56 protein-coding genes (1 of these 56 only partly in view) are annotated in these 55,047 nt (G+C 71.8%); 34 read left to right on the top strand and 22 right to left on the bottom strand.

Going from position 1 to position 55,047, the window contains the following annotated elements; all coding sequences use genetic code 11:
• The 4 genes from ACWEJX_RS18165 to ACWEJX_RS18150 form a co-directional block, all read right to left on the bottom strand.
• Window positions 1-313 carry the 5' portion of a DJ-1/PfpI family protein gene (locus tag ACWEJX_RS18165; RefSeq protein ID WP_451608428.1) on the bottom strand. The gene continues 239 nt to the left of window position 1, outside the view, so the window shows 313 of its 552 coding nt (coding positions 1-313); its start codon is at window positions 311-313; the stop codon falls past the left edge of the window.
• A 51-nt stretch (window positions 314-364) separates the two neighbouring features.
• Complete coding sequence (locus ACWEJX_RS18160) at window positions 365-1,156, bottom strand: cupin domain-containing protein (protein WP_451608427.1); 792 nt, start codon at window positions 1,154-1,156, stop codon at window positions 365-367.
• 117 nt (window positions 1,157-1,273) lie between these two features.
• Window positions 1,274-2,176 (bottom strand): LysR family transcriptional regulator, encoded by a 903-nt coding sequence (locus ACWEJX_RS18155; RefSeq protein WP_451608426.1) that lies wholly within the window; start codon window positions 2,174-2,176, stop codon window positions 1,274-1,276.
• Between the two features lie 172 nt (window positions 2,177-2,348).
• On the bottom strand, window positions 2,349-3,023 hold the full coding sequence (locus ACWEJX_RS18150) for a type 1 glutamine amidotransferase domain-containing protein (RefSeq protein WP_451608425.1): 675 nt from the start codon (window positions 3,021-3,023) through the stop codon (window positions 2,349-2,351).
• Between the two features lie 190 nt (window positions 3,024-3,213).
• On the opposite strand from ACWEJX_RS18150, the gene ACWEJX_RS18145 reads away from it, so the two are divergent.
• The gene (locus tag ACWEJX_RS18145) at window positions 3,214-3,939 is read left to right on the top strand and encodes a type 1 glutamine amidotransferase domain-containing protein (protein WP_451608424.1); all 726 of its coding nucleotides are present in this window, start codon (window positions 3,214-3,216) and stop codon (window positions 3,937-3,939) included.
• Window positions 3,940-4,005: 66 nt separating this feature from the next.
• Complete coding sequence (locus tag ACWEJX_RS18140) at window positions 4,006-4,296, top strand: putative quinol monooxygenase (RefSeq protein ID WP_451608423.1); 291 nt, start codon at window positions 4,006-4,008, stop codon at window positions 4,294-4,296.
• Here ACWEJX_RS18140 and ACWEJX_RS18135 read toward each other — a convergent pair.
• Window positions 4,293-5,279 (bottom strand): GlxA family transcriptional regulator, encoded by a 987-nt coding sequence (locus ACWEJX_RS18135; protein ID WP_451608422.1) that lies wholly within the window; start codon window positions 5,277-5,279, stop codon window positions 4,293-4,295. The two genes, ACWEJX_RS18140 and ACWEJX_RS18135, sit on opposite strands and share 4 nt — an antisense overlap.
• Before the next feature lie 64 nt (window positions 5,280-5,343).
• Here ACWEJX_RS18135 and ACWEJX_RS18130 point away from each other — a divergent pair, with 64 nt between their 5' ends.
• The 4 genes from ACWEJX_RS18130 (at window position 5,344) to ACWEJX_RS18115 (ending at window position 9,282) form a co-directional block, all read left to right on the top strand.
• Window positions 5,344-6,723, top strand: coding sequence for an MFS transporter (locus ACWEJX_RS18130; protein WP_451608421.1), 1,380 nt, complete (start codon window positions 5,344-5,346; stop codon window positions 6,721-6,723).
• A gap of 71 nt (window positions 6,724-6,794) precedes the next feature.
• The gene (locus ACWEJX_RS18125; protein ID WP_451608420.1) at window positions 6,795-8,114 is read left to right on the top strand and encodes an MFS transporter; all 1,320 of its coding nucleotides are present in this window, start codon (window positions 6,795-6,797) and stop codon (window positions 8,112-8,114) included.
• 62 nt (window positions 8,115-8,176) lie between these two features.
• On the top strand, window positions 8,177-8,749 hold the full coding sequence (locus ACWEJX_RS18120; protein WP_451608419.1) for a hypothetical protein: 573 nt from the start codon (window positions 8,177-8,179) through the stop codon (window positions 8,747-8,749).
• 35 nt (window positions 8,750-8,784) lie between these two features.
• Window positions 8,785-9,282, top strand: coding sequence for a hypothetical protein (locus ACWEJX_RS18115; RefSeq protein ID WP_451608418.1), 498 nt, complete (start codon window positions 8,785-8,787; stop codon window positions 9,280-9,282).
• 14 nt (window positions 9,283-9,296) lie between these two features.
• On the opposite strand, the gene ACWEJX_RS18110 is transcribed toward ACWEJX_RS18115, so the two are convergent.
• The 4 genes from ACWEJX_RS18110 to ACWEJX_RS18095 all read right to left on the bottom strand — a co-directional run bounded on the left by ACWEJX_RS18110 (window position 9,297) and on the right by ACWEJX_RS18095 (window position 14,403).
• Window positions 9,297-9,881: a flavin reductase family protein gene (locus tag ACWEJX_RS18110; protein WP_451608452.1), complete on the bottom strand. Its 585-nt coding sequence runs from the start codon at window positions 9,879-9,881 to the stop codon at window positions 9,297-9,299.
• 76 nt (window positions 9,882-9,957) lie between these two features.
• Window positions 9,958-10,764, bottom strand: coding sequence for an enoyl-CoA hydratase/isomerase family protein (locus ACWEJX_RS18105; RefSeq protein WP_451608417.1), 807 nt, complete (start codon window positions 10,762-10,764; stop codon window positions 9,958-9,960).
• A complete protein-coding gene (locus ACWEJX_RS18100; RefSeq protein WP_451608416.1) occupies window positions 10,761-12,998 on the bottom strand; it encodes an acetate--CoA ligase family protein in 2,238 nt (745 codons plus the stop codon). Before ACWEJX_RS18100 ends, ACWEJX_RS18105 begins: the two co-directional genes overlap by 4 nt.
• 187 nt (window positions 12,999-13,185) lie before the next feature.
• Window positions 13,186-14,403, bottom strand: coding sequence for a flavin-containing monooxygenase (locus ACWEJX_RS18095; RefSeq protein ID WP_451608415.1), 1,218 nt, complete (start codon window positions 14,401-14,403; stop codon window positions 13,186-13,188).
• Window positions 14,404-14,592: 189 nt separating this feature from the next.
• Here ACWEJX_RS18095 and ACWEJX_RS18090 point away from each other — a divergent pair, with 189 nt between their 5' ends.
• Entirely contained in the window at window positions 14,593-15,042 is a 450-nt protein-coding gene (locus ACWEJX_RS18090; RefSeq protein WP_451608414.1) for a DoxX family membrane protein, read from the top strand.
• 13 nt (window positions 15,043-15,055) lie between these two features.
• The gene (locus tag ACWEJX_RS18085; RefSeq protein WP_451608413.1) at window positions 15,056-15,472 is read left to right on the top strand and encodes a Zn-ribbon domain-containing OB-fold protein; all 417 of its coding nucleotides are present in this window, start codon (window positions 15,056-15,058) and stop codon (window positions 15,470-15,472) included.
• 40 nt (window positions 15,473-15,512) lie between these two features.
• On the opposite strand, the gene ACWEJX_RS18080 is transcribed toward ACWEJX_RS18085, so the two are convergent.
• Window positions 15,513-16,082, bottom strand: a complete 570-nt coding sequence (locus ACWEJX_RS18080) for a YciI family protein (protein WP_451608412.1) — start codon at window positions 16,080-16,082, stop codon at window positions 15,513-15,515.
• A 137-nt stretch (window positions 16,083-16,219) separates the two neighbouring features.
• On the opposite strand from ACWEJX_RS18080, the gene ACWEJX_RS18075 reads away from it, so the two are divergent.
• Together ACWEJX_RS18075 and ACWEJX_RS18070 are read left to right on the top strand one after the other, a co-directional pair.
• Window positions 16,220-16,984, top strand: coding sequence for a MerR family transcriptional regulator (locus ACWEJX_RS18075; protein WP_451608411.1), 765 nt, complete (start codon window positions 16,220-16,222; stop codon window positions 16,982-16,984).
• An 82-nt stretch (window positions 16,985-17,066) separates the two neighbouring features.
• Window positions 17,067-17,741 (top strand): DUF1326 domain-containing protein, encoded by a 675-nt coding sequence (locus ACWEJX_RS18070; RefSeq protein ID WP_451608410.1) that lies wholly within the window; start codon window positions 17,067-17,069, stop codon window positions 17,739-17,741.
• Window positions 17,742-17,768: 27 nt separating this feature from the next.
• On the opposite strand, the gene ACWEJX_RS18065 is transcribed toward ACWEJX_RS18070, so the two are convergent.
• Together ACWEJX_RS18065 and ACWEJX_RS18060 are read right to left on the bottom strand one after the other, a co-directional pair.
• Window positions 17,769-18,395: a DUF1707 SHOCT-like domain-containing protein gene (locus tag ACWEJX_RS18065; protein WP_451608409.1), complete on the bottom strand. Its 627-nt coding sequence runs from the start codon at window positions 18,393-18,395 to the stop codon at window positions 17,769-17,771.
• The gene (locus ACWEJX_RS18060) at window positions 18,395-19,030 is read right to left on the bottom strand and encodes a TetR/AcrR family transcriptional regulator (RefSeq protein WP_451608408.1); all 636 of its coding nucleotides are present in this window, start codon (window positions 19,028-19,030) and stop codon (window positions 18,395-18,397) included. Before ACWEJX_RS18060 ends, ACWEJX_RS18065 begins: the two co-directional genes overlap by 1 nt.
• 143 nt (window positions 19,031-19,173) lie before the next feature.
• On the opposite strand from ACWEJX_RS18060, the gene ACWEJX_RS18055 reads away from it, so the two are divergent.
• Window positions 19,174-19,749 (top strand): ClpP family protease, encoded by a 576-nt coding sequence (locus tag ACWEJX_RS18055; RefSeq protein WP_451608407.1) that lies wholly within the window; start codon window positions 19,174-19,176, stop codon window positions 19,747-19,749.
• Window positions 19,750-19,782: 33 nt separating this feature from the next.
• Here ACWEJX_RS18055 and ACWEJX_RS18050 read toward each other — a convergent pair whose 3' ends face one another.
• Window positions 19,783-20,454: an HAD-IA family hydrolase gene (locus tag ACWEJX_RS18050; RefSeq protein WP_451608406.1), complete on the bottom strand. Its 672-nt coding sequence runs from the start codon at window positions 20,452-20,454 to the stop codon at window positions 19,783-19,785.
• A gap of 101 nt (window positions 20,455-20,555) precedes the next feature.
• Here ACWEJX_RS18050 and ACWEJX_RS18045 point away from each other — a divergent pair, with 101 nt between their 5' ends.
• From ACWEJX_RS18045 to ACWEJX_RS18035, 3 genes are all read left to right on the top strand, one after another.
• Window positions 20,556-21,347 (top strand): alpha/beta fold hydrolase, encoded by a 792-nt coding sequence (locus ACWEJX_RS18045; RefSeq protein WP_451608405.1) that lies wholly within the window; start codon window positions 20,556-20,558, stop codon window positions 21,345-21,347.
• Window positions 21,348-21,472: 125 nt separating this feature from the next.
• A complete protein-coding gene (locus ACWEJX_RS18040; RefSeq protein ID WP_451608404.1) occupies window positions 21,473-22,342 on the top strand; it encodes an isocitrate lyase/PEP mutase family protein in 870 nt (289 codons plus the stop codon).
• Window positions 22,339-22,581: a hypothetical protein gene (locus tag ACWEJX_RS18035; protein WP_451608403.1), complete on the top strand. Its 243-nt coding sequence runs from the start codon at window positions 22,339-22,341 to the stop codon at window positions 22,579-22,581. The genes ACWEJX_RS18040 and ACWEJX_RS18035 overlap by 4 nt, the downstream gene beginning before the upstream one ends.
• A gap of 94 nt (window positions 22,582-22,675) precedes the next feature.
• On the opposite strand, the gene ACWEJX_RS18030 is transcribed toward ACWEJX_RS18035, so the two are convergent.
• The 6 genes from ACWEJX_RS18030 to ACWEJX_RS18005 form a co-directional block, all read right to left on the bottom strand.
• Window positions 22,676-24,091: an RCC1-like domain-containing protein gene (locus tag ACWEJX_RS18030; RefSeq protein WP_451608402.1), complete on the bottom strand. Its 1,416-nt coding sequence runs from the start codon at window positions 24,089-24,091 to the stop codon at window positions 22,676-22,678.
• A 161-nt stretch (window positions 24,092-24,252) separates the two neighbouring features.
• Complete coding sequence (locus ACWEJX_RS18025) at window positions 24,253-24,771, bottom strand: mycothiol transferase (protein WP_451608401.1); 519 nt, start codon at window positions 24,769-24,771, stop codon at window positions 24,253-24,255.
• Window positions 24,772-24,861: 90 nt separating this feature from the next.
• Complete coding sequence (locus tag ACWEJX_RS18020) at window positions 24,862-26,043, bottom strand: esterase-like activity of phytase family protein (protein WP_451608400.1); 1,182 nt, start codon at window positions 26,041-26,043, stop codon at window positions 24,862-24,864.
• Between the two features lie 78 nt (window positions 26,044-26,121).
• Window positions 26,122-28,056 (bottom strand): serine/threonine protein kinase, encoded by a 1,935-nt coding sequence (locus ACWEJX_RS18015; RefSeq protein ID WP_451608399.1) that lies wholly within the window; start codon window positions 28,054-28,056, stop codon window positions 26,122-26,124.
• A 141-nt stretch (window positions 28,057-28,197) separates the two neighbouring features.
• Window positions 28,198-28,641 carry a DnaJ family domain-containing protein gene (locus tag ACWEJX_RS18010; protein WP_451608398.1) on the bottom strand — a complete coding sequence of 148 codons (444 nt, stop codon included), beginning with the start codon at window positions 28,639-28,641 and terminating at the stop codon, window positions 28,198-28,200.
• A gap of 196 nt (window positions 28,642-28,837) precedes the next feature.
• On the bottom strand, window positions 28,838-29,041 hold the full coding sequence (locus ACWEJX_RS18005; RefSeq protein WP_046908818.1) for a cold-shock protein: 204 nt from the start codon (window positions 29,039-29,041) through the stop codon (window positions 28,838-28,840).
• A gap of 260 nt (window positions 29,042-29,301) precedes the next feature.
• On the opposite strand from ACWEJX_RS18005, the gene ACWEJX_RS18000 reads away from it, so the two are divergent.
• Complete coding sequence (locus tag ACWEJX_RS18000; protein ID WP_451608397.1) at window positions 29,302-30,204, top strand: menaquinone biosynthetic enzyme MqnA/MqnD family protein; 903 nt, start codon at window positions 29,302-29,304, stop codon at window positions 30,202-30,204.
• A gap of 9 nt (window positions 30,205-30,213) precedes the next feature.
• Here ACWEJX_RS18000 and ACWEJX_RS17995 read toward each other — a convergent pair whose 3' ends face one another.
• Window positions 30,214-31,305, bottom strand: a complete 1,092-nt coding sequence (locus tag ACWEJX_RS17995) for an alpha/beta hydrolase (RefSeq protein WP_451608396.1) — start codon at window positions 31,303-31,305, stop codon at window positions 30,214-30,216.
• A gap of 200 nt (window positions 31,306-31,505) precedes the next feature.
• Here ACWEJX_RS17995 and mqnC point away from each other — a divergent pair, with 200 nt between their 5' ends.
• From mqnC to ACWEJX_RS17975, 4 genes are all read left to right on the top strand, one after another.
• On the top strand, window positions 31,506-32,705 hold the full coding sequence (gene mqnC / locus ACWEJX_RS17990) for a cyclic dehypoxanthinyl futalosine synthase (RefSeq protein WP_403795138.1): 1,200 nt from the start codon (window positions 31,506-31,508) through the stop codon (window positions 32,703-32,705).
• A gap of 16 nt (window positions 32,706-32,721) precedes the next feature.
• Window positions 32,722-33,321, top strand: coding sequence for an imidazolonepropionase-like domain-containing protein (locus tag ACWEJX_RS17985; protein ID WP_451608395.1), 600 nt, complete (start codon window positions 32,722-32,724; stop codon window positions 33,319-33,321).
• A gap of 112 nt (window positions 33,322-33,433) precedes the next feature.
• Window positions 33,434-34,126, top strand: a complete 693-nt coding sequence (locus ACWEJX_RS17980; RefSeq protein WP_451608394.1) for a demethylmenaquinone methyltransferase — start codon at window positions 33,434-33,436, stop codon at window positions 34,124-34,126.
• Window positions 34,127-34,185: 59 nt separating this feature from the next.
• Complete coding sequence (locus ACWEJX_RS17975) at window positions 34,186-35,475, top strand: geranylgeranyl reductase family protein (RefSeq protein WP_451608393.1); 1,290 nt, start codon at window positions 34,186-34,188, stop codon at window positions 35,473-35,475.
• 63 nt (window positions 35,476-35,538) lie between these two features.
• Here the strand turns inward: ACWEJX_RS17975 and ACWEJX_RS17970 are convergent, their stop codons facing one another.
• Window positions 35,539-36,474 carry a helix-turn-helix domain-containing protein gene (locus tag ACWEJX_RS17970; RefSeq protein ID WP_451608451.1) on the bottom strand — a complete coding sequence of 312 codons (936 nt, stop codon included), beginning with the start codon at window positions 36,472-36,474 and terminating at the stop codon, window positions 35,539-35,541.
• Window positions 36,475-36,663: 189 nt separating this feature from the next.
• On the opposite strand from ACWEJX_RS17970, the gene ACWEJX_RS17965 reads away from it, so the two are divergent.
• Window positions 36,664-37,545, top strand: a complete 882-nt coding sequence (locus tag ACWEJX_RS17965) for an NAD(P)-dependent oxidoreductase (RefSeq protein WP_451608392.1) — start codon at window positions 36,664-36,666, stop codon at window positions 37,543-37,545.
• 85 nt (window positions 37,546-37,630) lie between these two features.
• On the opposite strand, the gene ACWEJX_RS17960 is transcribed toward ACWEJX_RS17965, so the two are convergent.
• On the bottom strand, window positions 37,631-38,458 hold the full coding sequence (locus ACWEJX_RS17960) for a C40 family peptidase (protein ID WP_451608391.1): 828 nt from the start codon (window positions 38,456-38,458) through the stop codon (window positions 37,631-37,633).
• A 662-nt stretch (window positions 38,459-39,120) separates the two neighbouring features.
• On the opposite strand from ACWEJX_RS17960, the gene ACWEJX_RS17955 reads away from it, so the two are divergent.
• The 14 genes from ACWEJX_RS17955 to nuoN are packed head-to-tail and all read left to right on the top strand — an operon-like array spanning window position 39,121 to window position 54,954.
• A complete protein-coding gene (locus ACWEJX_RS17955) occupies window positions 39,121-39,480 on the top strand; it encodes an NADH-quinone oxidoreductase subunit A (RefSeq protein WP_030494815.1) in 360 nt (119 codons plus the stop codon).
• 17 nt (window positions 39,481-39,497) lie between these two features.
• The gene (locus tag ACWEJX_RS17950) at window positions 39,498-40,052 is read left to right on the top strand and encodes a NuoB/complex I 20 kDa subunit family protein (RefSeq protein ID WP_053654534.1); all 555 of its coding nucleotides are present in this window, start codon (window positions 39,498-39,500) and stop codon (window positions 40,050-40,052) included.
• The gene (locus ACWEJX_RS17945) at window positions 40,049-40,780 is read left to right on the top strand and encodes an NADH-quinone oxidoreductase subunit C (protein WP_451608390.1); all 732 of its coding nucleotides are present in this window, start codon (window positions 40,049-40,051) and stop codon (window positions 40,778-40,780) included. Before ACWEJX_RS17950 ends, ACWEJX_RS17945 begins: the two co-directional genes overlap by 4 nt.
• Window positions 40,777-42,123, top strand: a complete 1,347-nt coding sequence (locus ACWEJX_RS17940) for an NADH-quinone oxidoreductase subunit D (RefSeq protein ID WP_451608389.1) — start codon at window positions 40,777-40,779, stop codon at window positions 42,121-42,123. Before ACWEJX_RS17945 ends, ACWEJX_RS17940 begins: the two co-directional genes overlap by 4 nt.
• A gap of 20 nt (window positions 42,124-42,143) precedes the next feature.
• Window positions 42,144-42,860, top strand: a complete 717-nt coding sequence (nuoE, locus tag ACWEJX_RS17935; protein WP_451608450.1) for an NADH-quinone oxidoreductase subunit NuoE — start codon at window positions 42,144-42,146, stop codon at window positions 42,858-42,860.
• Window positions 42,860-44,209 (top strand): NADH-quinone oxidoreductase subunit NuoF, encoded by a 1,350-nt coding sequence (nuoF, locus tag ACWEJX_RS17930; protein WP_403795174.1) that lies wholly within the window; start codon window positions 42,860-42,862, stop codon window positions 44,207-44,209. Before nuoE ends, nuoF begins: the two co-directional genes overlap by 1 nt.
• Window positions 44,206-46,689: an NADH-quinone oxidoreductase subunit G gene (locus tag ACWEJX_RS17925; protein ID WP_451608388.1), complete on the top strand. Its 2,484-nt coding sequence runs from the start codon at window positions 44,206-44,208 to the stop codon at window positions 46,687-46,689. Before nuoF ends, ACWEJX_RS17925 begins: the two co-directional genes overlap by 4 nt.
• 29 nt (window positions 46,690-46,718) lie before the next feature.
• Window positions 46,719-48,047, top strand: a complete 1,329-nt coding sequence (gene nuoH, locus ACWEJX_RS17920; RefSeq protein ID WP_451608449.1) for an NADH-quinone oxidoreductase subunit NuoH — start codon at window positions 46,719-46,721, stop codon at window positions 48,045-48,047.
• Window positions 48,022-48,624, top strand: coding sequence for an NADH-quinone oxidoreductase subunit NuoI (gene nuoI / locus ACWEJX_RS17915; protein ID WP_451608387.1), 603 nt, complete (start codon window positions 48,022-48,024; stop codon window positions 48,622-48,624). The genes nuoH and nuoI overlap by 26 nt, the downstream gene beginning before the upstream one ends.
• The gene (locus tag ACWEJX_RS17910; RefSeq protein WP_451608386.1) at window positions 48,621-49,466 is read left to right on the top strand and encodes an NADH-quinone oxidoreductase subunit J; all 846 of its coding nucleotides are present in this window, start codon (window positions 48,621-48,623) and stop codon (window positions 49,464-49,466) included. The genes nuoI and ACWEJX_RS17910 overlap by 4 nt, the downstream gene beginning before the upstream one ends.
• The gene (gene nuoK, locus ACWEJX_RS17905; RefSeq protein WP_389204911.1) at window positions 49,463-49,762 is read left to right on the top strand and encodes an NADH-quinone oxidoreductase subunit NuoK; all 300 of its coding nucleotides are present in this window, start codon (window positions 49,463-49,465) and stop codon (window positions 49,760-49,762) included. Before ACWEJX_RS17910 ends, nuoK begins: the two co-directional genes overlap by 4 nt.
• A 10-nt stretch (window positions 49,763-49,772) precedes the next feature.
• Complete coding sequence (gene nuoL / locus ACWEJX_RS17900; RefSeq protein ID WP_451608385.1) at window positions 49,773-51,713, top strand: NADH-quinone oxidoreductase subunit L; 1,941 nt, start codon at window positions 49,773-49,775, stop codon at window positions 51,711-51,713.
• Between the two features lie 5 nt (window positions 51,714-51,718).
• On the top strand, window positions 51,719-53,305 hold the full coding sequence (locus ACWEJX_RS17895; RefSeq protein ID WP_451608384.1) for an NADH-quinone oxidoreductase subunit M: 1,587 nt from the start codon (window positions 51,719-51,721) through the stop codon (window positions 53,303-53,305).
• Window positions 53,302-54,954, top strand: a complete 1,653-nt coding sequence (nuoN, locus tag ACWEJX_RS17890) for an NADH-quinone oxidoreductase subunit NuoN (protein ID WP_451608383.1) — start codon at window positions 53,302-53,304, stop codon at window positions 54,952-54,954. Before ACWEJX_RS17895 ends, nuoN begins: the two co-directional genes overlap by 4 nt.
• Window positions 54,955-55,047 lie beyond the last annotated feature (93 nt).

The following is a 55,047-nucleotide window of genomic DNA, read 5'->3' as shown; positions in this document are numbered from 1 at the left end:
CGACGACCTTGCCGGCCCGGTCCATGCCGGCGACGAAGTCGAGCACGTTCCGGTCCTGGCGGACCCGGTCCGGGGCCTCGTGGCCGCCGGTGAGGATGACCGCGTCGAACTGGTCGACGTCGAGCTCCTCGAAGGAGACGAGCGGCCGGGCGGTCTTGTCCATCGGCAGCGGGATGCCGTACTTGCCGGTCACGGCGTCGCCGTGCCTGGTCGCCACCTCGACGTGCCAGCCCTCCTCCAGGAGCCGGTAGTAGGTGAAGACGACGTCGTGGTCCTGGAATCCGGGGCCGGTGATGATGACGGCGCTGGGCATTTCTCTTCCCCCTGTTTTCTTTCTGCTGTCTTCTTTTTCTTTCCGGGTCGTTCAGTGGTTGCGGCTGATGCAGAGGTACTGCTGGTCGGTCTGCGGCCGCCGGTCGTCCGCCGGATGTCCCGTCAGGATTTCCACGTCACGCGCGATCACCCCGGAGATGTGCAGCGGAATGGCGAAGATGTCCTCGCTGCTCGGCCGGTAGAACAGGTCCATCCCCGTCCGCAGCGCGAACCGGAACCGGCCGTCGGGCGTCTGCGCCCGCATCCGCGTGTTCGGGTACGACGGCACCCTGCGCATCGGGTGCCGCGGCTCCTCCACGGCCGCCGTCTCGTACGCCGTGCCCGCCCGGTCGTAGTCGTCGCGCAGCCGGATCAGGTCGAACTTGTTGCGCGGCAGCTCCACCTCGACGAGTTCGAGTGGTACGTCCCCGGTGCTGCGCGTGCCGTGGAAGGCGCCGGCCCCGATGCGCAGGACCGTGCCCGCGCGGACCGGGACGTCGGCCCGGCCGAGCCCGGTGGTCACGCCCTCGCCGCCGAGGCAGAGCAGATAGGTGAGCTTGCGCGGGTGGACGTGCACGGACGTGCTGGCGCCGGGCTCGATGTGCAGCGACCACAGGTCGAAGAAGTCGTCGACGAAGGCGCGGTACTCGTATCCCCACGGCTTCGGGATGACGTCGTCCAGATGCGCGTCCTCGTCGAACTGCTCGTTGAACGCGCGCGCCCCGTCCCTGAGCAGCCGGTGCAGCTTCGCGATGTCGGCGCGGCCCGGACTCAGGTCGATCGGCTGATAGCCGATGTCCACGGCCCCCACCGCGGATATCGGGGCAGCTTCGGTGATGGTCATTCTTTCCCCCGTTTTGCTTCGCTGAGCGATTGCGCACACATCACATCAGGTCGGCCCGCAAGCACTCAAATAAGAAAACTTGGGAGGGGTATAAACGCCTCGGCTGGAATCCGGAATTCAGGACCACAGAGGCCCCTTCATCAGCAGGTGTCCGTGCAGCAGGGCGAGAAGCGGATGCGGGAGTTCGTCCTGCCGGACCGCCAGATAGAAGGTGTTGATCGGCGGCACCTCCGGCTGCAGCAGCGGGACCACCTCCCCGGCCGCCAGCTCCTCCGCGCACAGGTAGCTCGGCAGCACCGAGATGCCCGCCGAGGACCGTACGGCGGCGAGCGCGCCGCGCAGGTCGGGCACGACCAGCGTCGGGGTGACGGCCGGCACGGTGTCGAAGACGGTGCGCCAGTAGCGCCGGATGATCGGCAGCGACTCGGCGTAGCTGACGAGCGGGACGTCGGCGAGGACCGCGGGGCCCTCGGCGGCGAGCCGGTCGAGCGGCAGGCGGGCGGCGAGTTCGGCGGACGCGAGCAGCACGAACTCCTCGTCGACCAGCGGCGTGGCGCGGATCCCGCGGGAGCGCGGCCGGATGGTCGACAGGACGAGGTCGAGCTCGCCGGCCGCCAGGTCGGCGAGGAGGTCGTCGGCGAGGCCGAAGCGGAAGCGGAACTGCGTGCCCTCCGCCACGAGGTCGCTGACGGACGGGATGAGCCGGGTGGTGACGAGCTCGACCGGCCCGCCCACGTAGAGCGGCCGGTGCACCACCTGCCGCCCGAGTGAGCGGGCGACGGCCTGCCCGAGGGCGTCGACCGGGCCCTGCACCTCGCGCAGCAGCCCGTCGGCGGCCGCGGTCGGCTGGGCGCCGTGCGGCAGCCGTTCGAAGAGCGGGCGGCCCATTTCCTTCTCCAGGTGCCGGATCTGGTGCGTGACCGCCGGCTGCGAGATGCCCAGGCGGTGCGCGGCCTTGGTGAAGGAGCCGAGGCGGTAGACGGTCACGAAGGTGCGCAGCCAGTTGAGTTGTACGGACACAGCAAGTCCCCCGATTTGCTCCGTGACGTACGTGTGCGGGCGGGTGCCCGGACCCTCATTCTCGGGGCCGGGCACCCGCCCGCGTACCGAACTGCCGGTTAAGTACGCACACGTTACGTACGGGGGACGGACGGAGCGGTCGGCGTACGGTGTCAGCCGGTGTCAGCCGGTGTCAGCCGGCCAGCGCGGCGACCGCGAGCCGGGCGACCCTGGCCGCGGAGGCCGGGTTCTGGCCGGTGACGAGGCGGCCGTCGGCGACGGCGTGCTCGGTGAAGTTCGGGGCCTTGGTGAACTTGGCGCCGCGCTCCTCCAGCCGGCTCTGGAGCAGGAAGGGCACGACGTCGGTGAGGCCGACGGCGGCCTCCTCCTCGTCGGTGAAGGACGAGACCTGCTTGCCTTCGACGAGGTACGAGCCGTCGCTCAGCTTCAGGTTGACCAGGCCGGCCGGGCCGTGGCAGACGGCCGCGACGACGCCGCCGCGCTCGTAGACACCGGCGGCGAGCGCGGCGAGCTCGGCGGAGTCGGGGAAGTCCCACATGGTGCCGTGGCCGCCGGCGTAGAAGACGACGTCGTAGTCCTCCGCGTTCAGTTCCTGCGGGGTGGGCGTGGCGGCCAGGGCCTCGCCGACGGCCGGGTCGTCGAGGAAGGCGGCGACGACGGCGTCGTCACGGTTGACGCCGTCCTGCGGGGCGGAGCCGCCGCGCACGGAGACGTACGCGATCTCGTAACCCGCCTTGCGGAACACCTCGGCGGGGTGCGCCACCTCGGGGACGTAGAAGCCGGTGGTGCGGCCGGTGTCGCCGAGCCGGTCGTGACTGGTGAGGGCGAAGAGGACCTTCTTGGCCATGATGGCTCTCCAAAGGGGAGGGATAGGCGGGAGGTTGCTCATGGCGAATCTACGAGTGCGTTCGGCGCCCATCAAATAACCCGTCACATCGCCCCCATAAAAGAACGAATGGGGATTGGGATTCGGCTGCGTGGTTCAATGGTCAAGAAATCGGGCGCCCGGAGAGAACTCCGGAGTCGGGAGGACGGGGATGTCCGCGAGGGGCCGGGGACTGATCGTCCTCACCAGTGTCGAGCGCCTGCCCGGCGGCCGTCCGGCCGGCTTCTGGCTGCCGGAGGCCGCCTATCCGTGGCTCGCGCTCGTCTCCTCGGGCTGGGACTACGGCTTCGTGAGCACCCGTCCCGGCACGCCGCCGATGGGCGGCGTCGACCGCTCCGACCCGCCGCAGCGGATGTTCCTGGAGGACGCCCTGGTACGGAGGCGGCTCGCCGAGACCGTGACGCCGGACCGGCTCGATCCGGCCGACTTCGGCGTCGTGTTCGTCGCCGGCGGCCACGGGGCCGTCGATGACCTGCCCGCGGACCCCCGACTCGCCCGCTTCCTCGGCGATTTCACCTCCCGGGGCGGGGTCCTCGCCGCCATCTGTCACGGCGTGGGCGCCCTGCTCCCGGTCCTGGGGCGGGACGGGCAGCCGTTCGTCGCGGGCCGCCGGGTCACCGCGTTCACGCAGGCCGAGGAGCGCGCCGTGGGCCTGGACGCGGTGGTCCCGTACTTCCTGGACGAGGAGCTGGAGCGGCGCGGGGCGCGGTACGAGGCGGGGGAGCCGTTCCGCGGCCATGTCGTCGTGGACGGCAACCTGGTCACCGGCCAGAACCCGGCGTCGGCGGTGGCCCTGGTGGCGAGCGCGATGGAGCTGGTCATGGGGGAGCCGCTGCCCGAGGGCTGGTCGAAAAGAGCGCCGACGGCATTCCGATAGCCAGTGGATTTGGTCGCTATTAGATTTCTGATGGGTCTCTCGAATAGCCTCGGAAGGGGAATTCTCATGGCGGTCTACGTGGTGGCGCGCTGGCTGGTGAAGCCAGGCGAGGAGGAGCGGGTCGCGGAGCTCCTGCGGGAGATCGCGACGGCCAGCCGGATGGAGGCGGGTTGTCTGGGCTACCGGCCCGTGCGGTCCATGGCGAATCCGGCCGAGATCGTGCTCTTCGAGGAGTACGTGGACGACGCGGCGCTCACCGCGCACCGGGAGTCCGCGCACTTCCAGATGCTGGTCCTCGGCCAGGTGGTGCCGCTCCTGGAGGAGCGGTCCGTCACCATCTGCGAGGCGGTCGCCTAGAGGCGTCCGGACTGCTCCGGCGCCGCCCGGAAGGTGCGCCGGTAGGCGGTCGGCGTCACCCCGATCGCGGCCTGGAGGTGCACCCGCAGCGACTGGGCGGTGCCGAAGCCGGAGTCGTGGGCGATCTGGTCGATGGGCAGGTCGGTGGATTCGAGCAGGTGCCGGGCCCGCTCCACGCGCTGCTGGGTGAGCCACTGGCCCGGGCTGATGCCGACCTCGTCGCGGAAGCGGCGGGTGAAGGTCCGGACGCTCATCGACTCCCGTACCGCCAGGTCCCGCAGCTGGATCGGCTCGTGCAGATGGGCGAGCGCCCAGGCACGGGCCGTGGTCGTGGTCGAGGCCCCGGCCTCGGGCAGCGGGCGGGCGATGTACTGGGCCTGGCCGCCGTCCCGGTGCGGGGGCACGACCGTGCTCCGGGCCACCTCGTTGGCGACGGCCGTGCCGTGGTCGCGGCGCACGATGTGCAGGCACAGGTCGATGCCGGCGGCCACGCCCGCGGAGGTGAGGACGTCGCCGTCGTCCACGTACAGCACCTCCGCGTCCACCCGGACCTCCGGGAAGAGGCTCTGGAAGTGGTCGGCGTGCGCCCAGTGGGTGGTGGCGGGGCGGCCGTCGAGCCAGCCGGCGGCGGCGAGCACGTACCCGCCGGTGCAGATGGAGGCGACCCGGGTGCCGGGCCGGACGTGCGCGAGGGCGGCGGCCAGCTCGGGCGTCAGCCGGCCCTCCTCGTACACCGGGCCCAGCTCGTACGAGGCGGGCACGACGACCGTGTCGGCGGTGGCCAGGATCTCCGGGCCGTGCTCCACGTGCACGGCGAAGTCGGCGTCCGTCCGGACCGGGCCGGCCGCGACGGCGCAGGTGACGATCTCGTACAGCGGGCGGCCCTCGGGGTCCTTGGCGCGGCCGAATATGCGGTGCGGGATGCCCAGTTCGAAGGGGAGCAGGCCGGGCAGGGCGAGGACGGCGACGCGGTGTGGGCGCACGGGCGGCTGCTCCTCCGTAAAGCAGTGGTGGTCCAGACCACCGAGCTGGTACGTCTGTCTGTTCGTGACGGACAACACCTATAAGTCTGAGGCCGCCGAACGGATTCCCGATCCGGCCGAGCCCGCCTCCGTCGAGCCCGCGCCGGTTGAGCCCGCGCCGGTTGAGCCCGCGCCGGTTGAGCCCGCGCCGGTCGAGCCCGCCTCCGTCGAGCCCGCGCCGGTCGAGCCCGCCCCCGCCGAGCCGCCCGCCAGGCCGGACGCCCTCTGGAACCGCGACTTCCGGCTCTTCTTCGTCGCCCGCGCCGTCGCCGTCTTCGGCGAGGGCATGGTCCCGGTGGCCTTCGCCGCCGCGCTCACCGGCGCCGGCTATCCGGACGCCTCCGTCGGCTACACCCTCGGCGCCTGGACCGGCGCCTTCGCCCTCTTCGTCCTCTTCGGCGGCGTGCTCGCCGACCGGTTCACCGCCCGCCGGATGATGGTCCTGGCCGATCTGCTGCGGCTGCCCGGCGCCCTCGTCCTCGCCGTCTCCTTCACCACCGGCAGCCCGCCGCTGTGGTCCGTCTACGCGCTCTCCGCGCTCAGCGGCGTCGGTGCCGCGCTCTTCCAGCCGGGCGTGGCCTCCACGATCCCGCGCATCGCGCCCGACGTGCAGCGCGCCAACGCCGTCATCCGGGTGGTCGAGGCCCTGATGACGATGGCGGGCCCGGCCGCCGCCGGTCTGCTCGTCGCGCTCTGGAGCGCGGGCGCGGCCTTCGCCGTCAACGCCGTCTGCTTCGCGGTCAGCGCGGTCTGCTTCACGCTCCTCAGGGTCGCGCCCGTGCCGTCCGACGGCGCCCGGCGCGGCTCGCTGCTGCGGGAGATGGCGCTCGGCTGGCGGGAGTTCAGGTCGCGGAGCTGGCTGTGGGGGGTGATCGCGATCTGGACGGTCTACGGCCTGACGGTCTCGGGCCCGATGGTCCCGCTGACCGCGACCCTGATCACCGGCGCGTACGGCTCGGCGACCTACGGCGTCCTCATGACCGTCATCGGCGCGGGCAGCGCCGCCGGCGGCCTGCTCGCCGTACGGCTCCGGCCGCGCCGGCCGCTGGCGGCGGGCGCGGTGGGGCTGCTCGGCCTGCCGCTGTTCCTGGCGCTGCTCGGTACGGGCGCTCCCGTGCCGCTGCTGTACGCGGGCGGGTTCGTCGAGGGCGCGGCCTTCGCGTTCTGGCTGGTGATGTGGTCGACGTCGGTGCAGACGCACGTCCCGCAGGAGGCGCTGAACCGGATGCACGCGTACGACGTGGCCGGATCGCTGCTGATGATGGGCGTCGGGCGGGCGGCGTCGGGCCCGGTGGCGGCGGTGGTCGGGACGGAGCGGGTGCTGCTCGTGGGGGCGGGGATCGCGGTGCTCGTGGTGACGGCGCTGCTGGTGGTGCGCCCGATCAGGACGCTGCCCCGGGTGTAGGAGGGTGCCGCTGGCCCGATCCGTTGGAAAGCTGTCATTCGGGCCAATGGTCCGGGTGGGTGCGGCTCGCGATGCTGAATGACGTGACCCAGACAACCGAGACCTCCGCACCCGCCCGTACCTCCGCCCCTCCCCGCATCCCGCGCGTCCACCGCGCCTGGTTCGTCGCCGCCGTCACCTTCGTCACGATCATCGGGGCGGCCGCCTTCGCGTCCCTGCCCGGTCTGCTCATCGAGCCGCTGCACGGCGAGTTCCACTGGTCGCGCGGCACGATCGGCCTCGCGGTGTCGGTGAACCTGGCGCTGTACGGCCTGACGGCGCCGTTCGCCGCCGCGCTCATGGACCGCTTCGGCATCCGCCGGGTCGTCGCCGTCGCGCTGAGCGTGATCTCGCTGGGCTCCCTGCTCACCGTGTGGATGACGGCGGCCTGGCAGCTCGTCCTCTACTGGGGCCTGCTCGTCGGCCTCGGCAGCGGCTCGATGGCGCTCGCGTTCGCCGCGACCGTCACGAACCGGTGGTTCTTCGCCCGGCGCGGCCTGGTCACCGGCATCCTGACCGCGGCCGGCGCCTCCGGTCAGCTGGTCTTCCTGCCCCTCCTCTCCTGGCTGGTCGAGCACCACGGCTGGCGTCCGGCCGCCGTGACCGTCGCCCTCGCCGCGGCCGCCGTCGTCCCGTTCGTCTGGCTGCTGCTGCGCGACCACCCGGCGGACGTGCGGCTCGCCCCGTACGGCGGTGCGTACGTCGAGAAGCCCGCGCCCGTCACCGGCGCCGCCCGCCGCGCCCTCACCGTCCTCTTCCGGGCGGCCCGCACCGGCCCCTTCTGGCTGCTCGCCGGCTCCTTCGCGATCTGCGGTGCCTCGACGAACGGCCTGGTCAAGACGCACTTCGTGCCCGCCGCGCACGACCACGGCATGCCGGTCACGGCGGCGGCCGGACTCCTCGCGGTCATCGGCGTCTTCGACGTCGTCGGCACGATCGCCTCCGGCTGGTTCACCGACCGCTTCGCGCCGCGCCGGCTGCTCGCCGTCTACTACGCGCTGCGCGGGATCTCGCTCCTCTTCCTGCCGATGCTCCTCGCGCCGTCCGTGCACCCGCCGATGCTGTTCTTCATCGTCTTCTACGGCCTCGACTGGGTTGCCACCGTGCCGCCCACCATCGCGCTGTGCCGCGAGCACTACGGCGACGACTCCGCGATCGTCTTCGGCTGGGTCCTCGCCTCGCACCAGGTCGGCGCGGCCTTCATCGCCTTCGCCGGCGGTCTCGCGCGTGACGTCTTCGGCTCGTACGACATCGTCTGGTACGCCTCGGGCGCGCTGTGCGCGGCGGCGGCGCTGATGGCACTGGTGATCCGGCGGCCGGGGGCGCGGCAGGACGCGGTGGCGGCCGTGTGACGGACCCCGGGTGTACAGACCCGCACCGCATGGAGGAGGATGCGGATCAGGAGGGGATTTGAATGCGTTCAGAATTGCGCTCGGAACGGCTGATACGGGTGGGAGACCGGCTCGGCGCGATCATCATCGTGTCGATGACGGTGCTCGGTGTCGAGGCCGTGATCGGCGCGCTGGCGCTGTGGGTGTGGCTCCCGAGCCTGACCTGGACCCCGGGGACGGTCTTCGCCCTGCTGCTGCTCATCCCCGTCTCCGCGGTGGCCGGCACCGCCGTCGGTGCGCTGCTCTCGGTCGCCGCGGTGGCGCCGCTGCTCGGGCTCGCCCGCTGGTCCGGCCGCCGGTTCGAGGGGCGCGAGTCCTGGTACTGGGTGCCGGCGGTGACGGCCGCCGTCGCCGTCCTGCCGGTCCTCGGCGGGATGGTGGCGCTCGGGGCCGGGCCGCTGTGGAGCCCGGTGTGCTGGCTCGCGACCACGGTGGCCCTCACGGTCCCGGCCCTGGTCGCCCGCCGGCTGCTCCTTCCCGACCGCCCGTACATCAGCGGCGGCGCGCTGTTCGGCTGGGTGGCGCTCTACGGGACCCTCGCCCTGGTCGCCGCGTTCGCGCTCGCCGGTTTCGCCCTGTGGCCCGGGATCGGCTGATGTCGCGGGTGCGGGGTGGGGCGGGGGTGAGGACGGTGTCGGAAGGGCGAACGTTCTGGCGGATGCTCCGCGTCTCGGTGCTCGTGCTGTTCCTGGAGGCGGCGCTCGCGCTCGTCCTCGGGACGGTGTTCGGCGAGACCCGGGAGCCGGAGCCGGGGGAGGAGGCGGTCAGCGCGCTGACGCTGGTGTTGTTCCCGGTCTTCTTCGTGTTCGCGCTGCTGGCGGCGGCCACGGTGTCGGCGGCGGTGGTGGCGCCGTCCGTCGTGCTGGGCGAGACCGCCGGGCGCCGGATCGGGGGCCCGCCGCTCGGGTGGCAGCTGCTGCTCACCGGCATCGGAAGCGTGCTGCTCCTGCCGCTCTTCGGGTGGCGCTGCTGGCTGGTGGCGTGGGCGTACCTGGGCGTGGCGGCGGTCGTGGCGCGGTACGCGCGCAAGGGCTTCTTCGTACGGGTGCTGGTGTGGGGGACGTTCGTGGTCCTCGCCGTGTTCGGCCTCGGCGGCATCGGGCTCTGGACGGGCGTCGTCGGCTCGTGACGCCGGGCCGCCCGCTACCCGCTGAAGCGCCCGAACCGCCCCCGGTGGAACAGCAGCGGCTCCCCGCCCTCGTCGGCCGCGCCGAGCGCCTCCACCCGGCCCACCACGATCAGGTGGTCGCCGCCCGTGTGCACCGCCGCGATCGTGCAGTCCACCCAGGCCGGCGCGGCCGGCAGCCGTGGCGAGCCGGTCGACGGCGCCGGGATCCACTCCACGCCCGCGAACTTGTCCGCGCCGCTCACCGCGAAGCCCCGGCACAGCTCGCCCTGCCCCGCGCCGAGGATGTTGACGCAGAAGCGGCCCGCGCGGGCGATCCTGGGCCAGGTCGTCGACGTACGGGCGACCATGAAGACGACCAGCGGCGGGTCGAGCGACAGCGAGGCGAAGGACTGGCAGGCGAAGCCCGCCGGCCCGTCCTCGTCGAGCGCCGTCACGATCGTGACGCCGCTCGCGAAGTGCCCGAGGACGCGCCGGAACTCGGCGGCGTCCACCGGCGCGCGCTCGTCTTCCCGTACCGCACGCAGCGCGGGCCGGGGGAGGGCGTCCACGGCCGTGGGCGCACCGGCCGATCTGAGGTATCGGACGGCGGTGGCCGCCATCCCAGCGTGTCCCATCATGCTTCCCATTGAAGCTGACGCATCGTCAGATGAGAAGGGTTGAGGGGCACGCCGACGGTCACCGCCCCTCGTACGCCGGCGTCCGCCGTTCCACGAAGGCCGCCACGCCCTCCCGGGCGTCGCGCGTCGTCATGCACAGCTCCTGCGCCGCCGCCTCCGCCGCGAAGGCGGTGGCGCGGTCGGTGTCCAGGGAGGCGTTGACGAGCTGTTTGGTGAGGGCGAGGGCGCGGGTGGGGCCCTGGGCGAGGCGTTCGGCCCACTCGCGGGCGGTCTTCGCCAGCTCGTCGGCCGGGACGACCCGGTTGACCAGGCCCAGCGCCGCCGCGTCGGCCGCCGCCACCGCGTCGCCGAAGAACATCAGCTCCTTCGCCCGCTGCGGGCCGATCAGCCGCGGCAGCAGATACGCGCCGCCGCCGTCCGGCACGATCCCGCGCCGCACGAACACCTCCACGAACTTCGCGGACTCCGCCGCCAGCACCAGGTCGCAGGCGAAGGCGAGATGCGCCCCGATCCCGGCGGCCGTGCCGTTCACCGCCGCGATCACCGGCTTCTCGCAGTCCAGTACGGCCCCGATGAAGCGCTGCGCGCCGCGCCGGATCATCCGCGCCACGTCACCCTGCACCCGGTCCCCCTGCGCGGCGGGCCCGCCGCGCAGGTCCGCGCCCGCGCAGAAGCCCCGCCCGGTCGCGGTGATCACCACCGCGCGGACCGCCGGGTCGGCGGAGGCCTCGTCGAGCAGGGCGATGATCCGCTCGCGCTGCTCCCAGGTGACCGCGTTCATCGCCTCGGGCCGGTTGAGGGTGATCCACGAGACGCCGTTCTCGACGACGTGCAGGACGTCCGACACAAGGGCTCCTTCGATCATCGGCAGACCGCGAGCGCGTCCAGGGCCACCGCCCCCTGCCCCCGCGGCAGCACCATCAGCGGATTGATGTCCAACTCCTCCAGCTCGCCGTCGAGTTCGAGCGCCATGCGCTGCACCCGCAGCACCACCTCCACCAGCGCGTCCAGGTCCGCCGCCGGCGCCCCCCGCACCCCGTCGAGCAGCGCCCGCCCGCGCAGCTCGCCGAGCATGTCCCGGGCCTCCCGCTCCCCGAACGGCGGTACGCGCACGGCCGCGTCGTTCAGCACCTCCACCAGCACCCCGCCCAGGCCCACCGTGACCGTCGGCCCGAAGAGCGGGTCCCGGCTGACGCCGACCACCATCTCGACGCCGCGCCCGACCATCTGGCACACCAGGACGCCGTCCAGGTCGATGCCCTCGTAGCGGGCGATGTCGGTCAACTCCTTGTACGCGTCCCGTATCTGGCTCGCCGACGTCAGGCCCACCTTCACCAGGCCCAGCTCGGTCTTGTGCGCGAGCTGCGGGCCCGACGCCTTCATCACCACCGGATAGCCCACCAGGCCGGCCGCCCGCACGGCCGCCGCCGCGCTGGTCACCAGCTGCTCGCGCGGCACCCGGATCCCGTACGCCCGCAGCAGCTGCTTCGCCGCGTGCTCGCTCAGCCGGTGGCCGGGCCGCATCAGCGCCTGCGCCTTGCGGAGGGCGGGGGACGGGGTGCGCGGGGCCTCGTCGAAGGGGGAGCGGTAGCCGGCGGTGAAGCGGTGGTGGTCGAGGTACGCCTTGACCGCGCCGATGCAGTTGCCGAAGGTGCGGAAGGTGGCGACGCGCGAGGAGCCGAGCAGCGTCGTCCGGTAGGCGTCCTCGGTCCCCACCGGCGAGCCCCACACCACGCACACCAGCTTGTCGGTCTGCTCGGCCGCGTCCACCAGGTCCTGCGCGAGCTTGTCGCTCATCGGCGGGAAGGGCCCGGTGATCGGGCAGATCAGCACCCCGACCTCCGGGTCGGCGAGGATCGCGTCGATGATCTTCCGGCCGCGCCAGTCGCCGACCGGGTGCCCGCCGTTGTCGACCGGGTTGGCCACGCTCAGGTAGTCGGGGATCCACTGGTGCAGCTCGTCCTGCCTGGCCTGCGAGAGCGTGGGCAGCCGGAGCCCCGCCGCCGTGGCCAGGTCGGAGAAGTGGGCGCCCGTACCGCCGGAGATGGAGTAGACGACGACGCCGTCCGCGACCGGCCTGCGCGCCCGGGCGAGCAGCGCGGCCGTGTCCTGGAGCTGGTCGAGCCCGTCGACCCGGATCACCCCGAACTGTCGCATGGCCGCGTCCACGACCCGGTCCGCGCCGGTCAGCTTCCCGGTGTGCGAGGCGGCCATCCGCGCCCCGGCCTCCGTCCGGCCGACCTTGACCGCGACGACCGGAACCCGGCGGCGGGCGGCCTGGTCGGCGGCGAGCAGGAAGGACCGGCCGTCCTTCAGCCCCTCCACGTAACAGGCGATGGCCCCGACCTCGGGCCGGTGTGCGAAGTACGAGACGAAGTCGGCGGTCTCCAGGTCGGCCTCGTTGCCGGTCGGAGCCCAGTGCGAGAGCCGGACGCCCAGCTCCTGCATCGTGAACACGGGCCGTCCCTGGTGCCCGGACTGGGTGATGAGCGCGATCGCCGGCCCCTCCAGGTCCTCCCGGAAGCGCTCGAAGGCGTTGAGGTTGGTGTTGGGCCCGAGCAGCCGGAGGCCGGAGCGCCCGACGGCCGCCGCGAGCCGCTCCTGCGCCGCCGCCCCCGCCTCACCGGTCTCGGCGAACCCGGAGGCGAAGGCGACCGCGAACCTGACCTTGGCCGCCGCCAGTCGCTCCACGACGGGCAGCGGATCGGCGACCAGGAGGACGGCGAGGTCGACGGAGACCCCGAGCGCGTCGAGGTCGTCCACCGAGGCCACGCAGTCGATCCCGAACACGGCCTTGCGCGTCGGATGCACCGGCACCACCCGCGCCCCGACCCGCCCGGCCCAGTCGATCAGCTGCCGGGTGATCCCGGTGTTGGGCCGCCCGTCGGCGTCGGACGCCCCGACGACCGCGACCACCTCGGGCCGGAAGAACCGGTCCAGGTCCGGCACGGGCGCGTGCAGCGGCCGTCCGCTGACGTCCGTGTCGCCCTCGACGGCGACGGCGCCGTGCACGGTCACCCGGGCGGCGGGCTGCTCGCCGCAGGCGACGACGCGGGCGCGGAGGTCGGTGGTGAAGGTGCCGTGGGTCGATCCAAGCATCGCGTCGTCCCTTCTCTGACTCACCGTCAGATTACAGAACTGACGAGTAGTCAGGAATACTCGCGGCGACGCCTTTCGCCCGGCCCTCAGCCCGAACCCTTCCCCCGCCTTCGCCTCACTCCTTCCCGAACCCCTTCGCCTTCCCCTCCGCCTACGCCTTCCCGCGCCCCTTCGTCTTCCCCTCCGCCTACGCCTTCCCGCGCCCCTTCGTCTTCCCCTTCCTCTTCCCCCTCGCCTTCCTGGTCCGCTCCCCCTTCGCCCGCGCCCTCGCTATGCGCTTCGCGATCTTCTCCGCGTCGAGCGCGATCTCCCGCAGCATCCCGCTGATCGGATTGGTGAACCCGGTGAAGTAGAGCCCCGGGGTCTCCCGGGCGCAGCGCGCCCCGCGCACCGCCGGCCGCCCCCGCTCGTCGAGCACGCCCAGGTGCCCGACCAGCGGTTCGAGCCCGCGCTCGTAGCCGGTCGCGGCGATGACGACGTCCGGGGTGAGGCGGGAGCCGTCCGCGAGGACGACCTCGGCGCCCTCGAAGCCGGCGACGGCCGCCACCGGCTCGACCTTCCCGGCCCGGACGGCGGCGACCAGGCCCACGTCCTGGACCGGGATCGCCCCCTCGCCGACCCGCGCGTACAGGCCGCCGGTGGGCCGGGGCAGCCCGTACGCGGAGAGGTCGGCGGTCATGAAGCGGCCGGCCAGGCCCGTCAGCCGGTCCACCAGGCCCACCGGCAGCCGCCGCGCCAGCACGCCGCTGCGCTGCGTGGGCCAGCCGAGGGTGGAGCGGCGCACGATGTACGGCGCGGTGCGCACCGCGAGCCGGACCCGGGCGGCGCCGCCCTCCGCCAGGTCGGCCGCGATCTCGGCCCCGGTGTTGCCGGCGCCGACGACGAGGACGTCGCGGCCCTCGTACGGGGCGGGGTTGCGGTACGCGCTCGCGTGCAGCAGCTCGCGGCCGTGGGTGGCGGTGTACGCATCGGAGCCCGGCCACTCGGGAAGGCGGGGCGTGTGGTTGTAGCCGGTGGCCACGACGACGGCGGAGCCGACGAGCCGCCGCCCCCCGGTCCCGTACAGCACCCAGCCGTCGGCCTCCCGCTCGACCCGGTCGACCTCGACGCCGGTCACGATCTCCAGGTCGTGGAACTCGGCGTACTTCTCCAGGTAGCGCACCACGTCCGCGCGGGCCACCCAGCGTCCGAAGGAGCGCGGGATCCGCAGCCCGGGGAGGGCGGACAGGCGGCGGGTGGTGTGCAGGCGCAGCCGGTCGTAGTGGTGGCGCCAGGAGTTGCCGATCGCGTCCGACTTCTCCAGGACGACGGCCCGTACGCCGCGTTCGCGCAGCGTCGCCGCGACGGCGAGTCCGCCGGGGCCGCCGCCGATGACGTAGACGGGGTGGGTCAGGGGGGTGGTCATGACTGCTGAGCGTAATGACGCGTACACGCCGTGGGTCTCGGTCAAGAGGGAGTTCGGTTGCGAATCGATCACGGGTGCGGGGAACCGGCGGGGGTCTTGCGGAGAGCCGGGCCCATCCGCTGAACTGACGGCCTGTCAGGTTTCCGGATTCCGTGTCGTCGGATTCCGTGTCGAAGGGCGGGCGGACCCATGCAGACGATCTGGCTCACCGGCGCCGAATGGCTCGCCGTCCTCCGCATCGGCCTCGGCCTGTGGTGGCTGGAGAGCTGGCGCCACAAGGACCGGAAGGGCTGGTTCGAGCGCGGCACCGGCATAGCCTGGGCGGCGGACGTCGCCGCGAAGCACAAGTGGCCGGCGGTGAAGAACGGCTTCGAGAGCGTCGTCGCCCCGCGCCCCAAGCTCATGGCGTACGTCGTCGTCTACGCCGAACTCGCCCTCGGCCTCGGCCTGGTCACCGGTCTCCTCACCCCGGTCGCCCTGGTCGGCGGCCTGCTCCTCAACCTGCTCTACCTCACCCTGATGATCCACGACTGGGCCGAGCAGGGGCAGAACGCGATGATGGCGCTGATCTCCCTCGTCGCCCTCTTCGCCGTGTCCTGGCAGACCTGGTCCCTCGACCACGCGATCGGACTCTTCTGATGGGACTGTTCTCATGACGGCCACCCCCGCGAGCCTCCCGGAGGCCGACGCCTTCACCCGTCCCTACTGGGACGCCGCCGCCGAAGGCCGGCTCCTGCTCCGCCACTGCACGGCCTGCGACCGCCCGCACCACTACCCGCGCGAGTTCTGCCCGCACTGCTGGAGCGAGGACGTGGAGTGGCGGCGGGCGAGCGGCCGGGCGGTGCTCTACACCTGGTCCGTCGTGCACCGCAACGACCTCCCGCCGTTCGGCGAGCGCGTGCCGTACGTGGCGGCGGTCGTCGACCTCGCGGAGGGACCGCGGATGATGACGGAGGTCGTGGGCTGCGAGGCGGCGGAGCTGCGGATCGGGATGGACCTGGAGGTCGACTTCCGGCCCGAGGGCGACTTCCGGGTGCCGGTGTTCAGACCGGCCCGCGAGGCCGCCTAGCGGGCCGGGGCCGGTCCGGCGGACCAGGGCCGGACACCCCCTAGCGGCGGCCGCCCATCTCCCAGTCGTGCACCTCGATGTCGGCATACCGGTCCGCCGTCAGCAGCGCCCGCGCCGCCTCCGCGTCCGGGGCGCGAAGGAGCGCCGCCGTGCCGAGCCAGGTGGCGCCGTCGTCGGAGAGAAGCGGGCCGTACGCGATGAGATCGCCGTCCGGGTCGTCGGGGAGGGCCAGGTCGGGGGCCTCGCCCGAGTCGAGGTGTACGGGCAGGCCGAGGCCGAGCACCAGAAAGCGGCGGCCGCCGGCCCGGCCGCCCGGGTACTCCCACATGGTGCGGCCGAGCCCGTTGCGCCAGCGGCGGATCATCACGTCGCGGTAGGCGCCGGCCTGGTAGTTCGGCTCGTCGAAGGCGAACGCGCGGGCCGCGGCCGGGTCGGGCAGGTCGACGATGTGGACGCTGCCGGTCAGCGTCTCGTCGTCCCTGGTGAACGTCGGTCCGCGGGCGATCAGCTCCTTCTCGTACCCGTCCATGTACGACCAGTGCGCCTCGACGAGCTCCTGGCGCAGCGGCAGCGAGCCGGGCCGGTCGCGGTGGTAGCAGAGGAATTCCATGGCCCGATGATCAGTTCGGGCCGGCGGTCGTGTCGAGCGATTTCGACTTGCGGTTGACGCTGCGGCAACTCCTACGGTCTTCGTGTGGGGCCGGAAGGACCGGCCCCGGCGAGGGAACGACGAAGGGGGCCACCGTCATGGCCTGGTCGATCGCGGACGTGGCCCGGATGTCCGGGGTGACCTCCCGGACCCTGCGGCACTACGACGAGATCGGACTGCTGCCGCCCGCGTGGACCGCGAGCAACGGACACCGCTACTACGAGGAGTCCCAGCTGCTCCGCCTCCAGCAGATCCTGCTGATGCGGGAGCTGGACGTGGGCCTGCGCGAGATCCAGGCCGTCCTGGACAGCCAGGCCGACCGGGTGGCCGTCCTGCGCGAGCACCACGCCCGGCTGCTCACGGAACAGGACCGGCTCGGCACCCTGGCCCGCACGGTCGCCCGCACCATCGCCGCACTCGAAAGCGAGGACACGAACATGCCCGACGTGGAGATCAACCGGCCCGAGAACCTCTTCGAGGGCTTCCAGCCCGACCCGGAGCTGGAGGCGGAGACGCGCGAGCGCTATCCGGAGGCGTACGCGCAGGCCCAGCAGGCCGTCGAGGCGCTGACGCCGGAGACCAGCGAGCAGTGGCAGCGCGAGGTCACCGCCCAGATGATCCGCTTCGCCGAGTTCATGGCCGCCGGCACGCCGGCCGACGACCCGGCGGTCCAGGCCGAGGTCGACGTCCACTACCGGGACGTCTGCCGCTTCTGGACCCCGAACGCCGAGGCGTACCGGGGCCTCGCCGCGACCTATGCCGAGGACCCGCGCTTTCGCGCGAACTTCGACAAGATCGCCGAGGGCCTGGCCGAGTATCAGCGCGCTGCGATGGTTGTCTACGCGGACGCCCGGCTGAGCTGATCCGAGCTGACCGCCGCGCGTGAACTGTCGACGGGCTGCAGACCGTCGACAGGGTCATGCTGGAAGGTGGGAGGCGAGCGAGATGACCTCTACCGACACGACAGCGAGTACCGGGACCGACACCCGCTGGCACATCACCGGCGACTGGTTCGACACCTGCAAATGCGATATCCCCTGCCCCTGCACCTGGGCCCAGGCCCCGACCTACGGTGACTGCGAAGGCATCATGGCCTGGCACATACGCGAGGGGAACTACGGAGACGTCCGCCTCGACGACCTCAGCGTCGTCATCGTCGCTTCCTTCACCGGAAACGTCTGGGCGGGCGAGCACACCGACCCCTTCGCCGCCGTCTTCCTCGACGAACGAGCCGACGAGTCGCAGCGGACGGCCCTCGGCGCGATCTTCGGCGGACAGGCGGGCGGCTGGCCCGCGCAGTTCGTGGGGATGTTCGGCCCCGAGATGCGTGGCATGGACGTCGTGCCGATCGAGTTCGCGATCGACGACGACCTCGCCACCTGGAGCGTCGAGATCCCCGGGAAGGTGCGCGCGAGCGCCGCGGCCCTGACCGGCCCCACCACGCCGGAGGGCACCCGCGTCCAGGTCCACAACCCCCCGGGCGCCGAGGTCGGCCCCGGCCAGGTCGCCACCTGGGGCCGGGCGACCGCCGACCGCGCGGACGCGTTCGGCTTCAAGTGGGACCGCGAAGGGCAGTCGAGCAAGCACTTCCCGTTCGACTGGAGCGGCCCCGACGAGTGACGCCGGGCCGAGGAGCGAGGGGGCGGATCAGCGGCGCCTGGTCCGCGTCACCACCGCGCCGAAGAGCGCGATGCCCTTGACGGTCACGCGCGGGGTGCCCGGCCTGCCGATCCGCCTGGCCGCGCGCTTGTCGAAGGCGCCGAAGAGGCCGAAGCCCTTCACCTCGACCTCGATGTCCTCCGGCACCCAGATCTTGGTGCCGCCCCACAGCGCGACGGCCCGGATCACGGTGTCCTGACTGCTGAACCGCGCCTCGGTCAGGTCCAGTCGGCCGCCGCCCCACATCGACCAGGTGGTCATCCGGGCCGGCACGACCCACTGCCCCTTGCGTACGAAGCCCCCGAAGATCCCCGCCAGGAACGTCCCCGAGGTCGGCGGCCGGTCCACCACGAGCGCGTCCCGCGGGCCCGGCACCGGCAGGCCGCGGCAGGCGGCCTCCAGATCGCCCCGGGTGCGGGCCGCGTGCACCTCGTCGAGCCGCGCGTCGAACTGGTCGAACGGCAGCCGCCCGTTCTCGACGGCGGAACGCAGCCGCTCCTCGGCGGCGTGGCGCTCGGAGTCCGAGGCGAGGATGTGGAGGTCGTGGTTGCGGTCGAGGCCGAGGTCGAGGTCGTGGCCGTGGTCCTGGCTGTGGCTGGGGTGCTTCTCCGGCATTACGTCAACCCTCCGAGATGGGCGGCGAGTACGGAGGAGAGGGCGGCGCGGTACGCCTCGTCGCGCCCGGGCTCGTCGGGGTCGTGGCCGAGGTCGGTGAGCCAGTAGCGCCGGCCCATCGCGTACCCGTACGCACCGGACATGGCGAGCAGCACGACCATCTCGATCCGCGCCCGGTCCGGCCCCTCCGGCGCGGGGAGCACGGTACGGATGCCGTCCTCGATCACGTCGACGAGCCGGGACAGGTTGGTGGGGGAGTCGGGGGCCTTCTCGACGTCCCAGTCGTGCAGGTTGGACCACGCCCACAGCCGGACGTACCGCTCGTCCCCGAGGATCTCGAAGAGCACGTCGGTCATCCCGCTCGCGTACGGCACCTGCCCGTCGGCCCGCATCCGCTCCCGTACGAGCTCCCGCTTCCGCTCGTTCTCCCGCTCCAGGACGGCCCGCACCAGCGCGCGGTACGTCCCGAAGTAGTGCGTCACCAGTCCGTGCGTGACCCCCACCGCCTCCGCGACCCGCCGCAGCCCGACGCCGTCGGGCCCGTACCGCGCGATGAGGTCGGTGGCGGCGTCGAGGATCTCGGCACGGGCCTGCTCCGGAGTGCGGCGCCGTCGTCGTCGTTCAGCAGCGGTCATGGTGGGTCGTGCCCTCGCAACTCTCTCCTGTTGGCAGGCTGGACAATATCCTGTTGTCCAGGTGGCTAACAAGCGGTGTGCGCTAGCCCGTTGGGGTGGGTCCCGTGACGCGGCGCCCGCCCGGTGGAAGACATCCCCTTGCCATGCCGGACAACGACCCCGCCCCCGACCCCGCCCCCGACCCGGTACTCGACCGGCTCCTGCGTCACCGGATCATCCACATCGCCGAGCCGATCACCGCCGAGACCGCCGACCGCGTCACCGCGCAGCTGTTCCTGCTCGCCGCCGAGAACGGCGACCTCCCCGTCACCCTCTACATCAACTCGACGGGCGGATCGGTCCCCGCCGGCATGGCGATCTACGACGCGATGCGGCACATCGACAACGACGTGACGACCATCGCCCTCGGCTACTGCGCCTCCATGGCCCAGTTCCTCGTCACGGCCGGCACCCCGGGCCGGCGCCACGCCCTGCCCAACACGCGCATGATGCTGCACCTGCCGTCCTTCGCCGACGCGGCGACGGCAGACGGCGAGGGCACCCCGGTCGGCGAGCTGCACCACACCAGGATCCGCATCACGGAGCTGCTCGCCGAGCACACCCACCGCACGACCGCGCAGATCGCCGCCGACTTCGCGGACGACCGCTGGCTGACGCCCGAGGAGGCCAAGGAGTACGGCCTCATCGACGACGTCCTGGACAGCGACGGCGCGGACTAGGGGCCTGTCCGATGGATCAGGGTCGGGCAGTCCCTAGGAGCCGACCTGCGCTCGGGACACGGCCCGGGCCAGGATCTCCGGTGCGGCCTCGGCCAGCGTGCCGAAGTGGCGGTGCGAACCCTCGGCGGCGGTCGGGGTGTTGACCGTCCAGACCGTCATCCCGGCCGCCCGCCCCGCCTGCACGCCGGACGGCGCGTCCTCGACGACGAGACAGCCGGCGGGGTCCGCGCCGAGCAGCTCCGCGGCCCGCAGGTACGGCACCGGCGACGGCTTGCCCTCGCTCACGGCGGCCGCGTCCACCACGACCTCCGGCACCGGAAGACCGGTGCGCTCGAACCGTCCGCGCACCCGGTGCTCGTAGTTCGAGGTCACGAGCGCCCACCGGCCGGCGGGCAGCGCGGTGAGCAGCTCGGCGGCGCCGGCGAAGGCCGCGTACGTCCCCGTCCGTACGTCCTCGTCCTCCAGCGCGTGCAGCAGCGCCAGGCACTCCTCGGGGTCGAGCCCCGGCGCGACGGTCGCGAACGTCTCGACGGGCCGCGTCCGGAGCGCGACGGCGTACACCTCGTCCCCGTCGAGCCCGTGCCGGGCGGCCCAGGAGTGCCAGACGCGCCGCTGGTTGGCGACGGCGTCCATGAGGGTGCCGTCGACGTCGAAGAGGACGAAGTGCTCGCCGGTTTCGCTGTTCTCGCTGTTTTCGCTGGTCACGCTGGCGATGCTACGTCCCTGACATCAGCAGGCGTCTTGACCGATGAGTTTTCGCGACCGCCGCCGTCTACCTCTCGAAACCACCTGAGAGGAAACAAGCGATGCCCTACGCCGACGTCAACGGAGTGTCCCTGTACTTCGAGGAGCACGGGCCGGTGAGCACCGAGCCGCCGCTCGTCCTCCTCCACGGCGGCTTCGGTGCCGGTGAGATGTTCCAGCCGCTGCTCGCCGCCGGGCTGGGGGAGGGACGGCGGGTGATCACCGTGGACCTGCAGGGGCACGGGCGGACGCCGGTCGCCGCCGAGCGGGAGATGACGGCGGAGGCGATGGGGGACGACGTCGCCGCGCTGGTCAAGCACCTGGGCCTGGAGCAGGTCGACCTGCTCGGCTACTCGCTCGGCGCCGCGACGGCCGCGCGGGTCGCGATCCAGCACGAGGAGCTGGTCCGGCGGCTGGTCCTGATCTCGGTTCCGGCGCGGCGCGACGGCTGGTTCCCCGAGGTCACGGCGCAGATGGACCAGATGAGCGAGGCCGCGGCGGAGTTCCTGAAGCAGTCGCCGATGTACGAGCTGTACGCGCGGATCGCGCCCCGGGCCGAGGACTGGCCGGTGCTCGTCGGCAAGGTGGCGGCGCTGAACCAGCGGCACTACGACTGGAGCGACGAGCTCGCCGCGCTCACCGTGCCCGTCCTCCTCGTCTTCGCCGACGCGGACGGCATCCGGCCCGCCCACATGGTGGAGTTCTTCGGGCTCCTCGGCGGCGGGCGGCAGGACCCGGGCTGGGAGGGCACCGGCCGTACGGCGTCCCGCCTGAGCGTGATCCCGGGCGCGACGCACTACGACCTGATGTTCTCGCCGCTGCTCGCGCCCACCGTGCAGACGTTCCTCCGATGACGTTTCCAGGGTGAATCCGGTCCACCTGGAGAGTGAGTAAAGCGCTCGTCACGGGACTTTCCCGCTTGTCTCCCGAAAACATCTTGTTTTGGCAAAGTGTCAGCGTGTCGACGAGGAGTCATGTGATGGGAACGAGTTACGGGAACGACCTGCGGCGGCAGATCGCCGCGCCCGGGACCACGCCGCTGATCGGCGTGTACGACATGTACTCGGCGTCCGTCGCCGCCGAACACTACGACGGGATGTTCGTGTCCGGGTTCGGCTTCGCCGCCTCGTACTACGGGCTGCCGGACATCGGGTTCATCGCCTGGCCGGACATGGTGGCCTTCGTGCAGCGGCTGCGCGGGGCGTTCCCGCGGCACCACCTGCTCGTGGACATCGACGACGGTTACGTGGACCCGGAGGTGGCCTGTCACGTCGTCGAGGGTCTGGAGCGGATCGGGGCCTCCGGGGTGATCCTGGAGGACCAGAAGCGGCCGCGGCGGTGCGGGCACGCGGACGGGAAGCAGGTGCTGCCGCTGGAGGAGTACCTGGCCAAGCTGGAGATGGTGCTGCAGACGCGGCGGGACCTGGTGGTCGTGGCGCGGACGGACGCGACGGACGAGGACGACATCCTGCGGCGGGCGAAGTGCCTGGCGGCGACGGACGCGGACGTGGTGCTCGTGGACGGCGTGCGGAGCGTGGAGTGGATCCGCCGGATCCGGGAGGTCGTGGACGGCAAGCCGCTGCTCTTCAACCAGATCGCGGGCGGGAAGTCGCCGCGCCTCTCGCTCGGCGAGCTGTCGGAGCTGGGCGTGGACGTGGCCATCTACAGCACGCCGTGCCTGTTCGCGGCGCACGCGGCGATGGACTCGGCGCTGACCGAACTGAAGGCCCAGGACGGGCGGTTGCCCGCCTTCGATCCGGCGAGCGGGATCGGTGTCGCCGCCTCCACCCGGCTCCTTGAGCGGAACATCGCCCGGCACCACGAGCAGCAGGAGCAGGTGAGCGTGTGACGGCGGCCCTGCGGGCGCTGGGGCTCGCGGCCGTGCTGCTCGCCGCCGGGGCCGGGCCCGCCGTCGCGGGCGAGAGCCTCGTCACCGTGATCGACAACCGGCAGGCCGACTCGGTCGTGGAGATCGACCGGGCGGGGAACGTGCAGGCCGGCAGCGGCGGGACGGCGGGCAGCGACCACGACGGCAGCGCGGTGGACGCGATCCAGGCGCTGATGGGCGTCGGGCCGGCCGCCTCGTAGCCGTACAGCGGAACGGCCGGACGGCCGGACGGCCGTACAGCGGAACGGCCGGACACCACGAGGGCGGTGTCCGGCCGTCTCCGTCTGCCGCGGGCTAGTGGTGGGTGGCCAGGCTGTGCGCGATGCCCGCCGCGACCGCGATCACGTCGGTCAGCGGCTCCGCGCAGGGGTTGGGCCGGCGGCCCGAGCAGACCTGGACCGGGACGTGCCGGTCGGTCGTCGTGCCGTCGCCGACCTGGCCGTTGGCGTTGGAACCCCAGCCGAGGGCCGTGAGGTCCGATGCCACGGCGAGGGTGTGCTCGCTGCCGGCGGCGATCTCGTTCACACCGGTGAGGAAGGCGGAGCAGGGCGCGGTCTGGCCGGTGGCGCAGGCCCGTACAGGGATCGGGTTCTGCTGGTGGTTGAAGGTGCCGTCGCCGAGCTGCCCGGCGCGGTTGTCGCCCCAGCCGACGACCGACTGCTGGTTCTGGAGGTTCAGGAGCGCGACGCTGTGGTCGCCGCCGGCGGAGATCTGGTTCACGCCGGTGAGGAAGGCGGCGCAGGGGGCGGTCTGGCCGGGCGCGCAGACCTGGACGGGCGTGTTGGTGCCGGTCGCCGTGCCGTCGCCCAGTTGGCCGAAGAAGTTGTGGCCCCAGCCGCGGACCGTTCCGTCGGTGAGCAGCGCGAGACTGTGGCTGCCGCCGCCGGCCACGCTGCCGGCCGCCGGGCCGGTGAGGGCGACCTGGACGGGAACCGACTTCTGGAAGTCGTCGCTGCCGTCGCCGAGCTGCCCGGAGGAGTTCAGACCCCAGCTGCTGACCGTCCCGTCGGCGTGCACGGCCAGGCTGTGCCAGGAGCCCGCGTCGAGACTGGTGACGCCGCTGAGGAAGGTGGCGCAGGGCGCGGTCGCGGACCGCGCGCACACCTGGACGGGCGTGTTGCGGCTGGTCGTCGTGGAGTCGCCGAGCTGCCCGTACTCGTTGTCGCCCCAGGCGACGACGCTGCCGTCGGAGCGCAGCGCCAGGTTGTGGAACGCGCCGGCGGCGACCGCGACGACGTCGGTGAGGAAGGCGGTGCAGGGGGCGGTCCGGCCGGGTGCGCAGACCTGGACGGGGCGGGTGCTCCCGGTGTTGGTGCCGTCGCCGAGCTGGCCGTCGCTGTTCAGGCCCCAGGTCCAGACGGTGCCGTCGGAGTGCAGCGCCACGCTGTGGTTGACCCCGCCGTCGATGCCGGTGGTCCGCCGGCTGTGCCCGGTGCGGACCGGGACCGCGCTGTCGGTGGTGCTCCCGTCGCCCAGCTGCCCGGTGTTGTTCGCGCCCCAGGCGACGACGGGCCCGGGGAGGACCGCGGCCGGGGCGACGGAGGCCGGGGCGATGGCGGCGGGGGCGACGGCGGCGGGGAGGACCGCGGCCGGCGGGGCGGCGGCGGTGGGTGCGGCCTGGGCGGTGAAGGCGCCGCTCGCGAGGAGCGCGGCCGCGCAGACGGCGGCGGCGCGTCCGAGCGCGCGGGTGCTGGGGCGTGGGAATCGCATGGACCGTCCTCGGGTGTGGGTGTCACGACCCCCCGGCCCACGAGCATGGCCCGGCGCGCCGGGCTCCCGCCCCCGACACGCGCCTGCCCGCACCCGACGTCAGCCCCCTGGTCCTAGGCCGTCTCTTCCGGATCTCGCCGGCCTGATCCGAAAGAAACGGCCTAGCCGGCCCCGCCCGCCCGCTCCACCACCCCGCGCACGTACGCTGCCTGGCCCACGTGCTGGTTGTCGTCGGTGATGACGCTGACGATACGGACGCCCAGCGTGACGTGCGGGGTCCAGCGGGTGTCGACGACGCGGTCGAGGTCGGCGTCGGTGAGGGACGTGACGTGCTCGACGGTGCGGGCGTGGACGGTGTCGTAGTAGTCGAGGAGGAGGTCGGCGGGCGCGCGGACGGCGGCGACCTGGGCGGAGGTGTGGCCGTAGCCGGTGGCGTCCTCGGGGAAGGGAAGGCCGAAGCGGCCGGAGAAGCCCTCGGACGTCCAGACCTGCTCCGTACCGAACGCGTCGGCGATGTGGTCGTCCTGAATGCGGCTCAGGTGCCAGATCAGCCACGCGACGGTGTTGGCGTCGGGATCGATCCGCTCGGTCAGTTCGGCGTCCGAGAGGCCCTCGACGGCCTCGTGGACGGCGTCCCGGATCCGGCTGAAGGCATCAAGGAGAAGCTCGGCGCTCTTCATGGCCCTCCTCGTGGTCACGGACCTCTTCACGCACCACGGTACGCCGAACCCGGCCCCGCCGCCGGGTTCCGCTCCGCCGCCCGTGGGGCGCTAGCGCACCGCCAGCGCGACGATCTGGGTCACCGCCTCCTCCGCGAAGTTGTCGTCGCTCACGAGGACCAGCGAGCGCTCGCCCGACGGCAGCGTCGGGCCCCACGTCATGCCCTCCGTGTTGTCGACCGTCGACAGGCCGAGCGTGTCGAAGTCCGCCACGAGCGTCTTGCGCATCGGCCGGACGGCCTGGCCCGCCAGCGAGTCCACCGCCTGGACGTCCGTCGCGCCGCGCGTGGTCGCGTCGAAGAGGCGGATCTTGTAGCCGGCGCCCGCGACCCAGGTGCGTTCGAGCACGAGGTAGCGGTCGGGGTCGTCGGGGAAGGCGAGGATCGACGGGACGCCGGTGTCGGGGCCCCAGGGGCTGGTGGGGTCGTTCACCGCGAAGATCTTTTCGAGGGGGTAGGCGAACTGCCCGAGCACCCGCCCGTCGCGCGTCTGCTGCGTCACCCGGACGAGCGCGCCGTGCTCCACCGTGGGCTCCGGCCCGTCCTGGAGCAGCGGGCCCTCGATGGCGCTGGTCAGCTCGTGGCCCCCGGCGCCGAAGGTGAGCGCCTCGATCGCCTGGTTCCGGCGCGGCCCGCGCTCCGCCATGGTGATCTCGTAGTTCGCGGGCAGCGGCAGCTGCCCGAGGTAGTCGCCGGTGGGGGAGGCGAACTGGATGGACGGCTGGATCACCGGCGGTCCGACCGTCTTGGGCCGGTCGCCCTCCTGACCCCACCAGTAGTCGCAGGTGCGCGGGTCGACCCGGATCTCCTCCGGATCGACGGCCTTGCCGTCCCCGACGGTCGGCGCCGGGTAGACCGAGCCGTCGGGCTGGCGGAACGCGTGGGTGCCGGTGAAGTCGACCGCGTGCACGCCGGCCGCGTCCACGTCCAGCCTGGCGGTGTAGAAGCGGGCGGGCTGGAGGTACGAGCGGTCGTCGCTGATGAACACGTACTCGCCGGTGCACCGGTTGCGGTCGACGCCGGAGAGGCCGCCGACCGTGGTGCCCTCGAAGTCGAGCTTGTGCGGGACGATCTTCTCGCCGAGCAGACGGGCTTGTGCCGCCCGCGCCACCGCCCGCGCCACCGGCCGCGCGGGGTCCGCCGGTTGGGCGGCGGCCATGGCCACCGCGGGGGTGAGGGTCGAGGTCAGAAGCAGGGCTGCGGCGCACGCACGGCGCGTCAGGGAAGCTCGCATGCCGATGATCTTGGCCTGGCCCGCCCGTGCGCCGCAGTCACCCGATCGGGTATTTCGGATCTTGCTCCCGAGTGGCTCTCAGGCGCGCTCGTAGTGGAAGCCGTCGCCGTAGGCCGGGCCGACGTCGTGACGGAGGCCGGACGGGACGGCGAGCTCGAAGAAGGACGGGTCGCCGTTCGTGCAGGAGGGATACCCGTCCGAACGGGCCTGGTCCACGATCGTGCCGCCCAGGTTGATGCGCTTGCCGCCGTCGGTGATCGAGATCAGCTTGGCCACGTGCTCGCAGTGGCCGCCGTTGATCTCCGTGATCATCCTGGCGGCGATCTGGCCCGGGGCGACCCGGTAGATGTAGACCGTCTTCGGCTGCCCGAGGTTGTACGCGCTGGTGTACGACCAGGTGCCGGCGAACGCCGACGAGATCCTGTTCGTCGTGGTGGGCGCCGTGGTCCTGGCGGGCGGGGGAGCGGTGGTCGTGGCGGGCGGCCTCGGGGCCGTACCGCCACTGCCGGAGCCGCCGCCCGAGACCGTACCGCCGGAGGACGAGGAGCCGCCGGAGACCGTACCGCCGGAGACGGAGCCGCCGGAGGCCGAGCCGCCGCCCGCCGCTCCACCCGCCGCGCCGCCCGGGTCCGCCGGCGGGTCGCCCTGCGACGGCGGAGCGGACGAGGCGCCGGCGGTCGGGGCCTGGTTCGGCGGTGTCGTGCCCGTGCTCGGGGTGCCCGCCGGGGCCGTGGCGGAGGGCGAGCTCGCGGTCACGCCGGGGGCGCCCTGGAGGTCGCGGCGGTCGGCGTCGTTGTCGATCAGCTTCACGACCGTGCCGCTGACGCCGAGGACGACGAAGACGGCCGCCACGACGGCCCAGATGCGGGAGGCCCGGCGCGGCTCGCGCGTCCCGGCCGGAGCCGTGCCCGCCGCCTTCGGGCGCAGCCCGAGCGTCCCCGTGTCCGAAGCCCCGGTTCCGGCCCCGGTCTCCGCCCCGGTCCCCGCCCCGGCCTCCGCCTTCGCTTCCGCCCCGGCCTCCGCCTCCGCCGCCTCCCGCTCCAGCTCCACCGACAGCGCCTCCGCGTCGAGCAGCCGCGCCGCCTGCCGGGCCAGCCGGGCCACCAGGTCGGGCGGCAGCCAGGCGCCGCCCACGGCCCCGCGGCCCGACTCCTCGCCCGGCAGGGCCGGGTCGGCGAGCAGGGCCTCGATGCCGGGGCGCTCGGTGGGGTCCTTGATCAGGCAGCGGCCGATGAAGGCGCGCAGTTCCGCGCCCTCGACCCGGTGCAGCTCCGGTTCCGCCTCCACGATCTGGAACATGATCGCGTGCTGGTTGCTGGCCCCGTGCCCGAACGGCAGTCGCCCCGTCGCCGCGTACATCAGCACGCAGCCGAGCGCGAAGACGTCGGCCGCCGGGCCCAGGGACTCGCCGCGCACCTGCTCGGGCGCCATGAAGCCGGGCGAGCCGACCACCATGCCGGTGCTGGTGAGCAGCGACTCGACGGAGGGCTCAAGGGCGCGCGCGATGCCGAAGTCGATCACGCGGGGGCCCTCGACGGTCAGCATCACGTTCGAGGGCTTGAGGTCGCGGTGCAGGATCCCGGCCCCGTGGATGCCCTGCAGCGCCCGCAGCAGGCCGAGCGCGAGGGCGAGGACCGAGTCGGCGGGCAGCGGCCCGTGCTCCCGCACGACCTGTTCGAGGGACGGCCCGGGTACGAAGCCGGTCACCACCCACGGGCGCCCGGCGTCCGGGTCGGCGTCCAGGACGGGCGCGGTGTAGTGCTCGCCGACCCGCCGCACGGCCTCGATCTCGCGCCGGAACCGGGCCCGGAACTGCGGATCCTGCGCGTGCTCCTCGTGGACGACCTTGACGGCGACCGTGCGCCCGCCCTCGGACCGCCCCAGGAACACCCGTCCCATGCCGCCGGACCCCAGCCGCCCGAGCAGCCGGTACGGCCCGACCGTCCGCGGATCCCCGGCGGCGAGCGGCTCCATGCCGCTGCCTTTTCCGCTTGTCCCGTTCTCGCCGCTCATGCCGGTCTGGTCCCCCTGATCGCACCTGATGCATGGTCAAATCCGAACGCGGTTCAGGGTAGATGAGGACACCGGGCGAGGGGGTGGCGGTTCCGGGCGGACTCCGGGCGGACTCCGGGCTGGTTCCGGGCGGACTCCGGGCTAGTCCCGGGGCTCCCGGGGGTCACGGGAGTGGTCCCGGGGGTTTCGGGGGTGTGCCCGGCGCCATTCCTCCGCCGCCGCCTCCACGTCGAACAACGTCAGGTTGAGCGGCGGGCCGGCCGGTGGGCGGGCCAGGGCCGCGGCGATCCTGGTGTTGATGTCGCCGAGGACGCGGCGCAGCTGCGACTCGGAGACGGCGGTGCGGGCCGCCTCGGCCGCGTCCTCGGCCTCCTTGCGGAGGGCCAGGGCCGGCGGGAGGGCCGCGAAGCCCTCGCGGTGCATCTTCTGCTTGACCCACCACAGCTCGTCGTACGGCGCGGTGTCGTCGGCGAGCGGCTTGCCGAAGCCGCTCAGCCCGGCGAACTCGCCGCGCTCGGCCGCCTCGCGGATCTGCCTGTCGACGAATGACTCGAAGCTGACTCCGGGCGGTTTCCGTTCGGTCATGCGTCCAGCGTACGTACGCCGGGCGGGGCGGTCACGGCGCGTTCGGGTCCGCGTACGGGTCCGCGCACCGCCTGTCCCGCCCGGGGAGCGGCAGCCGGGAAAACGGCAGGAGCCCTGCTCCGTACACATGACGTGCACGGAGCAGGGCTCCTTGGGTACAGCTCTAGAGGATCGCGATCGTCGACCCCGGGGTCACTTAGACCGGGGTGACGTTCTCCGCCTGCGGGCCCTTCGGGCCCTGCGTGACGTCGAAGTTCACCTGCTGGTTCTCCTCGAGGGAGCGGAAGCCAGAGGCGTTGATCGCGGAGTAGTGGACGAAGACATCCGGGCCGCCGCCTTCCTGGGCGATGAAGCCAAAGCCCTTTTCAGCGTTGAACCACTTCACGGTTCCGGTAGCCATGAGCCCTCCTATGGGCCAAAGGGTCGCCCTGCTCCAGAACCTGCAACCAAGTCTGAAAACTACAAAAGCCTGCGGGTCACATGCTCCGCAGGCTCTGTACTGCAAGGGAAACCAAACTGCAACTTGCGTCGAGCGTAGCACGCAGCGTGCTCGGAGGGGTAGAGGGAAAGATCACGTCACCCGGATGTTTGACACGCGCCGTACGCGCTGACGGCCCACCCGCCGATGTCCACGGTTCGAGACGGGTCTAGCCTCGCGATGTGGACAATGCAACTGAGGCAAGCGGCGCACCCGGCGATCACCACGATCACGACGATCACCGGCGCAGCCGGCCGCGGGTCGGACACATCCAGTTCCTGAACTGTCTGCCCCTCTACTGGGGCCTGGCCCGCACCGGGACGCTCCTCGATCTGGAGCTGACGAAGGACACCCCGGAGAAGCTCAGCGAGCGGCTGGTGCGCGGCGACCTCGACGTCGGCCCCATCACCCTCGTCGAATACCTCAAGCACGCCGACGAGCTGGTCGCGCTGCCGGACATCGCCGTCGGCTGCGACGGTCCCGTCATGTCCTGCGTGATCGTCTCGCAGCGCCCGCTGGACCGGCTGGACGGCGCGCGGGTCGCGCTCGGCTCGACCTCGCGCACCTCCGTGCGCCTGGCGCAGCTGCTGCTCGCCGAGCAGTACGGCGTGTCGCCGGACTACTACACGTGCCCGCCCGACCTCGGTCTGATGATGCAGGAGGCGGACGCGGCGGTGCTGATCGGCGACGCCGCGCTGCGGGCCTCGCTGCACGACGCGCCGCGGCTCGGCCTGCAGGTCCACGACCTGGGGCTGATGTGGAAGGACTGGACGGGGCTGCCGTTCGTCTTCGCGGTGTGGGCGGTGCGGAAGGACTTCCTGGCGCGCGAGCCGGAGACCGTCCGTGACGTGCACCGGGCCTTCCTGGCCTCGCGCGATCTCTCCCTGGAGGAGGTCGCGAAGGTCGCGGAGCAGGCGGCGCGCTGGGAGGCCTTCGACGCGGAGCTGCTGGAGCGGTACTTCCGGACGCTCGACTTCCGCTTCGGCGCCGAGCAGCTCGCGGGCGTGCGGGAGTTCGCCCGCCGGACCGGTCCCACGACCGGCTTCCCGGCGGACGTACGGGTCGAACTGCTCCCGGCCCGCTAGGCGTACCCGTCAGGCGGAGGGGATCGGCGGCTGGAGGAACTGGCTGATCCAGGCGATCGAGCTCTCGTCCATGCCCTGCATGTAGCTGCGCGCGTTGTGCTTGCCGTTCTGGATGATCTGGAGGTGGGACTTCACCGGGCCCTTGTTGGTGTACGTCCGGATGAAGCCCTTCACGATCGGCGTCAGCTTGGTCTCCTGCGTGCCCAGCTGGAACGCCAGGTAGACCCGGTTGTCCGGCGTGTCGGGCTTCCGGGCGAGGGCCGTCGCGAGCCGCCCCGGGTCGTTGGCCAGGCGGGCCGGCTCGTGCCCCTTCCACAGCGGGGAGTCCGGGGCGACGTCGGGGCCCGAGGCGATCACGGCCTTGAATTTGTCCGGCTTCTGCAGCACGGATTTCAGCCCGACGAAGCCGCCCGAGGACGAGCCCATGATCGCCCAGCCGTCCCGGGATCCGAAGGTACGGAAATTCGCCCGGACGAAATCCGGCACGTCCTCGGTCAGCCAGGTGCCGATTTTCGGGTGCCCCGGGATATCACTGCCGTCGTAGTAGAACTTGGCGTCCGGGTTGAGCACGGGCATCACGACGATGAACGGAAGGCTCTTTCCCTCGTCCACCCACCGGTTGATGTGCCCGGGGAAGTCGATGCCCTTGCCCGTCCAGTAATTCGCGGGGTAGCCCTTTCCGCCCGGCAGGGCGATCAGGACCGGGAAGCCGGTCTCCGAGTAGGCGGGGTCGAAATACTGTTTCGGCGCCCACACCCACACGTGCCCGGAGAACCCGGACTTCGCGCCCTGGACTTCGGTGGCGCCGATCTTGGTGCCGTCCGCGAGGTCGCGCAGCACCGTGAACGACGCCTTCGGGCCCGTCGGGAAGAGGGTCCGGGGCACGGCGGTGCCCGGACGCCCCGCGTCGGAGCCCGTATGGCCGGGCTTGAGCCGGTGCACCGCCTGCTGCTGGGCCGGTCCGGTGCGCCTCGGCGTGTCGAAGGAGACCGGGTCGCCCTCGTCGGACGAGGAACAGCCGGTGACCGTGCCGAGGGCGCCGACGGCGGCGCTGAGGGCGAGGGCGGTCGCGAGGGACCTGGTCGGGCGACGACGTGTCATGACGGGCTCCGGGTGCTTTTCGGGCGTTACGGCGGATTCCGAAGAGGGAGAGGGATCCGACGGGTGTTCGGTTGGCTCGGGACCGGCCCGAATCCGCGTGAGGGCGCTGGCGTAGGCTGGCCGCGTCCGAGAAGTAGCGCGGAGTACGCGCGCAGTACGCAGGACGTGCCCGTCCGCACCCTCCGAAAGGGACTCACCCGGTGACCGAGAAGGCCGAACTCCAGTCTGTTCTCGACCGCGCCGCCGCGGGTGGCCGGATCACCCCCGAGGAGGCGCTCGACCTGTACCGCTCGGCGCCGCTGCACGCGCTCGGCGCCGCCGCCGACGCGGTGCGCCGCCGTCGCTACGCGGGGACCGAGCACATCGCCACGTACATCATCGAGCGCAACATCAACTACACGAACGTCTGTGTGACGGCGTGCAAGTTCTGCGCCTTCTACGCGCCGCCCAAGGACACCAAGAAGGGCTGGACGCGCGACCTCGACGACATCCTGCGCCGCTGCGCGGAGACCGTGGAGCTCGGCGGCACCCAGATCATGTTCCAGGGCGGCCACCACCCCGACTACGGCGTGGAGTACTACGAGAAGCACTTCGCGGCCATCAAGAAGGACTTCCCGCAGCTGGTCATCCACTCCCTCGGCGCGTCCGAGGTCGAGCACATGGCCCGCATCTCCGGCGTCTCCGTCGAGGAGGCCATCACCCGCATCCACGAGGCCGGCCTCGACTCCTTCGCCGGCGCCGGCGCCGAGCTGCTCCCGGAGCGCCCGCGCAAGGCGATCGCCCCGCTGAAGGAGAGCGGCGAACGCTGGCTGGAGATCATGGAGATCGCCCACAAGCTGGGCGTCGAGTCGACCTCGACGATGCTGATGGGCACCGGCGAGACCAACGCCGAGCGCATCGAGCACCTGCGGATGATCCGCGACACGCAGGACCGGACGGGCGGCTTCCGGGCCTTCATCCCGTACCTGTACCAGCCCATGAACAACCACCTGAAGGGCCGCACCCAGGCCACGCTCTTCGAGTACCTGCGGATGATCGCGGTCAGCCGCCTCTTCATGGACAACATCGCGCACATCCAGGGCTCCTGGCTCACCACCGGCAAGGAGATCGGCCAGCTCACGCTGCACTACGGCGCGGACGACCTCGGCTCGATCATGCTGGAGGAGAACGTGGTCTCCTCGGCGGGCGCCAAGCACCGCTCCAACCTGCGCGAGATGATCGACATGATCCGCGCCGCGGACCGCGTCCCGGCCCAGCGCTCGACGACGTACGAGCACCTGGTCGTCCACGACGACCCGGCGAACGACCCGGTCGACGAGCGCGTCGCCTCGCACATCTCGTCCACCGCGATCGAGGGCGGCACCGCGCACCCCGAGCTGAAGCTCCTCGACGCGAACTGAGCCCGGACGGCCCCTGATGCTCACGCTCCACGTCGCCGAGGCGTCCCCCGGGACCGCGGTCCTCGTCGACGGCGCGCGCCTCGCCGCCGTCGGCCCGTACGAGGAACTGGCCGCCGCCAACCAGGACGCCCGGCTGCGCCGCTGGCCCGGCATCCTCACGCCGGGGCTGCTCAACCCGTACGGCCCCGAACTGCTCGAAGCGACCTACCACCCGGACCCGCGCGAGGCCGACGAGTACGGCACCGAGCCGATCACCGGGGAGGGGGCGCGGGCGATCTTCCGCGCCGACCCGGCGCGGCTCGGCGCCAGCGCGCGGCGCGGGGTGCAGCGGCTCCTGGCGCACGGCACGGTCGCGGTCGCCGGCGAGCTGCGCGGGCGCGCCGCCCAGGACGCGGTGCGCCGGGCCGGGCTCGCCGTCGGGCAGCGCCCGCCGAGCCTGCCGGGCCCGCCGTCCCTCTCGCCGACGCCGCTCGTCCTGCTGCCCGCCCTGGCGGCCGGCGGCCCGGCCCGGTTCGCGGTCTTCGACGTCCCGGACCGCGCGTCCCTCGTGCGCGAGGGCGCGGGCACGTGCGTGGCGACGGTCCTCGGCGGACGGCTGGTGTACCGGGCCCGCTGACCGGTGCGTCCAGGGTGCCCTGCGACAATGCGGGCGTAACGTCATCCGGACGTGATCCGGACGTGATCCGGCCGTACGACACGGCAGTACGACACAAGTGAGGCGAACGCCAGTGATCCGCGCAACCCTGGACAAGCAGCCGCACGAAGTCGCCTCGATGTTCGACGACGTGGCGGCGAACTACGACCTCACCAACGACGTCCTCTCGCTCGGCCAGGACCGGCGCTGGCGCAAGGAGGTCGCGAAGGCCGTCGACGCGCGCCCGGCGCAGAAGGTCCTGGACCTGGCGGCCGGCACGGCGACGTCCTCGCAGCCGTTCGTCCGGGCGGGCGCGTACGTCGTGCCGTGCGACTTCTCGCTCGGGATGCTGCGGGTCGGCAAGGAGAAGCACCCGTGGATGCCCTTCACCGCGGGCGACGGCACCAGGCTGCCCTTCAAGGACGACGTCTTCGACGCCGTCACCATCTCCTTCGGCCTGCGCAACATCCAGGACACCGACCAGGCGCTGCGCGAGCTCTACCGGGTGACGAAGCCGGGCGGCCGGGTCGTCATCTGCGAGTTCTCGCACGCCACCTGGGCGCCGTTCCGCACGGTCTACGAGGAGTACCTGATGCGCGCGCTGCCGCCGGTCGCGCGGGCCGTGTCGTCCAACCCCGACGCGTACGTCTACCTCGCCGAGTCCATCCAGGACTGGCCCGACCAGCCGACCCTCGCGGGGATGATGCAGAAGGCCGGCTGGTCGAAGGTGGCCTGGCGGAACCTCACGGGCGGGATCGTGGCCCTGCACCGCGGGTTCAAGGCGTAACCCTCCCCAATAGACTGCCCCCACCCCCCAATTCCTCGACCCTTTCGGGAGACCCCGCCGTGACCGAGCAGCAGCCCCTGTCCGAGCACAGCGCAGATGTGATCGTCGTCGGGGCCGGCCCGGCGGGTTCGACCACCGCGTACTACCTGGCCAAGGCGGGACTCGACGTCCTGCTCCTGGAGAAGACCGCGTTCCCGCGCGAGAAGGTGTGCGGCGACGGCCTCACCCCGCGCGCCACCAAGCAGCTGGTGGCGATGGGCATCGACATCTCCGAGGAGGCCGGCTGGCTCCGCAACAAGGGCCTGCGGATCATCGGCGGCGGCGTGCGGCTCCAGCTGGACTGGCCGGATCTCGCCTCCTACCCGGACTACGGACTCGTCCGCAAGCGCGACGACTTCGACGAGATGCTGGCCCGGCAGGCGCAGAAGGCCGGGGCGCGGCTCTACGAGCGCTGCAACGTGAGCGGCCCGGTCGTCGACGCCCGTACGGGCCGGATCACCGGCGTCACGGCGAAGCTCGGCGAGGAGAAGCGCGAGGTCACCTTCCACGCGCCGCTCGTCGTCGCCGCCGACGGCAACTCCACCCGGCTCTCGCTCGCGATGGGCCTGCACCGGCGCGAGGACCGGCCGATGGGCGTGGCGGTCCGCACGTACTTCACGACCCCGCGCCACGAGGACGACTACCTGGAGTCCTGGCTGGAGCTGTGGGACCGGCGCGGCCCGCAGGACCGTCTCCTGCCCGGCTACGGCTGGATCTTCGGCATGGGCGACGGCACCTCCAACGTCGGCCTCGGCATCCTCAACTCCTCCGCCGCCTTCCGCGAGCTGGACTGGCGCGAGGTCCTCAAGGCGTGGTGCGCGTCCATGCCGGAGGACTGGGGCTTCACCCCGGAGAACATGACGACGCCGATCCGCGGCGCCGCCCTGCCGATGGCCTTCAACCGCCAGCCGCACTACACCCGCGGCCTGCTGCTCGTCGGCGACGCCGGCGGCCTCGTCAACCCGTTCAACGGCGAGGGCATCGCCTACGCGATGGAGTCCGGCCAGCTCGCCGCCGACGTCATCGTCCAGGCGCACGCCCGCGCCACGCCCGCCCAGCGCGAACTGGCCCTCCAGGGCTACCCGAAGGTCCTCAAGGACACCTACGGCGGCTACTACACGCTGGGCCGCGCCTTCGTGAAGCTCATCGGCAACCCGAAGATCATGAAGGTCGCGACGCAGCACGGCCTGACCCACCCGCTGCTGATGAAGTTCACGCTGAAGATGCTGGCCAACCTCACCGACCCGACGGGCGGCGACGCGATGGACCGCATCATCAACGGCCTGTCGAAGGTGGCCCCGAAGGCCTGAGCCCCGAAGGCCTGAGCCCCGGAGGCCCGGGCCCCGAGGGCCTGGGCCCCGAAGGTGTGAGCCTCAGCGGGTGAACCGGGCACGGTAGGCGGTCGGGGAGACGCCGACGGTACGGGTGAAGTGGCGGCGCAGGTTCGCCGCCGAGCCCAGACCGCTCTCCTCCCCGATCCGCTCGACCGGCAGGTCCGTCGCCTCCAGGAGCGTCTGCGCCCGCGCCACCCGCTGCTGCAGCAGCCACTGCAGCGGGGTGGTGCCGTGCGCCTCCCGCACCCTGCGGTGGAAGGTGCGCGGGCTCATCCGGGCCCGGCGCGCCAGCTCGTCGACGGACAGTGGCTCGTGCAGCCGCTCCAGCGCCCAGTGGAGCACGGGCCCGAGCGGGTCCGCCCCGCCCGCCGGCAGCGGCGCCTCGACGAACTGCGGGCGGTCGCCGGGCCGCTGGGCCGGGACGACGAGCCGGCTCGCCAGCGCGCCCGCGACCGCCGCGCCGAGGTCCTTGCGTACGAGGTGCAGGCACAGGTCGAGGCCGGCGGCGGCGCCCGCGCTGGTCAGCACGGTCTCGTCGTCGGTGTAGAGGACGGCCGGGTCCACGGTCACCGCCGGGTGGCGGGCCGCCAGTTCGGTCGCGTACGCGTGGTGGAGCGTCGCCCGGCGCCCGTCGAGCAGCCCGGCCGCGGCGAGCGCGAAGGCGCCGCTGCACATCGACACCATCCGGGCCCCGCTCCCGGCGGCCGCCCGCAGCGCCGCCACCAGCTCGGCGGGCAGCTCCTGCCGGCCCTCCACCACCGCGTCCGGGACGGACGGCACGATCACGGTGTCCGCGCCGGCGAGTCCCTCCAGACCGTGGGTGGCGTGCGGCGCGGGGCCGCAGACCCGCAGCGTGTACCAGGGGTCGGCCAGGTCGGCGTGCGGGATGCCGAAGACCATGGACGCGACGGAGAGTTCGTACAGGTCCCACGGGGAGATCGCGCCCCGCTCGTCGGGCACGAGGACGACGGCCACCGATGCCGCGCCCGAGTCCGTGTCGCCCGAGTCCGTGTCGCCCACGCCGGTGTCGTCCACGCCGGTGTCGCCCAAGTCCCTGTCGCCCAAGTCCCTGTCGCTCATGATCGCGAGCCTATGGCAGGAATGGTGCGGCAGGCGGCAGTCCGTCTCCTGTCGGCCGGATCCGGCCACTGCGAGCGTGGAGCCATGACCACTTCGCACGCGAGCACCCACCAGCCCGTCACCGTCATCGGCCTCGGACGGATGGGCACGGCCCTCGCCGCCGCCTTCCTCGACGCCGGCCACCCCACCACCGTCTTCAACCGCACCCCGGCCCGCGCCGACGCCCTCGTCGCCCGGGGCGCCCGCCGTGCCGCCACCGTCGCCGAGGCGGTCGCGGCGAGCGAGCTCGTCGTGGTCTGCGTCCTCGACTACCCGGCCGTCCGCGCCCTGCTCGACCCGGTCGCCGCCGGGCTGAGCGGCCGGGTCCTGGTCAACCTCACCTCCGGCTCGCCCGAGCAGGCCCGCGCGGAGGCCGAGTGGGCCGCCGGGCACGGCATCGGCTACCTCGACGGCGGCATCATGACCACCCCGCCCGGCATCGGGAACAGCGACAGCCTGATCCTCTACGCGGGCGGGCCCGAGCTGCTCGCCGCGCACCGCCCGGCGCTCGCCGTGCTCGGCGACCCGGTGGACCTGGGCGCGGACGCGGGCCTCGCCTCGCTGTACGACGCCGGGCTGCTCGGCATGATGTGGTCGGTGTTCGGCGGCTGGCTGCACGCCACCGCGCTGACCGGCGCCGACGGCGTGCCGGCGAAGGAGTTCGCGGGCGTGGCGGTGCGCTGGCTGCGCACGCTGGCCTGGTTCGTGACCACGTACGCGGAGCAGATCGACGCGGGGGAGTACCCGGGCGACGACGCGACGCTCGACGTCCACGTGGCCTCGATCGCGCATCTGCTGCACGCGGGCGAGGAGCGGGGCGTGGACAACGGGCTGCCGGAGCTGCACCTGGAGATGATGAGGCGGGCGGTGGCGGCCGGGCACGGCGGCGACAGCTACGCCCGGATCATCGAGGCATTCCGGAAGTAGCGTCCTCTTTAGGATGAAACGGCGAAGGGCCGTCGCTCCCCCGAGGAGTGACGGCCCTTCGTCTCGTACGAGTCTGTGCGCGCGATCAGAGGATGCGCACCGCGCCCGACGGCGGGTCCCAGTCCAGGTCGCGCTCGACGACGCCGGTGGACGGGTTCTGCGCGCCGACGTACTTGCCGCCGCCGACGTAGATGGCGACGTGGTACGAGCCGCTGCGGGAACCCCAGTAGAGGACGTCGCCCGGCTGCAGGTTGCTCAGGGAGACGGAGGTGCCCATGCTCGACTGCTCGTAGGAGATGCGCGGCAGGTCGATGCCGGCCTGGCGGTAGGCGGCCTGCACGAGGCCGGAGCAGTCCCAGGAGTTGGGACCGGTGCCGCCGGAGACGTAGGCGTCGCCGATCTGGGCCTTGGCGAAGGCCACGATCGCGGCGGCGGAGCCGGTGGCGACCTGCGCGCTGCTGCCGGTGCTCGACATGGAGCTGTACGACGACGAGGAGCCCGCGGAGAGCGAGGTGCGCGTCGCGGTACGGGAGGCGCGCTCGCGGGCCTCGGCGCGGGCCTTCTCGGCGCGCTCGGCCTCGGCCTTGCGCTCGGCCTCCGCCTTGGCCTTCTTGGCGTCCTTCGCGGCCTTCTGCAGCGCCGCGTCCTCCTGGGAGGCGAGCGCCTGGTCCAGGGCCTCCTGCTGGGACGCCTCGGCGGAGGCGGAGACGGCGCTGGCGAGATCGGCGTCGAGGGAGCCCAGGGTGGGCATCTCGAGGGTCTTCTCGGTCACCGGCTCGGCGTTCGCCGGCGCGGCGGCACCGGCCACCGCGATGGTGCTGAGAACGCCACCGGCAACTCCGGCCCGGAGCGCGAGCTTCGAGGCGCTCTGTCGGGGCTTCCGGTGGCTACGTATGTGAGCGGTCTGGGACATGAGAACAACCGCTATCAGGGCTTCAGGGTTCCCTTCAAGAAACGTGGGTTGCGCCACAGTTACGTACGGAACCACTTAATCCGCTTCTCTGACACCCTTATTGACGCCGTAACGGGCAAATCGGTCAGGGCTCAACACCCTCTTGATCACGTGTTTTCAATGAAACGTCCGAATTGCCCGCCGCTTACCACCTCTTCACGTCGATGGCCAAGCCCCGTTCTTCTGGCGACCGGGATCGAGTGACGCAGGTCACATCCCGGCTCGTGAACGCGTGCACACGTCCACCGCGGTACACCGGACCCCTCGACCGGGCGACGGCCGGTTCCCTTATCACTCGTCCGCGCCTCAGTGCCAATTTGCCTGTAGGGCCCAACTCTTGATAGTGCGACACCCCTCTCGACCAGCGATTTCCGGTACGGGTGTCACATCTGGTGATCACCTGGGCGCTTCGAGTGGCAAGATCACCGCTCATCCGACTTCATGATCCTTCGTCAGGTGGTGGAGATCACAAAGTCGTTGGTGTACCCCGTGTCGCAGATCACAGAGGGGCGGGCTTAAGATACGCGGCAGCCGGGCTTGTGAACTGCCTCACATGGGGGCGATCTTTCAGGGCCCCGGCGGTGCGGTCCAACGGTCAAGGACGACTGGAAGGAGCGAGGAGCGTGAATGCGTACGCGCCCATCCTCGTGCTCGGTGCCCTGGGAGCCGGGTTTGCGATCTTCTCCGTGGTCATGGCCACGCTAATCGGGCCAAAGCGGTACAACAGGGCAAAACTTGAGGCGTACGAGTGCGGCATCGAACCCACGCCGACGCCGGCCGGGGGCGGTCGCTTCCCGATCAAGTACTACCTGACGGCGATGCTCTTCATCGTCTTCGACATCGAGATCGTCTTCCTCTACCCCTGGGCCGTCACCTTCGACGCCCTGGGGCTTTTCGGGCTCGTGGAGATGCTGCTCTTCGTGCTCACCGTCTTCGTCGCCTACGCCTACGTGTGGCGGCGCGGCGGCCTGGAATGGGACTGAGGGGCTGAGGAGCACCCATGGGACTCGAAGAGAAGCTGCCGAGCGGTTTCCTGCTGACGACCGTCGAACAGGCCGCGGGCTGGGTCCGGAAGGCGTCCGTCTTCCCCGCGACCTTCGGCCTCGCCTGCTGCGCCATCGAGATGATGACGACCGGCGCCGGCCGCTACGACCTGGCTCGCTTCGGCATGGAGGTCTTCCGCGGCTCGCCGCGCCAGGCCGACCTGATGATCGTCGCCGGCCGCGTCAGCCAGAAGATGGCGCCCGTCCTGCGACAGGTCTACGACCAGATGCCGAACCCCAAGTGGGTCATCTCCATGGGGGTTTGCGCGTCCTCGGGCGGAATGTTCAACAATTACGCGATTGTCCAGGGCGTCGACCACATCGTCCCGGTCGACATCTACCTGCCGGGCTGCCCGCCGCGCCCGGAGATGCTGATGGACGCGATCCTCAAACTCCACCAGAAGATCCAGACCTCCAAGCTCGGCGTGAACGCCAAGGAGGCGGCCCGCGAGGCGGAGGAGGCGGCGCTCAAGGCGCTGCCCACCATTGAGATGAAGGGTCTGCTCCGGTGAGCGACGAGACACCCAACCCCGAGAAGGAGCTGAGCGCCCAGAACCTGCCGGGCCAGCGCGGGGAGCACGGCGAGGAGGTCCGCGTCCAGCGCGGCATGTTCGGCGCCGACAACGGCGGCGACACCTCGGGCTACGGCGGCCTGGTCCGCTCGATCAGACTTCCCGGCGAGGCCACCCGCCCTTACGGCGGCTGGTTCGACGAGGTCGCCGACGAGCTGGAGGGCGCCCTGGAGGAACAGGGCCTGGTCCCCGAGAACGCCATCGAGAAGACGGTCGTCGACCGCGGCGAGCTCACCTTCCACATCGCGCGCGAGCACCTCGTCCGGGTCGCCCGCACCCTGCGCGACGACCCCGCCCTGCGCTTCGAGCTGTGTACGGGCGTCTCCGGCGTCCACTACCCCGGCGACAAGGGCCGCGAGCTGCACGCCGTCTACCACCTGCGCTCGCTCACCCACGGCCGGCTGATCCGCCTGGAGGTCTCGGCCCCCGACGCCGAGCCGCGCATCCCGTCGCTCGTCGCGGTCTATCCGACCAACGACTGGCACGAGCGCGAGACGTACGACTTCTTCGGCATCGTCTTCGACGGCCACCCCGCCCTCACCCGGATCATGATGCCGGACGACTGGCAGGGCCACCCGCAGCGCAAGGACTACCCGCTCGGCGGCATCGCCGTCGAGTACAAGGGCGCCCAGATCCCGGCTCCGGACCAGCGGAGGTCGTACTCGTGAACACGGCAGAGAACACCGCGCAGAGCCCCGACGCGTCCGACGCGCGCGAGACCACCGAGGGCACGGTCTACACGGTCACCGGCGGCGACTGGGACGAGGTCGTCCAGTCCGCCGCCAAGGCCGACGACGAGCGCATCGTCGTCAACATGGGCCCCCAGCACCCGTCCACCCACGGCGTGCTCCGGCTCATCCTGGAGATCGACGGCGAGACCGTCACCGAGGCCCGCTGCGGCATCGGCTACCTCCACACCGGCATCGAGAAGAACCTCGAGTACCGGACCTGGACGCAGGGCACCACCTTCGTCACCCGCATGGACTACCTCACCTCGTTCTACAACGAGACGGCGTACTGCCTCGCCGTGGAGAAGCTGCTCGGCATCACCGACGACATCCCGGACCGGGCCAGCATCATCCGGGTGCTCCTCATGGAGCTCAACCGGCTCTCCTCGCACCTGGTCTGCATCGCCACCGGCGGCATGGAGCTCGGCGCCACCACGATCATGATCTACGGCTTCCGGGACCGCGAGATGATCCTGGACCTGTACGAGCTGATCACCGGCCTGCGCATGAACCACGCCTACATCCGGCCCGGCGGCCTCGCCCAGGACCTCCCGCCCGGCGCCGTCGACGCCGTGCGCGAGTTCGTGAAGACGATGCGGAAGAACCTGCCGGAGTACGACAAGCTCGCCACCGGCAACCCCATCTTCAAGGGCCGCATGCAGGACGTCGGCTACCTCGACCTCACCGGCTGCATGGCCCTCGGCGCCACCGGACCGATCCTGCGCTCCGCGGGCCTCCCGCACGACCTGCGCAAGACCGACCCGTACTGCGGCTACGAGAACTACGAGTTCGAGGTGCCCACCGCCGACAGCTGCGACGCCTACGGGCGCTTCCTGGTCCGCCTGGAGGAGATGCGCCAGTCGCTGCGGATCGTCGAGCAGTGCCTCGACCGGCTGGAGCCCGGACCGGTCATGGTCGGCGACAAGAAGATCGCCTGGCCCGCCCAGCTCGCCCTCGGCCCCGACGGCCTCGGCAACTCCCTCGACCACATCAAGAAGATCATGGGCACCTCCATGGAGGCCCTGATCCACCACTTCAAGCTGGTCACCGAGGGCTTCCGGGTCCCGGCCGGACAGGCGTACGCGGCCGTCGAGTCGCCCAAGGGCGAACTCGGCGTCCACGTCGTCTCCGACGGCGGCACCCGCCCCTACCGGGTCCACTTCCGCGACCCGTCGTTCACCAACCTCCAGGCCATGGCGGCGATGTGCGAAGGCGGCCAGGTCGCCGACGTCATCGTCGCCGTCGCGTCCATCGACCCCGTGATGGGAGGCGTCGACCGATGACGGAGAACGTGAGTCTCGGGATGCCCCAGCTGCCCGCGCCCGACTACCCGGCCGAGGTCCGCGCCCGGCTGGAGGAGGACGCGCGGGCGATCATCGCCCGCTACCCGGGGTCCCGCTCCGCGCTCCTGCCGATGCTGCACCTCGTGCAGGCGGAGGAGGGCCACGTGACCCGCACCGGCATGCGGTTCTGCGCCGACATGCTGGACCTCACCACCGCCGAGGTCACCGCCGTCGCCACCTTCTACACCATGTACCGCCGCAAGCCGTCCGGCGACTACCAGGTCGGCGTCTGCACCAACACCCTGTGCGCGGTCATGGGCGGCGACGCCATCTTCGAGGAGCTCAAGGAGCACCTCGCCGTCGGCAACGACGAGACGACCCCCGACGGCAAGGTCACCCTCGAACACATTGAGTGCAACGCGGCCTGCGACTACGCGCCCGTCGTGATGGTCAACTGGGAGTTCTTCGACAACCAGACGCCCGAGTCGGCCAAGCGGCTCGTCGACGACCTGCGGGCCGGCCGCCCCGTCTCGCCCACCCGCGGCGCGCCCCTGTGCACCTTCAAGGAGACCGCCCGGATCCTGGCCGGCTTCCCCGACGAGCGCGAGGGCGCCGTCGAGGCGTCCGGCGGCGCAGGACCGGCCTCGCTCGTCGGCCTGCGCCTGGCCAAGGGCGAGACCCAGCCCACCCGAATCGTCCACCCGCGCGGCGAGACAGCCAGTGGGGAGGGAGCGTGATGACCTTGGCGGCCGAGATCAACAACAGCAGCCCGGAGAAGCTGCTCTCACCCGTCCTGTCGGCCTTCTGGGACCAGCCCGACTCGTGGACCCTGGAGACCTACCGCCGGCACGACGGCTACGAGGGCCTGCGCAAGGCCCTCGCGATGTCGCCCGACGACCTCATCGCGTACGTCAAGGACTCGGGCCTGCGCGGCCGCGGCGGCGCGGGCTTCCCCACCGGCATGAAGTGGCAGTTCATCCCGCAGGGCGACGGCAAGCCGCACTACCTCGTCGTCAACGCCGACGAGTCCGAGCCCGGCACCTGCAAGGACATCCCCCTCCTCTTCGCCAACCCGCACTCCCTCATCGAGGGCATCGTGATCGCCTGCTACGCGATCCGGTCCAGCCACGCCTTCATCTATCTGCGCGGCGAGGTCGTGCCCGTCCTGCGCCGCCTGCACGAGGCCGTGCGGGAGGCGTACGAGGCGGGTTACCTCGGCCGGAACATCCTGGGCAGCGGGCTCGACGTCGAAGTCACCGTGCACGCCGGCGCCGGGGCGTACATCTGCGGCGAGGAGACCGCGCTGCTCGACTCGCTGGAAGGACGCCGCGGCCAGCCCCGGCTGCGTCCCCCCTTCCCCGCGGTCGCCGGCCTGTACGCGTGCCCCACCGTCGTGAACAACGTCGAGTCCATCGCCTCGGTTCCCGCGATCCTGAACCGCGGCAAGGACTGGTTCACGTCGATGGGCACCGAGAAGTCCCCGGGCTTCACGCTCTACTCGCTCAGCGGCCACGTCGCCTCGCCCGGCCAGTACGAGGCCCCGCTCGGCATCACCCTGCGCCAGCTCCTCGACATGAGCGGCGGGATGCGGCCCGGCCACCGGCTGAAGTTCTGGACCCCGGGCGGCTCCTCCACCCCGATGTTCACCGACGAGCACCTCGACGTCCCGCTCGACTACGAGGGCGTCGGAGCCGCCGGCTCCATGCTCGGCACCAAGGCGCTGCAGTGCTTCGACGAGACGACGTGCGTGGTGCGGGCGGTGACCCGCTGGACCGAGTTCTACGCCCACGAGTCCTGCGGCAAGTGCACGCCCTGCCGCGAAGGCACGTACTGGCTCGTCCAGTTGCTCCGCGACATCGAGGCCGGCAGGGGCGTCATGTCCGACCTCGACAAGCTGAACGACATCGCCGACAACATCAACGGCAAGTCGTTCTGCGCCCTCGGCGACGGCGCCGCCTCGCCGATCTTCTCCTCGCTGAAGTACTTCCGCGAGGAGTACGAGCAGCACATCACGGGCAAGGGCTGCCCCTTCGACCCCGCCAAGTCGACCGCCTGGGCGGACAAGCACCGGGAGGTGAACGCATGACCGTCACCACGTCCGCCCCCGGAGGGGGAGGTGCCGCGGTGCCCCCTGAGGACCTCGTCACGCTGACCATCGACGGCATCGAGATCTCCGTCCCCAAGGGGACCCTGGTGATCCGCGCCGCCGAGCAGCTCGGCATCGAGATCCCCCGCTTCTGCGACCACCCGCTCCTCGACCCGGCCGGCGCCTGCCGCCAGTGCATCGTCGAGGTCGAGGGCCAGCGCAAGCCGATGGCGTCCTGCACCATCACCTGCACCGACGGCATGGTCGTCAGGTCGCAGCTGACCTCGCCGGTCGCCGAGAAGGCCCAGCACGGCGTGATGGAGCTGCTGCTCATCAACCACCCGCTGGACTGCCCGGTCTGCGACAAGGGCGGCGAGTGCCCGCTGCAGAACCAGGCCATGTCGCACGGCCAGGCCGAGTCCCGCTTCGAGGGGAAGAAGCGGACCTACGAGAAGCCGATCCCGCTCTCCACGCAGGTGCTGCTCGACCGCGAGCGGTGCGTGCTGTGCGCGCGCTGCACCCGCTTCTCGCAGCAGGTCGCCGGCGACCCGATGATCGAGCTGATCGAGCGCGGCGCGCTCCAGCAGGTCGGCCTCGGCAACAGCGACCCCTTCGAGTCGTACTTCTCCGGCAACACCATCCAGATCTGCCCGGTCGGCGCGCTGACCTCCGCCGCGTACCGCTTCCGCGCCCGGCCCTTCGACCTGGTGTCGTCGCCGAGCGTGTGCGAGCACTGCGCCGGCGGCTGCGCGACCCGCACCGACCACCGGCGCGGCAAGGTCATGCGCCGGCTCGCCGCCGACGACCCCGAGGTCAACGAGGAGTGGATCTGCGACAAGGGCCGGTTCGGCTTCCGGTACGCGCAGCAGCGCGACCGGCTGACCACGCCGCTCGTGCGCGATCCCGAGACCGGCGTCCTGGAGGCGGCGTCCTGGCCGGAGGCCCTGGAGGCGGCGGCGCGCGGGCTCGTGCGCGGGCGCACCGGCGTGCTGACCGGCGGCCGGCTGACGGTCGAGGACTCCTACGCGTACGCCAAGTTCGCCCGGGTCGCCCTCGACACCAACGACGTCGACTTCCGGGCCCGGATCCACTCGGGCGAGGAGGCCGACTTCCTGGCCTCGGTCGTCGCGGGCCGCGGCCGTGACCTGGACGGCAGCGGGGTCACGTACACCTCGCTCGAAGCCGCTCCGGTGGTGCTCCTCGTGGGCCTGGAGGCCGAGGAGGAGGCGCCCGGCGTCTTCCTGCGGCTGCGCAAGGCGTGGCGGAAGAAGGGGCAGCGGACCTACGCGGTCGCCTCGCACGCCACCCGCGGCCTGGAGAAGGCCGGCGGCACGCTGCTCGCCGCCGCGCCCGGCACCGAGACGGAGTGGCTGGACGCCCTCACCTCCCGGGTCGGGCTCTCCGCGGACGGCCTCGCCGCCGCCGAGGCGCTGCGCCAGGACGGCGCCGTCATCGCCGTCGGCGAGCGGCTCGCCGGGGTGCCCGGCGCGCTGACCGCCGCCGTCCGGGCCGCGACCGCCACCGGCGCGAAGCTGGTGTGGATCCCGCGCCGGGCCGGTGAGCGCGGCGCCGTCGAGGCGGGCGCCATCCCGGCGCTGCTGCCCGGCGGGCGGCCCGCGACCGATCCCCGCGCCCGCGAGGAGGTCGCCGCCGTGTGGGGCGTGCGCGAACTGCCGCACGGCTACGGCCGCGACACCGGCCAGATCGTCGAGGCCGCCGCCACCGGCGAACTCGCGGCCCTGCTCGTCGCGGGCGTCGACGTCGACGACCTGCCGGACCCGGCCCGCGCCCGCGAGGCGCTCGACGCGGCCTTCGTCGTCTCCCTGGAGCTGCGCCCCGGCGCGGTCACCGAGCGGGCCGACGTGGTCCTGCCGGTCGCGGCGGTCGCCGAGAAGCCCGGCACCTTCCTCAACTGGGAGGGGCGGGCCCGGCTCTTCGAGGCGGCGCTGAAGCCGGAGCACATGACCCGGCCGCTGCCGCCGACCGACGCGCGCGTGCTGCACATGCTGGCCGACGCGATGGACGCCCACCTGGGGCTGCCCGACCTGCGGTCGATCCGGCGCGAGCTGGACCGGCTGGCCGGCTGGACCGGCGAGCGGGCCACCGAGCCGGCCGAGCCCGGCCAGGCCGCCGCCCGCCCCGGCGACGGCGAGGCCGTCCTCGCCGGACACCGCCTCCTGCTCGACCTGGGCCGCCTCCAGGAGGGCGACGAGGCGCTGGCCGGCACCCGGCACGCCGCCGTCGCCCGGCTCTCCGCCGGCACCGCGGAGGCCACCGGCGTCAAGGACGGCGATCTCCTCGAAGTCACCGGCCCGGCCGGCTCGGTGACCTTCCCGCTGGCCGTCACCGAGATGCCCGACCGGGTGGTCTGGCTCCCGCTGAACTCCGCGGGCCACGGCGTCCTCACCGACACCGGCGCCCGCCCCGGCGACCTGGTCCGCATCGGCCCGGCGACCCCGAAGGAGGTGGTGGAGGCGTGAACACGCTGCTCGCCGCGGAAGACCTGTCCATGTTCGGCACGGACCCCTGGTGGCTCGTCGCGGTCAAGGCCGTCTTCTGCTTCGCGTTCCTCATGGTGACCGTGCTCCTCGCCATCGTGTGGGAGCGCAAGGTCGTCGCGTGGATGCAGCTGCGCGTCGGCCCCAACCGGCACGGCCCCTGGGGCCTCCTCCAGTCCCTCGCGGACGGCGTCAAGCTGATGCTCAAGGAGGACCTGATCGTCAAGCGGGCCGACAAGGCGGTCTACATCCTCGCTCCGGTCGTCGCCGCCATCCCGGCGTTCATGGCGATCGCCGTGATCCCGTTCGGCCCGGCCGACGACGAGGTGTCGATCTTCGGCCAGCGCACCACGATGCAGCTCACCGACCTGCCGATCGCGATGCTCTACATCCTCGCGGTCGCCTCCGTCGGCATCTACGGCATCGTCCTCGCCGGCTGGTCGTCCGGCTCCACGTACCCGCTGCTCGGCGGACTGCGCTCGGCCGCGCAGATGATCTCGTACGAGATCGCCATGGGCGCCGCCTTCGCCTCCGTCTTCCTCTACTCCGGGTCGATGTCGACCTCGGCGATCGTGGAGGCGCAGGCCGACCGCTGGTACATCGTGCTGCTCCCGGTCTCCTTCCTCATCTACGTCGTGACGATGGTCGGCGAGACCAACCGCGCCCCCTTCGACATGCCGGAGTCCGAGGGCGACCTGGTCGGCGGCTTCAACACCGAGTACTCGTCGATCAAGTTCGCGCTGTTCATGCTCGCCGAGTACGTGAACATGGTGACCGTCTCGGCCGTCTCCACCACCCTCTTCCTGGGCGGCTGGCGCGCCCCGTGGCCGATCTCCGGCTTCTGGGAGGGCGCCAACCACGGCTGGTGGCCGATGCTGTGGTTCGTCATCAAGGTCCAGCTGCTGCTGTTCTTCTTCATCTGGCTGCGCGGCACGCTGCCCCGCGTCCGCTACGACCAGCTGATGAAGCTGGGCTGGAAGGTGCTCATCCCGGTCTCCGTGGTGTGGCTGATGCTCGTCGCCACCGTCCGGGCGCTGCGCAACGAGAACTACGACTTCCAGACGATCGTGCTGTACGTGGCCGGGGCCGTCCTCGCGGTGCTGCTGCTCTCCTTCGTCGTGGACGTCTTCCGCGACCGGAAGGCGAAGGACGAGGCCGCGAAGGCGCCCGCCCCGGCCCCGTTCGACCCGATGGCCGGCGGCTTCCCCGTACCGCCCCTGCCCGGACAGTCCCTGCCGCCCGTACCGCGGCGTCGGCCCCGCGGCGAGCGGGAGCTGATTGTCAGTGGTGGCCCCGATACTGCTACTGCGAGTGATGGAAAGGAGACGGACGGTGTCTGACTTCCAGAATCCGGTGGCCGGCTTCGGCGTGACCTTCAAGGCCATGTTCAAGAAGCGGCTGACCGAGCAGTACCCGGAGCAGCAGAAGACGACGGCGCCCCGCTTCCACGGCCGGCACCAGCTCAACCGTCACCCCGACGGTCTGGAGAAGTGCGTCGGCTGCGAACTGTGCGCCTGGGCCTGCCCGGCCGACGCCATCTACGTGGAGGGCGCGGACAACACCGACGAGGAGCGCTACTCGCCGGGCGAGCGGTACGGGCGGGTGTACCAGATCAACTACGCCCGCTGCATCCTGTGCGGCCTGTGCATCGAGGCGTGCCCCACGCGCGCGCTGACGATGACCAACGAGTTCGAGCTGGCCGACTCCTCCCGCGAGAACCTGATCTACACCAAGGAGCAGCTCCTCGCGGGGCTCACCGAGGGCATGGTCGACACCCCGCACGCCCTCTACCCGGGCACGGACGAGCAGGACTACTACCGCGGCTCCGTCACCGAGGCCGCGCCCGGCACGGTCCGTCAGGTCGCCGTCTCCAAGGGAGAGAAGGGCGAGGACGCCCCGGAGGAGGTGGACGCATGAGCGCGCTCGCGGCGTACAGCACGTCCACCGGTGAGGCGTTCCAGTTCTGGGTGCTCGGCACCTTCGCCGTCATCGGCGCGCTGTGCACGATCCTGATGAAGAAGGCCGTCCACGCGGCCCTCTGCCTCGCCGGCACCATGATCATCCTGGCGGTGTTCTACCTCGCCAACGGCGCCTACTTCCTGGGCATCGTCCAGATCGTCGTCTACACCGGCGCGATCATGATGCTGTTCCTCTTCGTCGTCATGCTGGTCGGCGTCACCGCCGCCGACTCGCTGAAGGAGACCATCAAGGGACAGCGCTGGTGGGCCGCCGCCTGCGGGCTCGGCTTCGGCATCCTGCTGATCGCCGGTCTCGGCCACGCCTCCCTGAAGGAGTTCGACGGGCTCGGCGCGGCCAACACGGCCCACGGCGGAAACGTGGAGGGCCTCGCCGCCCTCCTCTTCACCAAGTACGTCTTCGCCTTCGAGATCACCGGCGCCCTGCTCATCACCGCCGCCGTCGGCGCCATGGTGCTCACCCACCGCGAGCGCACCGAACGCGCCCGCACCCAGCGCGAGCTGTCCGAGCAGCGCGTGCGCGAGGGCAAGCACCTGCCGCCGCTGCCCGCACCCGGCGTCTACGCCCGGCACAACGCGGTGGACATCGCCGGCCTGCTGCCCGACGGCACCCCGGCCGACCTCACCGTGATCTCGACGCTGCGCAAGCGCGGCCAGATCCGGGACGTGTCGCAGGAGGCGCTGGCGGACCTCAAGGCCCTGGAGCAGCGCTCCGAGGAGCGCCTGGGCCGCGACCGGGACGCGGTCCGGGACATCCGTGACGGAGAGGAGGCCACGCGGTGAACCCCGTCAACTACCTGTATCTCGCCGCCCTGCTGTTCACCATCGGCGCGATCGGGGTGCTCATCCGACGGAACGCGATCGTGCTCTTCATGTGCGTCGAGCTGATGCTGAACGCCTGCAATCTCGCGTTCGTCACCTTCTCCCGCATGCACGGCAACCTCGACGGCCAGATCATCGCCTTCTTCACGATGGTCGTCGCCGCCGCGGAGGTCGTCGTCGGACTCGCGATCATCGTGTCCGTCTTCCGTGCCCGTCACTCGGCCTCGGTCGACGACGCCAGCCTGATGAAGCTGTGAGGGGCTGACCGTGGACAACCTCATCGCGCTGCTGATCGCGGCGCCCCTGCTCGGAGCGGCCGTCCTGCTGTGCGGCGGGCGGCGGCTCGACAAGACCGGGCACTGGCTCGGCACCCTGCTCGCCGGCACGTCGTTCGCGATCGGCCTCGCCCTGTTCGCCGACATGCTCTCGAAGAGCGCCGACGACCGGACCCTGCACCAGCACCTGTTCACCTGGATCCCGGTCGAGGGCTTCCAGGCGGAGATGGCCTTCCAGCTCGACCAGCTGTCGATGACCTTCGTCCTGCTCATCACGGGCGTCGGCACGCTGATCCACGTCTACTCGATCGGGTACATGGAGCACGACGAGCGGCGCCGCCGCTTCTTCGGCTACCTCAACCTGTTCGTCGCGGCGATGCTGCTGCTCGTCCTCGCCGACAACTACCTGCTGCTGTACTTCGGCTGGGAGGGCGTCGGCCTCGCCTCGTACCTCCTGATCGGCTTCTGGCAGCACAAGCCCACCGCGGCCACCGCCGCCAAGAAGGCGTTCATCGTCAACCGGGTCGGCGACATGGGCCTGTCGATCGCGGTCATGCTGATGTTCACCACCTTCGGGACCTTCGCCTTCGGGCCGGTCCTGGCGTCGGCGGGCGAGGCGAGCGAGGGCAAGCTGACCGCGATCGGGCTGATGCTGCTCCTCGCGGCCTGCGGCAAGTCGGCCCAGGTGCCGCTGCAGTCCTGGCTCGGTGACGCGATGGAGGGCCCGACCCCGGTCTCGGCCCTCATCCACGCCGCAACCATGGTGACCGCCGGCGTCTATCTGATCGTCCGCTCCGCCGACATCTTCAACGCGGCTCCGGACGCCCGGCTCGCCGTCACCATCGTCGGCGCCGTCACGCTCCTCTTCGGTGCGATCGTCGGTTGCGCGAAGGACGACATCAAGAAGGCGCTCGCCGGCTCGACGATGTCGCAGATCGGCTACATGATCCTCGCGGCCGGCCTCGGCCCGGTCGGGTACGCCTTCGCGATCATGCACCTGGTCACCCACGGCTTCTTCAAGGCCGGGCTGTTCCTCGGCGCCGGCTCGGTCATGCACGGCATGAACGACGAGGTCGACATGCGCAAGTACGGCGGCCTGCGGAAGTACATGCCGGTCACCTTCGTCACCTTCGGCCTCGGCTACCTCGCCATCATCGGCTTCCCGGGCCTGTCCGGCTTCTTCTCCAAGGACAAGATCATCGAGGCGGCCTTCGCCCAGGGCGGCACCGAGGGCTGGATCCTCGGCTCCGCCGCCCTGCTCGGCGCGGCCATCACCGCGTACTACATGACCCGCGTGATGATCATGACCTTCTTCGGGGAGAAGCGCTGGCAGCCCGCGCCGGACGCCGACCAGGTGCCCAGCGCCGAACCGGCCGCCGAGCACGCCGCGGGACAGCTGCCGCACCCGCACGAGTCGCCGAAGTCCATGACGGTCCCGATGGTCCTGCTCGCCTTCGGCTCGGTCTTCGCGGGAGCCTTCTTCGGCATCGGCGACCGCTTCGTGAAGTGGCTGGAGCCGGTCACCGGCTTCGAGGAGGGCCACCCGCCGATCGGCGCGGCCGCCATCACCACCGCCACCGTCGCGGTCATGGTCCTCGGCGTCGGCCTCGCCTACCTCCAGTACGGGCGCCGCCCCGTGCCGGTGGTCGCCCCGCGCGGCTCGCTGCTCACCCGGGCCGCCCGCCGCGACCTGCTCCAGGACGACTTCAACCACGTCGTCTTCGTCCGCGGCGGCACCCACCTGACCCGCTCCCTGGTCTACGTCGACCACAGCCTCGTGGACGGCGTGGTCAACGGCACCGCGGCCTCGGTCGGCGGCCTCTCCGGCCGACTGCGCAAGATCCAGAACGGCTACGCACGGTCGTACGCGGTCTCCATGTTCGGAGGCGCGGCCGTGATCATCGCCGCGACCCTGCTGATGAGGGCGGTGTAACTGTCATGTCCTTTCCGCTCCTTACGGTGACGGCGGCGGTGCCCGCGGTGGGCGCCGTGCTCACCGCCGCCGTGCCCGCCGCCCGCCGCACCGCCGCCAAGTGGCTCGCGCTGCTCGTCTCGCTCGCCACGCTCGTGCTCGCCGCCGTGATCTTCGTACGGTTCGAGCCCGGCGGCGACCGTTACCAGCTCGTCGAGTCGCACGCCTGGATCAAGGACTTCGGGGTCCGCTACGAGCTGGGCGTGGACGGCATCGGGGTGGCGCTGATCGCGCTCACCGCGCTGCTCATCCCGTTCGTCATCCTGGCCGGCTGGCACGACGCCGACCCGCTGGAGACCGGGACCAAGCGGTGGCGGCCCACCCAGGGCTTCTTCGGCCTGATCCTCATGGTCGAGGCGATGGTGGTGCTCTCCTTCGAGGCCACCGACGTCTTCCTCTTCTACGTCCTGTTCGAAGCCATGCTGATCCCGATGTACTTCCTCATCGGTGGCTTCGGCGACCACGCCCACAGCGGCACCGAGGAGAACGCGGCGGCCCAGCGCTCGTACGCGGCGGTCAAGTTCCTGCTCTACAACCTGGTCGGCGGCCTGATCATGCTGGCCGCGGTCATCGGGCTCTACGTCGTCGCCGGCAACTTCTCCCTCACGGAGATCACGGCGGCGCGGGCGAGCGGCTCGCTCGACATGGCGACCAGCACCGAGCGGCTGCTCTTCCTCGGCTTCTTCTTCGCCTTCGCGGTGAAGGCGCCGCTGTGGCCGCTGCACACCTGGCTGCCGAACGCGATGGGGGAGGCCACCGCGCCGGTCGCCGTCCTCATCACCGCCGTCGTCGACAAGGTCGGCACCTTCGCGATGCTCCGCTTCTGCCTCGGGCTCTTCCCCGAGGCGTCGAAGTGGGCCACGCCGGCGATCGTCGTCCTCGCCCTCGTCAGCATCGTGTACGGGGCGCTGCTCGCCGTCGGCCAGCGGGACATGAAGCGCCTGGTGGCCTACGCGTCGATCTCGCACTTCGGCTTCATCATCATGGGCATCTTCGCGATGACCAGCCAGGGCCAGTCCGGCGCCACGCTCTACATGGTCAACCACGGCGTCTCGACGGCCGCGCTGATGCTGGTCGCCGGCTTCCTGATCTCCCGGCGCGGCTCGCGGCTCATCGGCGACTACGGCGGCGTGCAGAAGGTCGCCCCGGTGCTCGCCGGCACCTTCCTGATCGGCGGCCTCGCGACCCTCTCGCTGCCCGGACTCGCCCCGTTCGTCAGCGAGTTCCTGGTCCTCGTCGGCACCTTCGAGCGCTATCCGGTGGCCGGCATCGTCGCGACCACCGGCATCGTCCTCGCCGCGCTGTACGTCCTCGTCCTCTACCAGCGGACGATGACGGGCCCGGTGAAGGAGGAGGTCCGGAAGCTGCCCGACCTGCGGCCGCGCGAGCTGGCGGTGGTGGCGCCGCTGATCGCCGTACTGATCTTCCTCGGGGTCTTCCCGAAGCCGCTGACGGACGTCGTCAACCCGGCGGTCCAGCACACCATGTCCGATGTCCAGCAGAAGGACCCCCGGCCGACTGTGCCGATTCGAAACCTGGAGGCGGCCAAGTGAGTTCCATGGCTGTCCACAGCCTGTGGACGACGGCGGCGGCCGGGCCGATCGACAAGATCCCGGCACCCCACATCGAGTACACCCAGCTCTCGCCCGTGCTCATCGTGCTGGGCGCGGCCGTCATCAGTGTCCTCGTCGAGGCGTTCGTGCCGCGCAGGAGCCGCCACTACGCCCAGGTGTTCCTGAGCGTCCTCGCCCTCGCCGCCGCCTTCGCGGCGGTCGTCGGTCTCGCCGCCGGCGGCTACGGCTCCACCAAGGCCCACATCGCGGCCATGGGCGCCGTCGCCGTCGACGGGCCCGCCCTGTTCCTCCAGGGCGTGATCCTGCTCGGCGCGATCGTCTCGGTGTTCACCTTCGCCGAGCGCCGGCTCGACCCGGCCCGGCACGGACACAAGGTCGACTCCTTCGCCGCCGAGGCCGCCGCCGTCCCCGGCAGCGAGCAGGAGCAGGCGGCCGTGAAGGCCGGCTTCACCACCACCGAGGTCTTTCCGCTGGTCCTGTTCGCGGTCTCCGGCATGCTGGTCTTCCCGGCCGCCAACGACCTGCTGACGCTCTTCATCGCCCTGGAAGTCTTCTCGCTGCCGCTGTACCTGCTGTGCGCCGTCGCCCGCCGCAAGCGGCTGATGTCGCAGGAGGCCGCGGTCAAGTACTTCCTGCTCGGCGCCTTCTCCTCGGCGTTCCTGCTCTTCGGCATCGCGCTGCTCTACGGCTACGCGGGCTCCGTCTCGTACGCCACGATCGCCGAGGTCGTCAGCGGCGACGTCACCGCGATCGACCCGGCGCTCGCCGGCACCATGGGCAACGACGTGCTGCTGCTCATCGGCTTCGCCATGGTGATGATGGGCCTGCTGTTCAAGGTCGGCGCCGTGCCGTTCCACATGTGGACCCCGGACGTCTACCAGGGCGCCCCGACCCCGGTCACCGGCTTCATGGCCGCGGCCACGAAGGTCGCCGCGTTCGGCGCGATGCTGCGCCTGCTGTACGTGGTGCTGCCGGGGCTCACCTGGGACTGGCGGCCGGTCATGTGGGGCGTCGCCATCGTCACCATGCTGGGCGGTGCGATCGTCGCCATCACCCAGACCGACATCAAGCGGCTGCTGGCCTACTCGTCGATCGCCCACGCCGGCTTCATCCTGGCCGGTGTCATCGCGGCCACGCCGAGCGGTCTCTCGTCCGTGCTGTTCTACCTGGCGGCCTACTCCTTCGTGACGATCGGCGCCTTCGCCGTCGTCACGCTGGTCCGGGACGCGGGCGGCGAGGCCACCCACCTGTCCAAGTGGGCCGGGCTCGGCCGCCGTTCGCCGCTCGTCGCGGCGGTCTTCGCGGTGTTCCTGCTCGCCTTCGCCGGCATCCCGCTGACCTCGGGCTTCTCCGGGAAGTTCGCGGTCTTCAAGGCGGCGGCGGACGGCGGCGCGGGCGTGCTGGTCGTGGTCGGTGTGCTGTCCTCGGCGGTCGCCGCGTTCTTCTACATCCGGGTGATCGTGCTGATGTTCTTCAGCGAGCCGAAGGCGGACGGCCCGACGGTCGCGGTGCCGTCGGCGTTCACGTCGGTGGCGATCACGGCGGGTGTGGTGGTCACGCTGGTGCTGGGTGTGGCGCCGCAGTACTTCCTGGACCTGGCGAGCCAGGCGGGGGTGTTCGTGCGGTAGCGGTGGTGGTCGCCCGGTACGGCGAAGGGCCCGGCCTCCCCCCGTGGGAGGCCGGGCCCGTCGCCGTACCGACGTTTCGAGTTCAGGCCATCC

This window comes from Streptomyces sp. NPDC004788 (assembly GCF_053601115.1).
This window is presented reverse-complemented; position numbering and strand designations above follow the sequence as displayed.

Bases quoted from the DNA above. Each gene is read 5' to 3' on its own strand.
- ACWEJX_RS18160 (WP_451608427.1), bottom strand. From the start codon at position 1,156: ATGACCATCACCGAAGCTGCCCCGATATCCGCGGTGGGGGCCGTGGAC.
- ACWEJX_RS18150 (WP_451608425.1), bottom strand. From the start codon at position 3,023: ATGGCCAAGAAGGTCCTCTTCGCCCTCACCAGTCACGACCGGCTCGGC.
- ACWEJX_RS18145 (WP_451608424.1), top strand. From the start codon at position 3,214: ATGTCCGCGAGGGGCCGGGGACTGATCGTCCTCACCAGTGTCGAGCGC.
- ACWEJX_RS18140 (WP_451608423.1), top strand. From the start codon at position 4,006: ATGGCGGTCTACGTGGTGGCGCGCTGGCTGGTGAAGCCAGGCGAGGAG.
- ACWEJX_RS18125 (WP_451608420.1), top strand. From the start codon at position 6,795: ATGCTGAATGACGTGACCCAGACAACCGAGACCTCCGCACCCGCCCGT.
- ACWEJX_RS18120 (WP_451608419.1), top strand. From the start codon at position 8,177: ATGCGTTCAGAATTGCGCTCGGAACGGCTGATACGGGTGGGAGACCGG.
- ACWEJX_RS18110 (WP_451608452.1), bottom strand. From the start codon at position 9,881: ATGGCGGCCACCGCCGTCCGATACCTCAGATCGGCCGGTGCGCCCACG.
- ACWEJX_RS18105 (WP_451608417.1), bottom strand. From the start codon at position 10,764: ATGATCGAAGGAGCCCTTGTGTCGGACGTCCTGCACGTCGTCGAGAAC.
- ACWEJX_RS18100 (WP_451608416.1), bottom strand. From the start codon at position 12,998: ATGCTTGGATCGACCCACGGCACCTTCACCACCGACCTCCGCGCCCGC.
- ACWEJX_RS18095 (WP_451608415.1), bottom strand. From the start codon at position 14,403: ATGACCACCCCCCTGACCCACCCCGTCTACGTCATCGGCGGCGGCCCC.
- ACWEJX_RS18090 (WP_451608414.1), top strand. From the start codon at position 14,593: ATGCAGACGATCTGGCTCACCGGCGCCGAATGGCTCGCCGTCCTCCGC.
- ACWEJX_RS18085 (WP_451608413.1), top strand. From the start codon at position 15,056: ATGACGGCCACCCCCGCGAGCCTCCCGGAGGCCGACGCCTTCACCCGT.
- ACWEJX_RS18080 (WP_451608412.1), bottom strand. From the start codon at position 16,082: ATGGAATTCCTCTGCTACCACCGCGACCGGCCCGGCTCGCTGCCGCTG.
- ACWEJX_RS18075 (WP_451608411.1), top strand. From the start codon at position 16,220: ATGGCCTGGTCGATCGCGGACGTGGCCCGGATGTCCGGGGTGACCTCC.
- ACWEJX_RS18070 (WP_451608410.1), top strand. From the start codon at position 17,067: ATGACCTCTACCGACACGACAGCGAGTACCGGGACCGACACCCGCTGG.
- ACWEJX_RS18065 (WP_451608409.1), bottom strand. From the start codon at position 18,395: ATGCCGGAGAAGCACCCCAGCCACAGCCAGGACCACGGCCACGACCTC.
- ACWEJX_RS18060 (WP_451608408.1), bottom strand. From the start codon at position 19,030: ATGACCGCTGCTGAACGACGACGACGGCGCCGCACTCCGGAGCAGGCC.
- ACWEJX_RS18055 (WP_451608407.1), top strand. From the start codon at position 19,174: ATGCCGGACAACGACCCCGCCCCCGACCCCGCCCCCGACCCGGTACTC.
- ACWEJX_RS18045 (WP_451608405.1), top strand. From the start codon at position 20,556: ATGCCCTACGCCGACGTCAACGGAGTGTCCCTGTACTTCGAGGAGCAC.
- ACWEJX_RS18040 (WP_451608404.1), top strand. From the start codon at position 21,473: ATGGGAACGAGTTACGGGAACGACCTGCGGCGGCAGATCGCCGCGCCC.
- ACWEJX_RS18030 (WP_451608402.1), bottom strand. From the start codon at position 24,091: ATGCGATTCCCACGCCCCAGCACCCGCGCGCTCGGACGCGCCGCCGCC.
- ACWEJX_RS18025 (WP_451608401.1), bottom strand. From the start codon at position 24,771: ATGAAGAGCGCCGAGCTTCTCCTTGATGCCTTCAGCCGGATCCGGGAC.
- ACWEJX_RS18020 (WP_451608400.1), bottom strand. From the start codon at position 26,043: ATGCGAGCTTCCCTGACGCGCCGTGCGTGCGCCGCAGCCCTGCTTCTG.
- ACWEJX_RS18015 (WP_451608399.1), bottom strand. From the start codon at position 28,056: ATGAGCGGCGAGAACGGGACAAGCGGAAAAGGCAGCGGCATGGAGCCG.
- ACWEJX_RS18010 (WP_451608398.1), bottom strand. From the start codon at position 28,641: ATGACCGAACGGAAACCGCCCGGAGTCAGCTTCGAGTCATTCGTCGAC.
- ACWEJX_RS18005 (WP_046908818.1), bottom strand. From the start codon at position 29,041: ATGGCTACCGGAACCGTGAAGTGGTTCAACGCTGAAAAGGGCTTTGGC.
- ACWEJX_RS17995 (WP_451608396.1), bottom strand. From the start codon at position 31,305: ATGACACGTCGTCGCCCGACCAGGTCCCTCGCGACCGCCCTCGCCCTC.
- ACWEJX_RS17985 (WP_451608395.1), top strand. From the start codon at position 32,722: ATGCTCACGCTCCACGTCGCCGAGGCGTCCCCCGGGACCGCGGTCCTC.
- ACWEJX_RS17965 (WP_451608392.1), top strand. From the start codon at position 36,664: ATGACCACTTCGCACGCGAGCACCCACCAGCCCGTCACCGTCATCGGC.
- ACWEJX_RS17960 (WP_451608391.1), bottom strand. From the start codon at position 38,458: ATGTCCCAGACCGCTCACATACGTAGCCACCGGAAGCCCCGACAGAGC.
- ACWEJX_RS17950 (WP_053654534.1), top strand. From the start codon at position 39,498: ATGGGACTCGAAGAGAAGCTGCCGAGCGGTTTCCTGCTGACGACCGTC.
- nuoE (WP_451608450.1), top strand. From the start codon at position 42,144: ATGCCCCAGCTGCCCGCGCCCGACTACCCGGCCGAGGTCCGCGCCCGG.
- nuoF (WP_403795174.1), top strand. From the start codon at position 42,860: ATGACCTTGGCGGCCGAGATCAACAACAGCAGCCCGGAGAAGCTGCTC.
- ACWEJX_RS17925 (WP_451608388.1), top strand. From the start codon at position 44,206: ATGACCGTCACCACGTCCGCCCCCGGAGGGGGAGGTGCCGCGGTGCCC.
- nuoH (WP_451608449.1), top strand. From the start codon at position 46,719: ATGTTCGGCACGGACCCCTGGTGGCTCGTCGCGGTCAAGGCCGTCTTC.
- nuoI (WP_451608387.1), top strand. From the start codon at position 48,022: ATGGAAAGGAGACGGACGGTGTCTGACTTCCAGAATCCGGTGGCCGGC.
- ACWEJX_RS17910 (WP_451608386.1), top strand. From the start codon at position 48,621: ATGAGCGCGCTCGCGGCGTACAGCACGTCCACCGGTGAGGCGTTCCAG.
- ACWEJX_RS17895 (WP_451608384.1), top strand. From the start codon at position 51,719: ATGTCCTTTCCGCTCCTTACGGTGACGGCGGCGGTGCCCGCGGTGGGC.